Here is a 57,671-nt window from a genome sequence, read left to right as displayed (position 1 = left end):
CCGGACACGGTTGTGCGCAGTGTGCTTCAGGGGCAGCTTCCGTAGGTCGGTGGAGCGGGCGGGCCACGGGTTGCGGGGTTGACGCTAGTCCCTGAATCGGCCGAGAGGACCTCAATGGCAGGTACTCCGCTCGTGTGACCAGCCCCTATTGGAGGACAGTGTGGAAGCGAAATCGATGACCCTGCGCGATCTGTTCGGGCCGGACCGGCGACTCGTCGTGCCGGTCTTCCAGAGGCCGTACGTCTGGACGGAGGACCGGAACTGGCGCCCGCTGTGGGAGGACGTCACCGCTCTGGTCCACCAAAGAATGGCGGATGAGGAAGTTCATCCGCACTTTCTTGGTGCGGTCGTGCTGGATCAGTTGCTGACACTCACGGGGTCGATGCCCGCCAGACAGGTCATCGACGGACAGCAGAGGCTGACAACACTTCAGGTTCTCCTTGCCGCGGTCCGCGATGTCGCACGGGAGCTCGATGTCCAGGACAGGTACGTACGTGCGCTCGTCAAACTGACTGCCAACGACGACGACATGACCGACGACCCGCATGCTGCCTACAAGGTGTGGCCTACCAACATTGACCGTGACTCGTTCCGCATGGTCATGGACGGTCGGCTCCGGCGGCCCGTCGAAGTCGCATTCCCCGTCACTCCGGACGCCTCGGCAATCGTCCAGGCGTACCGGTTCTTTCGCAACCGCACGGTCGAGTGGGCACAAGAGCTGAACTACGAAAGCAGGCTGGACAAGGGCTTTGATGCCTTGGTGCGCGTGCTTCGTGACAAGTTCGAGTTGGTCATTATCGATCTCAAGCCCGAGGACAACGCCCAGGTCATCTTCGAGGCTCTGAACGACCGAGGCACCCCGTTGCAGGCCTCCGACCTGGTCAAGAACCTGGTCTTCCAGCAGGCGGAGGAACAAGGGCTCCCGGTGGAGGAGCTGTACAGGGACCTGTGGGCGCAGCTGGAGACGCCTGACTGGCGCAAGGAGGTGCGGCAGGGAAGGCTGAAGCGGCCTCGCCTGGACGTCTTCCTCATGCAGTACCTGACGGGTGAACTCGCCGAGGAGGTGATGGCTCCCGAGCTCTTCCTGACCTTTCGCAGGTACGTCAAGGCCGCTGATATGGGCCTGGTTGATCTGATGAGGCGCTTGGTGGAGCGGGCAGGTGCCTACCGACGGCTCACGGCCGAGGAACAGCCGCTGACACCGGAAGGCCGCTTTCTGCGCACTGTTGGTGTTCTGGACGCCAACACCGTGATGCCCGTGCTCCTGTGGCTGGTGAGCCGTTTCGACGAGGACGACCGGGCCGGCGCGGTGGCCACCCTGGACTCCTACCTGGTGCGACGCACCGTCTGCCGCCTGACGACGAAGAACTACAACCGGCTCTTCCTGGAACTGCTCAAGGAGCTGAAGGCGAAGGACGACCCGTCGGTCGTGGCGGACTTTCTGCTCCGACAGGAAACCGACTCCGGGTTCTGGCCCCGCGATCGCGATATCCGAGATGTCTTTCGGTCCCAGCCGTTGTACAAGCAACTCACGCGGACCCGGATGCGGCTGCTGCTGGCCGAGTTGGAGGACTCGCTGTATTCGGGCAAGACCGAGCGACAGGTTCACAACGGGGAGTTGACGATCGAGCACCTACTGCCCCAGGCATGGGAGGAACACTGGCCGCTTCCCGAGGGCGGAGGCCGCGGAAGCGTCGAGGTTCACGAGCGCAGGCAGTCCCTCCTCCACACCGTGGGAAACCTGACTCTGCTCACCGGCAGACTGAACACAGCGGTTTCCAATGGTCCCTGGGAGCGCAAGAGATCCGACATCCTCGTGCACAGTGCACTTTCGTTGAACCGTTCCCTGCCTGCTCAGTGGGATGAGGAGACCATCCTGGCCCGGGCTGACCATCTGTCCGAGGCGTTCTCCCGGCGCTGGCAACGCCCGGATGGAGGCGCGCCCACCTTCTCGGTTGCTGGCTTCCCGGCACCCCGGCCGGGGGCGAGGGAGGCTACCCCCGTCGGTAGGCCGGCGACGGTTCAGATGCCCCGGTCCCGGCGCGATGTCGCCCGCCACATGCGAGAGGCCTTCGCCGGTCTCCCGGTCGGGAGCGTCCTGGCGGTTTCCCAGATAGTGGCGATCCCCACAAGCCAGTACGAGGCTGGGGAGATCAGTCCCGGCGCTGTGGCCGCCAGACTTCGTGCTGACAACGTTCCTGGCATCCGGGCCGTACCTGGTTCCAGCCCACTTTCCGCCCGCAAGACCAGCTGAACCGTCCCGCACTTGTGCGGGGTGCACTTCCTCGGGACAGAATCCGTCACGAACTGGTGATGCCTGCTGTCACGGCGAACTGGTGGAACCAAAGGAGGGGGTTCTGATGGGGTGGCGAGAGGGCGCCGGGGAACTGGACGCGCGGATGCTTGAGCGTCCGCTTCCTTCGGATGCAATGGGAAAGCTGGGAGCCTGGCTGGCCGGAGACGGGGCGCCGTACGCGGACGGGACCGGCGAGCACGCCGTTCGCTACATCCCGGGGTCCTGGGCCGGCATCCGGCCGTGGCCCTCGGGGTTGGCAGAGCAGGTCGGACGTAAGCCAACTTCGCTGAGCCGGGCGCAGGTGCTGGCGGTGGCCCGGACTGGGGCAGCAACGGCGAGCTGGACCGAGACACTCGTCGCCAGCTACGTCTGGGGACAGGGTGACATCGGCTACGGGGCCCACCGGCTGGGTGAGATTCTGCGCCCAGCGCCGGTTGAGGCGGTGCTGGCACAGGCTATTGCGCTGATGGCGACCGATGGCGCCGTGGCGGGCTACCGCAGGCTGAGCGGCGCGATCGCAGGCCTTGGACCGGCGTTCTTTACCAAGTTCCTCTACTTCGCCGGCGGCGCCGTAGTGGATGCGCCGGGGCCGCGCCCGCTCATCCTCGACCAGCGCATAGCTCGTGTCCTGCGCGCGTACACGACACGACTGGGGGAGGAGATCGGGCTTGAGGAACCCGCGAAGCTCGCTGCCTGGCTGTGGAGCGACGGCGGGTGGACCCCGCACCGCTACGACGTGTACCTGAGATGGGCACACGGCGCTACCGACCAGCTGGCCGGGTCCACGCACTGGCCGCTCGCTCCCGACCTACTGGAATTGGCACTGTTCAGCGGCGCATGGACCCCGTAGAAGGCCCCCGGCCGTCCTCCGATTCGGCGCCGCGTCCGCCGCCCCTTTGGGCCCGGCCCCATGACCAATACTTCCGGACCGCCGTCACGAGGTGCCTGCCGTCAGGTGGTTCGTGCCAACCTGGCGGTCGAGACGTTTCCCGCCGGCTACCGCCCACCGATCGTGCTGAATGCGCCGGGCCGGGACGGGACGACGGTGCACGCCATGCCGGTGCAGTCGTCAGTCCAGCCCAACGGGAGCTGACGGTCGGCAGTCTTGGATGAAGTGCGAGATTAACGGTGGACGGCGCCACAACCGTTACAAAGTAGCGTTCGAGTCGGCTTGTCTCCGACTGAGTGCTTCTTGGTCTGAATCGCATGCTCGGAGCCGAGGTTGACGTCGGTGATGCCGAGTTCCTCGCGGAGTCCCCTTAGAGGTCGTCTCATTTGGCGTGTTCGGTAGTCTGGCGTCGTGGGGATCGTTGAGCGTCTGGTGCCAGATGAGTTGTGGGAACTGTTCGAGCGGGTGGTGCCGCCCGCTCCCTCGCGGCCGCAGGGTGGCGGCCGACGGCGGTACGGAGACCGCGAAGTTCTGGCGGCGATCATCTTCGTGGCCACGTCGGGCTGCACCTGGCGGCAGTTGCCCCCGTCGTTCGGGCCCTCGGGGCCAACAGCCCACCGGCGGTTCAGCGAGTGGAGCAAGGCCCGGGTCTGGGCCAAGCTCCACCGCCTGGTCCTGGACGAACTGGGTGCACGCGGCGAGCTGGACTGGTCCCGCTGTGCGATCGACTCGGTGAACATGCGGGCCCTGAAAGGGGGGAGCTGACAGGCCCGAATCCTGTAGATCGGGGCAAGAAAGGGTCGAAGATCCACTTGATCACCGAACGGACCGGTCTGCCCCTCTCCATCGGCATCTCCGGCGCGAATCTGCACGACAGCCAGGCCCTCGAACCCCTCGTACGAGGCATCCCGCCGATCCGCTCCCGCCGCGGACCGCGCCGACGTCGGCCCGCCAAGCTGCACGCCGACAAGGGCTACGACTACGATCACCTGCGACGTTGGCTCCGCTCACGCGGAATCACCCACCGCATCGCCCGCAAAGGCATCGAGTCTTCTCAGCGACTCGGCCGGCACCGCTGGACGATCGAACGCACCATGGCCTGGCTTGCCGGCTGCCGTCGACTGCACCGCCGCTACGAACGCAAAGCCGGGCACTTCCTGGCCTTCATCAGCATCGCCTGCACCCTCATCTGCTACCGGCGACTCGCCAAATGAGACGGCCTCTTATGCTCGCGAGGCAGTTGGTATGAACAGTCCATTTTTTGGGGGGCGCGGAGCCGCATGGCCGACGAGATCAACTACGAGTACAAGACCGTGCAGACAGTTCGCGGCACCGACGGTTTGGTGATCTCGAAGATGGAGAAGGATGGCTGGGAGCTCGTTGCACAAGCCCAGGGCATGCTTCGCTCCACCCTCAACTTCCGCCGGCCAAAGAAGCCGCAGCCGTGGCTCCTGATCGGCGCGGCGGCCGCCGCCCTCGTGATCCTGGCCATCGTCATCGGCGCTGCCTCTGCACTCGGTGACGGAGACGGGAAGAAGGACGAGCCGGACAAGTCGATGGCCGCTGCGAGCGAGAAGCCTTCGGCGACGGCGACGGCGACGCCGACCGCAGCCGAGTCGGCTGCCACTGAGGTGATCACGCCTGAGAACAACCCGGAGTTCGCGGCGCTGTTGCTGACGGAGGACACGTGCGGGGAAGCGAACCTGGATTTCGCGACCAGGTATGAGGGCCAGACGGTCGCGTTCAACGGCTCGATCACGCACATGGCGCCCCACGGTGACTACAAGACCCGCTACGACTACCTTCTGGGCCCAGGCGACGAGGGACCGAACGCGACGGCCGGCCCGGCCTTCAAGTACGAGGACATCAACACCGGGAACCTGAACCTAACGGGCAAGAAGATCCCCGCCACCGTCGGCATCGGCGACAAGTTCCGCTTCATTGCGGAGGTGCGCGAATTCAACGCGGCCCAGTGCCTCTTCTTCCTCGCCCCGGTCTCGACGGAAGTCCGGTAGTTGAGATGGGCAGCCGCGTCATCACGGTCAGCGTGCCCGGCCATTTACTCAGCGGTGATCACTTCCTGCTTCCGTTGAGTACGAGGGCAGCATGGGCGATGTCGCTGATCCGGCTCGGGCCGAGGGCGACCTGCTGCAGGATGTGCCAGCGTTGCTTGAGTTCGGCGGGGGCGGTTCGCTGTCCTGGCCGACCGGCTACCGCAGACTCAACCACCGCTACGAATGCCGCCCCCGCAACTGCCTGGCCTTCCTCGGACTCGCCGCTGTCCTCTGCTGTTACAGAGGACACGTCCGACTCACCACATAGAGCACGGCCTTAGGCGTGTTCCGTCTGATGGGATCCGTCGCTGGCGGCCGTCTCGCCGGAGGTCAGGGCAGCAGAAAGAGCGGCGGTGGGTGGGGCGTCTTCGATCCGTTCAGGTTCGGCTGTTTCGTGGTAAGCAACGAATCGGACACCTTCAGGTTGGAGGCGGTTGAAGTAGTAGCAGCCGCTGTTCGATCCGAACGCTGCCGGGTGCATCACGATCAGCGGTGCGAGGGGGAGTGCGCTGCCCGCTTCGCGTGAGAGGAGGTACAGCCCGTCTTCCTCCATGGCCACGCTGATCGGGATCTGTTCCTGTCTGAAGGGTGCGTTAGGACCCATGGCCAGGTCCACATCATGGTGAAATATCCTGTTTCTGATCCGGGCGGCGCCGGCGCGAACGAGAGGAAAGTCCTGCCAACCGGCACCGATCAGGTTGCGCAGGGTGTGGACGTGACCGGTCAGGATGTCGAGCTGCTCCTTGAGCGACGCGGCGGTCGTCGTACCTGAGTGGCCGCTCCAGGCATTGCGCCGTTGGATCACCTCTCCGAACAGGTTCGTGAGGTCGGCGCTGAGGAGGGTGTCCAGGAAATCTGGTGGTGCATCGGCAAAGGTTGCTCGTGCTCGTGCCTGCTCGTCGGTGTCGGTTCCGGTCAGTGCGGTGCGATATCTCTTGTTGAGTCGTTGCAGGATGATGTGCCAGACGCCGAGGGTGGCTCGCTCGGGGGTGAGTCCCGTGGAGCGGATTTGCTCGGCGAGTGCGGGAAGTTCCTGCTGGAGCCGTGAACGGTCCTGGAGCAGGGCTGACACGCTGACGGTGGCGTGGAATTGGATGGTGGCTTCCCAGAAGTGGAACATCTGGTCGCGGCGGGCGTGCAGGTTGCTGTCGCCTTTGGACTCGTATGCCCAGAGGGCACTGGCCATAGGGAAGGGCAGGCTGGTCGCCCATTGAGAGAGATCTGCCGACGGAATGAGACTGCTGGCTTCGCGGTAGATGTCGGATCGCTTTTTCGGGTCGTTCCAGAGCTCCCGGTGCGAGTCGACCAGGTGACGGCGAGCTGTGACAAGCGCCCGTTCCGCGCGGGCCATTTCCCTCTGGACGGGGAGGTCCGGCAGTGCGACGAGGAGATCGTCAGCCATGCGCCAGGCCTGGTTGAGGTTGACGGCGCGGGGGCTGACGTAGCTGTCGCCGCTGGAGCCGACGGCTGTCGAGCGCAGGTGCCGGCCGAGAGGAGAATTGAGCCACCCCGCCAGGTATTCGGCGTCCGTGTACGCGTTCCTGGGCCGAATCACGAGCACCCGGTTGTCGGGAGCAACTTCGCCAGGGTCCCCGGCCACCGCGTCCAGGTGCGGTTCGATGGGGACGACAAGAGCCTGCTCCCCGGTGACGGCCGACAGCAGGGCGGCGCGCTCGGCGGCCTTGGCCGAGGGGATGTAGCAGAGGTGCTCGGTGAGCTCGGTGAGACGGGCGGTCTTCCAGCCGAGCTGGGTGAGTGCTCGCAGCGCACGCGGGGTTCGGTCGGTGGTGAAGACGCGGTCCACGTCGAACCGTGTGAACGGTGGTTTGGCCACGTCCGTCACGGTCGGTGGCACAGTGGCGTACCGAGTGTCGCGCCAGGCTTCGGTGGTGGAGGTCGCCGGCAGGAGCATGGTCAGGCGCGGAACATCGCCCGGCTCGCGCCTGCTGGTGACCGCAGTGGCGTGGTGGGTGACGCTGACCTGTCGGAAGGACAGATCCTTTGCTGCGGCTGATCGGCTGTAGGCCGTCGGCTTTGAATGCCTCAGGCTGCGGGACAGTTCGTCGAGAGCCGCCTCGCTGATCGTGCGGCGTTCGAGCCGACGGGCGTCCCCGTCCTGGTAGAAGCCCCGGAGGTCGATGAACTTCACCTTGTGCCGACGTGCCGCAGGCTTGCGGTTGGAGAAGACCAGGGCGTACAGCCGCATTCCGGTGCTGGTGCTGAGCCCTTCCGGCAGCACGACCACGGCGTCCAGGAAATCCTGGTCGAGCAGCCATGTACGGATAGCGCTGCCGCCCGCGTCGTACAGCGGTCCGGTGGTGGTGAACATGATGCCCCGGCCGCCGCCATCCGCCGGAGCCCGAAGCTTACTGACCAGGATCTGGGCGAACAGGAGCGAGGCGTTGTCGGGCTGTGGAAGCCCGGCGGGGTAGCGGCCCTCCGGTCGGTCGGCCTCGGCTGCGCATTCCTCGTAGCTGTTCCGCCAGGACAGGCCGTACGGAATCTCGGCCACCGTGTAATCGAATCGGCGGTCGGGGAAGGCGTCCTGTGTGAGCGAGTCAGCTTGGCTGAACCTGGAGTCGGCGCCCAGGAGGAAGGCGTGGGCACGGGCACTCCGGACAGTCGCCGCGTTGATGTCCTGGCCGTTGACGGTGACAGCCGTTCCGGTCTGCTCGGCCAGCACCTGCGCCGCGTCCAGCGCCAGGGTGGCGGAACCGCACGCCGGATCGTAGAGATGTGCCGCCTCCGTGCGGCGCTCGTGCGCGTACGCGGTCAGGGCGGTTCTGGCAACCTCGACGAGCGAGGCCGACGTGGTGAACTCGCCACGGTGGTCCGAGGGCAGGTGGGGGCGGAGCAGGAGACGGGCATAGTGACGCAGCTGGGTCGGCGTGTAGCTGTTTAGTGCCTGTTGCTCACTGTCCAGCAATGAGTCCAACTCAGGGGTCCTGCGCCGTGCATTCCCCGCGGCACGCTGAAGGTCTTCGAGTTCTGGTGCAGGCAGGCCCGTAGTCCGGGTTCGCCATTCGACGGCGTTCCATAGCAGCACGTCGGCCATCTCGCTGGCATCCATGTGTCCCCGGAGGGAGTCCAGGAGAGGCCACAGGCGCTGGTCGACCGTCCGTTGCTCGTTCGTCATGTGGAGCCCCCCAGGGTGGTCAAATGCGGCCCCGGCCGACCGGGGTCTGCTTGCCCTCTGACCGTGAACGTCGGCATTCAGCGTGAGGGGATCAACTTACTAGCTGTTGTCTTGTGATCTTGAATGGTGCGTCGAATAGAGTTTGTTGGCCACTGAGCTGTCTTCAACCTGACGGGAGGTTGGGTAGGTGACCTCAGTAGCGGGCATGAAGAACGCCCCTGGTAGACGGGTTCACGGCGAAGATCACTAGTCCGCGAAGATCCCTTGTGTGCTTGTCTGCCCGTCCAACATCGATCTGTCTCCAACCGCACCCTGTACCACCTCTCCGGTCTCCTCGCAGGCCACGCCGTCAAATCGGCTCCCGTGGCGTCGCCTGACCTGCGGTCGGCAGGCCCTACTCGTCCAGGCACACTGTGCGGCGGCGGCGCCTGCGCTCGCCTCGCAGCAGGCTTCCGCATCGGGATTGCCACACCCACTGCTAAACACGGCGCCCGTCTACGACAGAGGACCCGCGCCCGCGTGGTGCGGGCCCTCTTCTGCGTGACTTGGTGGTCAGCCGGAGGACTCGGATGCGCGGCCGGACCCAGGCTGCGTCGCGAGACCGGAGACGTCGGGCAGACGGCGGTTCACCTCGTCGACCAGACGCGGTCGGCGTGACACGACCGACATCAGAGGTTGCTAGGCCACTTCGGCGACAACCCTCCGTGAAGGCTGACGGGTGCTCAGGCTTCTCTGACGTATCGTCAACCAATCAAAGATCATCTTGCACGTGCGTTGCACAAGGTGCTGAAAAACAACAGTGATCAGTGGAGAGCTGTGAAGGTGGGTATCTGCAGGTCAGCGGGCACATTGAAGTGCCGTGCCCCTTGCCTCCAAGGGGCACAACACCCCGCCGATCAGATGTCGCGGAAGGTCTCGATCTGCGCGCCGATCGAGTTCAGCCGCTCCGCCAGGTCCTCGTAGCCGCGGTTGATGACGTACACATTCCGCAGCACGGACGTCCCCGGCGCCGCCATCATCGCCAGCAGTACCACCACCGCGGGGCGCAGCGCGGGCGGGCACATCATCTCGGCCGAGCGCCACCGCGTCGGGCCCTCGACCAGGACCCGGTGCGGGTCGAGGAGTTTGACGTGGGCGCCGAGCCGGTTCAGCTCGGTGAGATAGATGGCGCGGTTGTCGTAGACCCAGTCGTGGATCAGGGTCGAGCCCTGCGCGGCCGCCGCGATGGCCGCGAAGAAGGGCACGTTGTCGATGTTGACGCCGGGGAACGGCATTGGGTGGATCTTGTCGATGGGGGCCTGGAGCTTCGACGGCCGCACCGTCAGATCGATCAGCCGGGTACGGCCGTTGTCCGCCGAGTACTCGGGGGAGCGCTCGTGGTCGAGCCCCATCTCCTCCAGCACGGCCAGCTCGATCTCCAGGAACTCGACCGGCACCCGACGGATCGTCAGCTCGGACTCCGTCACCACGGCGGCGGCCAGCAGGCTCATCGCCTCCACCGGGTCCTCGGACGGCGCGTAGTCGACATCGCGGTCGATCCGGGTGACGCCGTGCACGGTCAGCGTCGTCGTGCCCACACCCTCGACCTTGACCCCCAACTCCTCCAGGAAGAAGCAGAGATCCTGGACCATGTAGTTGGAGGAGGCGTTGCGGATCACCGTGACGCCGTCGTGCCGGGCGGCGGCCAGCAGCGCGTTCTCGGTGACCGTGTCGCCGCGCTCGGTCAGCACGATCGCGCGGGTGGGGGAGACCGCGCGGTCGACCTGGGCGTGGTACATCCCGTCGGTGGCGGTCACTTCGAGGCCGAAGGGGCGCAGCGCGGTCATATGCGGCTGCACGGTGCGGGTGCCGAGGTCACAACCGCCCGCGTAGGGAATCCGGAAGCGGTCCATCCGGTGCAGTAGCGGGCCAAGGAACATGATGACGCTGCGCGTCCTGCGGGCCGCCTCGGTGTCCATCGAGTCGAGGTCCAACTCGGCGGGCGGCACGATCTCCAAGTCGGCGCCGTCGTTGATCCAGCGGGTGCGGACGCCGATGCTGCCCAGCACTTCGAGGATGCGGTAGACCTCCTCGATCCTGGCGACCCTCCGCAGCGTCGTACGGCCCGCGTTGAGCAAGCTGGCGCACAGCAGCGCCACACACGCGTTCTTGCTCGTCTTGACGTCGATCGCGCCGGAGAGGCGGCGGCCTCCCACGACGCGCAGATGCATCGGGCCCGCGTAACCAAGGGAGACGATCTCGCTGTCCAGGGCCTCACCGATCCTGGCGATCATCTCAAGGCTGATGTTCTGATTCCCGCGCTCAATACGGTTGACCGCGCTCTGGCTGGTGCCGAGCGCCTCCGCGAGCTGGGACTGGGTCCAGCCTCGGTGCTGCCGGGCGTCACGGATGAGCTTGCCGATACGTGAGAGGTAGTCGTCAGTCATGGAAAAGAGGCTATCTCACATATGAGATGCGCACGCGACCGGGGGGATGGGTGAGATGCCACCCGCCCGGTCGAGAAGTGTTCTATTAGTATGCGAACAAGGAGGTCACCGTGACCCGTTCCGTGCGCCGTGCGCTCATCGTCGCTCTGCCCTTCGTGCTGGCCTGGGCCGCTGTTCTGGCGGTCTACGCCGCTCTGCGCGACCGGCTGCCGGATCCGCTCGCCACGCATATCGGCAGCGGTGGGGAGCCCGACGGATTCACCGGTCCGGGTGCCTTCCTCTCGGTGTCCACCGCCCTCATCCTCGTCCCCGGAATCGTCGCCGCCGCGATCGCCCACCGTTCGCGCACCGCGCTCGGCGCCCAGCGGCTGCTCGTCGCTACCGGCTACGGAACGCCCGCGATGCTCGGCTACATCACGGCCGCGCTGCTCTTCGCCAACGCCGATGTCTCCGACCCCGCGGCCGTGGACTTCCCCCTGTGGCACCTGGCCGTGTCCCTCGCCGTCGCGGGGGCCGTCGGATGGGTGGGCTGGCTGCTGGCCGGTCTGGACGCCCCGTCCGCCGCCGGGCCCGCCGCCGGGCCCGCCGGCCCCCGCCTCCCGCTCGCCAAGGGCGAGGCCGCCGTCTGGACGCACACCATCGGATCGCCCGTGCTGGTCGGCGCCGGGGTGCTCACCGTGGTGGTGGGCGCGGCCCTGGCCCTGGCCCTGGCGTCGGGCTGGGCGGGCGGCGGGCCGCTGATGGCCGTCGGGGTGCTCACGGCGGCGCTGTCCCGCTGCCGGGTGACCGTCGACCGCCGGGGCCTCACCGTCGCTCCCTGGTTCGCCCCGCGCCCCCGGCTGAGGATGCCGCTGGCGCGGATCGACGAGGCCACCAGCCGCGAGGTCCGCGCGCTCGACCTCGGCGGCTGGGGGTACCGGATGCGGGCGGGGCGCAGTGCGCTGGTGCTGCGCTCGGGCGACGCGCTGTGCCTGCGGCTGGCCACCGGCAAGGAGTTCGTGGTGACGGTGGACGACGCGGCCACGGCCGCCGCCCTGCTCAACGCCCTGCGGGAACGGGTCAGGACCGGTCCGGGGAGGCAGGGCTGACATGCTCTTCCGAGTCGACCCCGGGTCGTCGGTGCCGCTGGGGGACCAGATCGCCGCCTCCGTACGCGGAGCGATCGCGGACGGCACGGTACGGCCCGGCGAACGCCTCCCCGCCGCCCGCGCGCTCGCCGACTCCCTCGGCGTCAATGTGCATACGGTGCTCCGCGGCTATCAGCGCCTTCGCGAGGAGGGCCTGATCGAGCTGCGCCGGGGCCGGGGGGCCGTGGTCACCGGGGTCGAGTCCCCCGGGCGGGCCCGGCTCCTGGAAGGCGTACAGGGCCTGGTCGACCAGGCCCGCGCGCTCGGACTCTCCGACGAGGAGGTCCTGTCGCTGGTCAGAACCCGGCTGGCGGGCGGCTGAGCGGATGGTTCACGCGGGGCCGAGCGACGCGCTCCGGCCCGTCCCCGTACCGCGTCGCGTCACGCGTAGCGGCGGCCGTCCCCCGTCACCAGCGCGGCCAGCGACCTCGCCGGGCCGTCCACGGCGGCGCCGTGCAGCAGCTCGGTCCGGTGGACCAGACGCGGTGAGATCAGCGGGACCGTGACGACACCGGGGACGCCCTCGACGGCCGCGTGCGGCAGCAGCGCCAGCCCGTGCCCCGCCGCGGCCAGCGCGACCAGTGCCCGTACCTCGCTGCCCTCGTACGTCAGCGAGGCGCGGAAGCCGCCGCTTCCGGCGGTGGCACGCAGTTGGCCGAGCGGCATGGCGGCATCCGGGGCATCCAGCCAGCGGGCACCGGCGAGGTCGTCCAGCCGCAGCCCCAGCCGCCGGGCCAGCGGATGGCCGGTGGGCAGGGCCACCACGAGCGGCGCCTCCGCGACCGCCACCGTGGTGAGCGGCCCGGCGTCCGGCAGCGTCAGGGGGTCACCGGGCGCGGCCGGACCGTCGACCAGGCCGAGGTCCAGCGCCCCGGTCGCCACCGCCGCGGGGATCTCCCGGCGGCCGAGGATCCGTACGGCCGTCCGCGTCCCGGGGTGCGCCCGGCGCGCCCCGGCGAGTGCCGCCGCCATCCGCGGGGCCATGGCCAGCGGCGAGGCCCCGAGGGTCAGCCGGGTGGCGACGGACCCGGCCAGCCGCTCGACATCCGCCCGTGCCGCGTCCAGCCGCAGCAGCAGCGGCCGGGCGTGCTCCAGCAGCCGCGCCCCGGCAGCCGTCGGCGCGACCGGCCGCCGGGTCAGCAGCGGGGTACGCAGATCGGCCTCGAGGGCCGCGATGTGCTGGGACACCGCCGACTGGGTGACGCCCAGCTCCCGGGCGGCCGCGGAGAAGGAGCCGCGGTGGGCCACGGAGACGAAGGTGCGGAGCAGTTGCGGATCCATGGGTGGCAGTATCGCGGCGTCCGGGGGTGGCTCAGATCAGAACTCGGAGGTGTCCAGCTCCAGTTCGAACGGTTCCGGCAGCCACACCGGCACCCCGAAACCGTACGGCCCGTCCACCACGGCGTACCCGACCGGCCCCGGCCCGGCGTACAGGGTGCGCGGGCGCTCCTGCCGGTCGACCAGCAGATACAGGGGAGCACCGTACTCGGCGTACCGCCGGCGCTTCACGGTCCGGTCGACCGTCCCGTCCGCCTCCGATGTGACCTCGACGATCAGCAGGGTCCGGTCGGGCAGCAACGCGCCCGCGTCCTCCCCAGATGGCGGATACGCTGGATCGCGTACTTGAGTGCGGTTTCGGGGTCATCCGCCACGTACGAAGGCGATTGCGTGCTCACGTCGGGCCTCCACCGGGTATCGGGACGACTGCCTCAGGTCTAACGCGGTCCGCCACGCCTCGGGGCGTATCCGTCCGGCGATCACCCGTACCGGTGAACGGGCCCAGTCAACGTCAGGCCGCGCACGATCGCACGTCACGGCGACAGGCTGTCCGGCTCCTGCCCGCGGGGGAGCCGGATGGTGAACACCGCCCCGGTGCCGGGCTCGCTGTCCGCGGTGACGGTTCCACCATGTGCCTCGACGAACTGGCGGACGATGGACAGCCCCAGTCCACTGCCGCCCGTGTGTCCGCTGCGGGACTTCTCGGCCCGCCAGAAACGCTCGAACACATGGGGCAGGTCCTCCAGGGCGATGCCGCCGCCGGTGTCCTCCACCGTGAGGACGGCCAGGTCACCGGTCTGCCGGGCGGTGACCGTCACCGTGCCGTCCGCGGGGGTGTGCCGGAGCGCGTTGGAGACGAGGTTGCCCAGGGCCTGGCGCATCCTCACCGGATCGGCGTCCAGCCACAGACCGGGATCGGTGCGGGTGAGCAGACGGACACCGGAAGCCTCGGCACGGGTGCGGTGGGCCGCCACCGCCTGGGCGACGAGTTCGTCAGCGAGCACGGGTTCGCGGTGCAGCCTCAGGGTGCCGGCGTCGGCCGGGCCGGCTCTCTCGGCCCCGGTCCCGCTGATGGTCGGCGCCGATGCCGCCGGCGACCGGCTTGAGACGCTCCCCACCTTGTTCCATCTCCGCTGGCTCCAGGAAGTGACCGCCGAGGGCATCGACGACCACCGCCGAGCCGTCCGTGCGGCGTACGAAGTAGTCCGGAGCGTGCCGACGCTCCCGCTCGCCGTCGTGCCAGTGCAGCCAGAACGGTTGCGAGGCGGTCCCCACCACCTCGGATCGAAGTCCATCAGCAGAAGCCGGTCCCGCTCCAGCCACGATTCGAAACCGACGTGCTGCCCGGTTGTTGCCGCCCAGTACCAGCCGCAGAAGTGACGCTCACCGCGCGACCAGCGAAACGGCCGTACGGCGGTCACGTCCTCGAACTGGGCCGTCACACAGTCCAGCAGCGGACGCCGCCGACGCTCGCGTACACCATCCACATACGACAGCTCGACGTATGGCTCCGCAAGATCCACCCCGACCGGTACGGCCACCCAGCACCCCCAGCGCGTTACCTCGTACGAGACCGGGTTCACTGGCAAAGAAGCCGAAACGACTGGGTTCGCTGTCAAACGCCTCGATTGGATGACAGCGGACAACCCGGTGTCCTGTCTCAATCGATCTGAGGCATTGTGGCCCGGTGACGAGGGCTGCCTCGGATCGATTGAGACATCGCTGCTGGGGTTGTCTCATCCGACCTGAGGCAGCCCGGGCGTTTGCGGGAGTGCCGTCTCTGGAGCACCTGCCCGGTGGTCGATCAGCTCCAGGTCATATTGATTTCCCGCCCGAAATTGACGTATCCAGCGCGATGGAAGGCGTTCGCCATCGGGACATTGCCCAGGTCTGTGGACGCGCGGATGCGAGGGACGTCCTGCCCGGCAAGGATGCGGGTGCCCTCGGCGAGTAGGTCGTCGATGTAGCCATTGCCGCGGTGCGTGGGAAGGACCGCGATGTAGGCGATGATCGCGTTGTAGCCGTTGTGGGCTGGGAGGACGAATCCCACTGGCTCTCCGTCGGGCAGCGTTGCGATCCGCCACCAGTCTCGTGGGCTTGTGTAGCGCGCCAGCTCGTCTTCGTAGTGCTTGATGGCCGCCTCTTGGGCGGACATCCGGGTCAGGTCGTCACGGCCGTGTGCGTCCAGCGTTCCGTCCATGACCGAGGCCATCAATGCCACGAGTTCATCGGCGCCGCGGATCGGCCGGAACGCAAGGCGCTCGGTGGGCTTCGGGACTGGCGATTCCGGATGCCACTCCAGGCGCAGCCGTTCGACGAAGAGCCGTGCACCGGTCCGTTCCAGTACCGTCATGCGGTTCTCGACGGCTTCTCTGATCCGTGTGTTCTCACGCCAGTCCGGCGGGACGAGACGGCTGTACTCAGGGGGACACGACCCGTTCGAAAGGGTGGCAGCCGTCGCGGTGTGCAGAAGTCGCACCCCGATGTCGCTGTGATCGAGATTCGGGGCGTTGTCGTCGATGTCGAGGACATCCAGGATGAGCGGTGTGTCGCTGCCGACTCGGCTCCACCAGGCAGCTCTGGCCAGTAGGCGGTCACCGCGCAGGGCGACCCACATCCATTCCGGGCGTCGTCGGCCGACGGCAAGGTCGTCTGCCAGTTCCTCGTTGAGGACGTAGGGCAGTTGAGAGAAGAGACCGAGTTCTTCGGGTCCGTTGATCGGACGTATGGTCAGGTCGTTCTGGTTCACGGTTCAGGCACGCTCCGGTGAAGGCGCCCGTCCGCTCCGGGGTCAGACGCGGTCCACGCCCCGGGAGGACGCAAGCGCGGTGATCATGGGGATCATCGGCTTATCCCTCCTCTCGCTGTCGTGCCCCTCACCCTTGCGGCAGGGGCTCGTTCGCAACATCTATCCAACCGCAGCCCCTGTGCGCAATCCGTTTTCGATCACCCCCTTGCGGCCGTGTCAGTAGCGGGGGAAGGTCAAGGGGCAGGTGCGGAAGTCTTTCGTCGGCTGGTTGGTGGTTCTGCGGGTTGTCTCGTTGTGCAAGATCAGCGAGAGCGTGTCCCATCCGGCGTGGTGAAGGGCGAATTTGTAGTGGGTGAGACGGTCACGAACCCACTTGATGAGGGGGTCGTCGATGTCGTCGGGTTCGTAGCCGGCGACGATGCCGCGGGTGCTGACTTCACGGATGAAGGGGGCAAGGCCACCGTTCCGCAAAGCGGTTCGTTCCCAGTGGTCGGAGGCGAGCAGGCCGGAGAGTGTGACGATTTCGGGGTGGAAGCCGGCGGCGAGGGCCAGCCCGTCGGCGACGGGTTTGCCGGAGGGGTAGATCAGAGCTGTCAGACGCCGGACGACGGCTTCCTCGGGGCCGAACTCGTAGCGTTCCTTCCAGGCCAGGAAGATCTTCTTCGCGTCGTGGAATGCGAGGTTGACCCAGCGCCGCCCGTGGCGGGCGATGAGGTTGCGGTGCTGCCGCTGGGCCAGAACGGTGGCAGGCAGTGGGGAGATGTTGACCTGGTCATCCGGGTTCTGGCAGCCGTCACCGATCCAGAGCCAGTGGCGGAGACAGACATTGCGGTCATGGGTCATCCAGCAGATGACCGGCTCGGCGATGCCCGCCCGGAGGGTGCAGAGACGGCAGGCAGGTCGCTGGGGTGTGCGGTCGTTGATCAGAGGCCGGTCGATGAGGCCCGGGGTGTCGGTGTTCTCCACCGTGATGAACTCAGGCAGGGCCAGGGTCAGTTGGTGTTCGGTGTAGCCGGAAACGGTGGCGAGTGGTTCTCGCAGCGCTGTGACGGGGGTCTTCTTCAGCATGCGGATTTGGAGAAGCGCCCGGAGTTCCTCGGTGTCCACGTGGTTGGCCGCGGCCAGCCGGGCGAGGAACGAGTCGACTGATTCGTCCCGGAAGAGGGGCACAAGTCTGGGGAGCCGGCGGGTGGGAGGCATCAGCTGTCCCGCGTCCGCAGATAGATGATGATCGTGGACAGGCTCACGGACGTGTCGTACTCGTTCATCAACCGCGTCCAGATCTCCCGGGCCCGGCAGCCGTGTGCGGCCATGGCGTCGATCACCGGCTGCAGCGATGACAGTGCCGAGGGTCCGCGACGGCCGGCGGAGCGCGTCGGCGGAAGATCGAGCGTGAGGGCATGCCGGAGGGCGCGTCGGCTGATGCCGTGCCTCCGGGCCAGCAGCGGCAGCGGCAGCGGACGGAGGGCGGCATCGTCCCGGGCGGCCCGGAGCTGGTCGGCGAGGACCTCGGGCCAGCCGGCGCGGACGGGAGCGGGCTTGCGGCGCCGACGTGGGGAACTCGCGTCCGCCAGAGCATGCTGCAGTCCGTCGCTGCTGTGGCCGGTCAGGGCGGCGAGACGTGTCAGGAGAGGCTTGCCGAACCAGTTCGGCGGCCCGCAGAGGAACCCGTGGAGGTAGCTGGGCCTGAGATGGTTGGCGCGGGCCAGCCGCCGGATGTACGAATCCGTGCTCTCGCCCAGGTGCGGCCGCACTCTCATCGGCAGTCGGGCCAGTTCAGCGGTCATGGCCGCTTCGCCTTGATGAGCTTCGCGCGGCGGTCGGACTCGGCGGCGAAATCCAGCGGGACAGCTTCGATCCCTGCTTTCGTGATCTTCTCGGTGTTGGTGAGGATCGCGTCGATGGCAGCGCCGCGGACGGCGTGGGACAGGGCGCCGATCATTCCGCCGGTGTGCGTATGCAGCCAGCCGTCCAGCTTGCGAAGGGTGCCTCGCCGGTGGCGGCGCAGCCGGAGGGTGTCTTCCAAGGTGGCGACCAAACGGTTCCACTCCGGTCCTTGCGGGAAGGGAGCGGTGGGGATGAGGGTGAAGCGTCCCGCGATCTGTGCGCCCCGGGTGCCCTCCAGCAGGCCCTTGTTGTCCAGGTCGAGCCCGGCGTAGACGAACGTGGCGGGAATGCGTTCGGAGAAGTACTTGAGGGTGTCGGACACTTCGGCACCGTTGCGGGTGGTCAGCGAGATGTTGTGCACTTCGTCGACCAGGATGAGGCTGCAGCGGGCGTCGATGAGCACGCCGACCACGGCTTCGATGATGTCCGTCATGTTCAGCCGGGCGCGGACCGGCAGGCCGAGAAAGCGGGCGAACTCCGCCGCGATCATCCGGGCCGTTGCGGCAGGCGGCACCGTCACATAGATCGCCGGAATGCGGTCGGTGACACCAGGATGCCGGGCCCGGTCGGCGAGCTCGTGCGAAAGGCCGAGCTGCGTGATCGCGATGGACTTGCCGGTGCCGGCCGGCCCGGACACCAGCAACCCGCGGCGGGCGCCCCGCTCGTGGCGGTTCATCAGCACCTGACGGCGTCCGCAGGTCACGATGTGCCGGATCGTCGGAGTAGCCACCACCAGTGTGCGTGCGTGGTAATCGATGCGGTCCTCGTCGTCCAGTACCCGTTCGGTCGCGGACAGAGCCTGGTATTCCTGTTCGGTCAGCAGTGCGGACGGCGGCGGAGCGTCGGTGACGAAATCCCGCCATCCTTCCAAGGTGGTCAGCTGCAGTTGCCTCTCGGTATCCCGCTCGGCGAGAGAACGTGACGTGGGCTGTTCGCTGGCCGTCATGAACGCCTCCAGGGGTCCTCTCGCGGATCGGACAGGCCAAGGGGGATCACATCCGCCATGTCCTCCTCCGCCTCCGGCTCAGCCGGTCCGGTCTGCTCAGGTCGAGGCGGGATCTCGGGGCGGGGGTAGGAGGGTTCTGCTGTGGCGCGGGTGCGGGCTGCGACCCGGCGGTTGCGCCGCCGTGCTGCCCTGCCCTGCTCGGTTCTCTTGGGCGGAGGGGATTCAGGCCCGGCGGCCATGACGTTCAGCAGGTCCGCCGCGGCCTGGCTGATCGCCGTCTCGTTGTCACGGGCAGGACCGCGCTCAGCGACGATCCTGCGGGCCTGGTCCCAGGCCAGCTCACCCATAGGAACCGGTGTCGTGCGCAGATGCCGCCAGAACACAGTGATCCACTCGCGGCTCTCGGGGTGGCGTACCCAGACGCGGGAGATGTCGTAGGGGTCGTGATGGACATCCCAGCGGCCTCCCTCACGGCCGCTGCCAACGCGCCCGCTGCGTAGATCTGCCAGTGCCGGGCCGTCGTAGATCCGGTGGTTGATCCTGAAGCCGTAGGAGTTGAGAGTCCGTTGCTGGCGAGGCAGCAGCCCGATGTACTCGTCCGGCGACAGCGTGATGGGGACATGGCCGGCCGCGGTGACCAGCGCTGCGTACTTCTCATTCGGGCTCAGTGGCCGACCTGGCATCAACGGATCCCGCAGCCCGTCATGGGTCCGGTTCTGCCACCGGGCGACGATCCACTCCTCCAGCAGGGCCTGCAGCTGGTGGATCGACCAGACCGCCTCTTTCTCCGGCGCCGTGCCGCGGTGCTCAGTACTGCGGCCCGTATGACCCGGCAGGAACTGGACGAACATCGACGCGACCGACTGGAGCGTCCGCTCGACATGTGGTTTGTCGGTCGGAGTGTCCGGGTGCGCGGGTTGCAGAGAAATCTCCAGCGTGTGACAGGCCCGGCGGAAGGTCTCGGACATGAACGCCTTGCCGCGATCGCAGACGATCGTCTCCGGTGTGATCACCGGCACCCCCGCAGCCTGGGCCAGCCGCGTGTCGAGATCCAGCAGCGAGGCATGGGGCAACACCGACTGGGTCATGCGCAGCGCCTCCGGCCAGCCGGGCCGCATCGGCTCAGGCGTCATGGCCCTGGCCAACAGCAGCGCGGCGTCCACCGCCTTCGTCGTCGGGCGCAGCACCGCCGCCGCCAGCGTCCGCGTCGCCAGGTCGACCAGGCCGGTCATCTCGCAGGAATCCGTCGTGCCGTCGTCGTGGACCACGAGCACGTCCAGCGGCGTCGAGTCGATCTCCATGACCTCGCCAGGCCGAACCGCCGTCAGCATCCCGAACGTGCCCTCCGGACGCTTGGCCAGCGACCGCCGAGTGCGGGCCGAGCCCAAAGTGTGACGGCCGGTGCTGACCGCGGACAGCAGCCGGTAAAACGTCGCCCGCGACGGCAGAGACACCGCGTCCCGGCCGTGATCGGCCTCCAGGACGCGTTCCATCCGGTGCCGCAAGACCTCGCCGGAGACCGTCGAACGCTCGGTCTGAGCCGCCACCACCTGCTCCAGCGCGGCCACCACCCGCGGATCCACCCGGCCCGTCGGCCGACTCATCGCCCGTGAGCGCCGGTCAACCAGCCCGGCAATGCCGTCGGACTCGAACCGGGCCCGGAAGCGCTGGAGCCGGGACAGCGACACCGGCGTCCCGCACTCCCGTAACTCCGCTACCTTGGCAAGCTCCCGCTGCCGCAGAGACCGAGTCGCCGGGTCGTACTCCTCGCGGACCGGGCCTCCAGGATCATCCAGCGGCCGGCCCGTCAGCACCTCCACCAGATGCCGCTGCCACCACTCCGCCCGCTCCACCGCCTCCTGGGGCAGCCCGTCCAACACCCCCGAGGCCGCTACCAGCGGTCGGGCGGGAACGGCGCTGAGGACCTCGAAGCCCGCCGACCCCACCAGATGCGTCAGCAGCACCACGGCGGCTTCCTGGCCGTCGTCGACCAGCCGCACCCGCGGCCCGGACAAGGCCACCACAGTCTGCTCCCGGCCGTCGAACCGGACCCGGTCACCCACGGACAGCAGCCGCGGACGCATCACCATCCCCGCCTCCCTCCCGCGCCACCCGGCCCGGCGTCACCCATGCGGACGCCGACAACGGCGACGACTCCAGGTCGACCGCCAGCTGCCGGCACCACAGCAGGTGGTAGACCACCGGAAGCACGTGAACCGGATCACCGCAGGCCCGAGCACCGGCCAGCAGACCGGCTCCACCCGCGAACACCCTCCGCAGAGCCGCCGCGGTGTCCTCCCGCATCACCCGCGCATGCCGGAACCCCGCCAGCCAACGCAGATTCGCCGCGAACACGGGATCCAGCTCGCCGACCCGCTCGTACTCCCAGCCGACCAGAGCGCACGCATCCCTGGTTCCGGCGAACTTCACCGCGTCGCGCTCGCCGATCCGGTCATCCGGCCTGACGTCCACCACCAGACCCGTTCCATCGGTCCGCCGCGCGAAGAGGTCAGGCGTGTGCGTCAGCGGACCCAACTCGCTGTCCCGCCAGGACAACCCGAACGGCTGGGCAGCCACGCCGACTACCTCGGAATCGAAATCGAGCCGCATGAGGTGATCACGCTCCAGCCAGGACTCATAAGGAACGTGCCCTCCAGCCGTCGCCGACCAGTACCAGCCCGTGAAGTTCCGCTGCCCGCGATACGACGGAAAGGACCGCGACGGCACCCCGGACTCGAACCGCACCGGCCACATCACGGACAACGGACCCTCACGCTTGGCACCATCCGGCCCGACCAGCCGCACCCAGAAGTCCGCTGCATCCATCCCGGCCCCCAAGACCAAGCACCGACGCGGTACAGCGACCGTAGGCAAGGCGAGTCAGCGGCACCTCAGAAAGACTGAGACACCGCACTACTCGCCCGAGAAAGACTGAGACGCTGCCACCGATGCCCCGGAAAGACCGAGACTGCCCCGGGTCCGCTGAGACAGGACACCCGGGCATGACATGACCGCGCGGGAGCGATGTACTAGAGTTATCTCGACATCGAGATATCTGCTGGAAGGCGCACCGCCGCACCCGCATTGGTAAGGGTTACCTAACTTAGCCCTGCCTTAGCGGATCGGCGCGGGCATGTGACGGCAGCATTGCGGTGGTACGCGCGAATTCATGCATGAAGGAGACTGTCGTGTCGGCGAACAGCTTCGACGCCCGCAGCACCCTGCAGGTGGGCGACGAGTCGTACGAGATCTTCAGGCTGGACAAGGTGGAGGGGTCCGCCCGCCTCCCGTACAGCCTGAAGGTGCTGCTGGAGAACCTGCTCCGCACCGAGGACGGCGCGAACATCACCGCCGACCACATCCGCGCGCTGGGCGGCTGGGACTCGCAGGCCCAGCCCAGCCAGGAAATCCAGTTCACGCCGGCCCGTGTGATCATGCAGGATTTCACCGGTGTGCCGTGCGTCGTGGACCTCGCCACCATGCGTGAGGCCGTCAAGGAGCTCGGCGGCGACCCGGCGAAGATCAACCCGCTGGCCCCGGCCGAGCTGGTCATCGACCACTCCGTGATCGCGGACGTCTTCGGTGCGCCGGACGCCTTCCAGAAGAACGTGGAGCTGGAGTACGGCCGCAACCGCGAGCGCTACCAGTTCCTGCGCTGGGGCCAGACCGCCTTCGACGAATTCAAGGTCGTCCCGCCCGGCACCGGCATCGTCCACCAGGTGAACATCGAGCACCTGGCCCGTACGGTCATGGTCCGAGGCGGCCAGGCGTACCCGGACACCCTCGTCGGCACCGACTCGCACACCACCATGGTCAACGGCCTCGGTGTGCTCGGCTGGGGCGTCGGCGGCATCGAGGCCGAGGCCGCGATGCTGGGTCAGCCGGTCTCGATGCTGATCCCGCGCGTCGTCGGCTTCAAGCTCACGGGCCAGCTGCCGACCGGCACCACCGCCACCGACCTGGTGCTGACGATCACCGAGATGCTGCGCAAGCACGGTGTGGTCGGCAAGTTCGTCGAGTTCTACGGCGAGGGCGTCGCCTCGATCCCGCTCGCCAACCGCGCCACCATCGGCAACATGTCGCCGGAGTTCGGCTCGACCGCGGCGATCTTCCCGATCGACGGCGAGACGATCAACTACCTGAAGCTCACCGGCCGCAGCGAGCAGCAGCTCGCGCTCGTCGAGGCGTACGCCAAGGAGCAGGGCCTGTGGCTGGACCCGGCCGCCGAGCCGGACTTCTCCGAGACGATGGAGCTGGACCTGGCGACGGTCGTCCCGTCGATCGCCGGCCCCAAGCGTCCGCAGGACCGCATCGTGCTGGCCGAGGCCGCCGAGAAGTTCGCGCAGGACGTCCGTAACTACGTCCCCGTCGCCGACCTGGACGAGGCGGGCATCGAGTCCTTCCCGGCCTCGGACGCCCCGGCCGTCTCCAACGGCGTGCCCACCAAGCCGACCCCGGTGGTCGCCCCCGACGGGACCGAGTACCAGATCGACCACGGCGCCGTGACCGTCGCCGCGATCACCTCGTGCACCAACACCTCCAACCCGTACGTCATGGTCGCGGCCGCCCTGGTGGCCAAGAAGGCCGTCGAGAAGGGCCTGACCCGCAAGCCGTGGGTCAAGACCACCCTGGCCCCCGGGTCCAAGGTCGTCATGGACTACTACGACCGGGCGGGCCTCACCCCGTACCTCGACAAGCTCGGCTTCAACCTCGTCGGCTACGGCTGCACCACCTGCATCGGCAACTCCGGCCCGCTGCCGGAGGAGGTCTCCAAGGCCGTCAACGAGGCCGACCTCGCCGTTGCCGCCGTCCTCTCCGGCAACCGCAACTTCGAGGGCCGGATCAACCCCGACGTCAAGATGAACTACCTGGCGTCCCCGCCGCTGGTCGTCGCGTACGCCATCGCGGGCTCCATGAAGGTGGACATCACGCGCGACGCCCTGGGCATCGACCAGGACGGCAACCCGGTCCACCTGAGCGACATCTGGCCCTCCGAGCAGGAGGTCGAGGAGGTCGTCGCCTCCGCGATCGGCCAGGAGATGTTCCACACCAGCTACGCCGACGTCTTCGCCGGTGACGCCCAGTGGCAGGCGCTGCCCATCCCGACCGGTGACACCTTCGAGTGGGACCCCGAGTCCACCTACGTCCGCAAGCCCCCGTACTTCGAGGGCCTGACGATGGAGCTCACCCCGGTCGAGGACATCGCGGGCGCCCGGGTGCTGGCCAAGCTGGGCGACTCGGTCACCACCGACCACATCTCCCCGGCCGGTGCGATCAAGGCCGACACCCCGGCCGGCAAGTACCTCATCGAGCACGGTGTCGAGCGTCGTGACTTCAACTCCTACGGCTCCCGCCGAGGCAACCACGAGGTCATGATCCGCGGCACCTTCGCCAACATCCGGCTGCGCAACCAGATCGCGCCCGGCACCGAGGGCGGCTTCACCCGCGACTTCACGCAGGAGGGCGGGCCGGTCTCCTTCATCTACGACGCGTCGCAGAACTACCAGGCCGCCGGCATCCCGCTGGTCATCCTGGCCGGCAAGGAGTACGGCTCCGGCTCCTCCCGCGACTGGGCCGCCAAGGGCACCGCGCTGCTCGGCGTCAAGGCCGTCATCGCCGAGTCGTACGAGCGCATCCACCGCTCGAACCTCATCGGCATGGGCGTCCTCCCGCTCCAGTTCCCCGAGGGCTCCTCGGCCCTGGCCCTCGGCCTGACCGGCGAGGAGACCTTCGAGATCACCGGCATCACCGCCCTCAATGACGGCGGCATCCCGGAGACCGTGAAGGTCAAGGCCGGCGAGGTCGAGTTCGACGCCAAGGTGCGCATCGACACCCCCGGCGAGGCGGACTACTACCGCAACGGCGGCATCATGCAGTACGTGCTGCGGTCGCTGATCCGCAAGTAAGCGCCGCTGTAGTACGTACGGACGGGCCGCACCCCCACGGCGGGGTGCGGCCCGTCCGCGTCAGCCGGTGCGGCCCGTCCGCGTCAGCCGGTGCGCCCGTCCGCGTCAGCGGGTGAGCAGCGCGCGGGCGATGGCCGTCTGTGCCGGCTGGACCGCCGTTTCGCCCTCCCTCACCTCCCACAGCGTGTTCTGCGGCACGCGCGCGAGCGTCCAGCCCCGTGCCCGCTCCCGGTCCAGGCCCAGCACCTCGGTCATCAGATCGAACCGTCGGCGCACCGCGCGCGGCACATCCCCGGTCGCCGTGATGTCGTCGGGTTCGCCCTCGCTCTCCGCGGTGACGGGCTGCAGTTTGAGGACGGCCCGGGAGCCGTCCGCCCGGAGCACGGGCAGCACCAGCGCCATCACGCCGTGCGCCGGCGGCCCGTCAAGGCGCAGCTCCCAGCGATCCATGAAGGCGGTGGCCGGCCCGGGAAGCACTGCCGTCCACGCACGCCCGGCGGCCCCCTCGTACCGGCTGTGGGCGGCGGCGAGCGCCGGCGGGACCTCGATCGGGGACTATCCGGATCCGGTCACAGGAACGTACTCGACGGGATGTACGGGGCCGGGGGCGGCATGCCGCGCAGGCACACATAGCCGCCGGTGGACAGCTCCAGACCCGCTTCCAGACCGACGTCGACCGCCCACTGCTGCTCCGCCGTCAGGCTCGGTACGCGGGCGTCGGTGCCGTCCGGCATGCAGAGCAGGGCGGCGGTCAGGAGGCGCTTGGCCAGGCGGCGGGAGGTCGCGGCCAGCAGCTCGATCTTGCCGTCGTCGGCGACGTAGCAGTATCCGCTGCCCGCCAGGTCGTCCACCACCAGCAGGCGTCGCTGGCGCAGCAGCAGGTCGTGGTCGGGGCCATGGGCCCCGCCCCGGGTGCGGCGGTCGACGGAGTCGAGTAGGTCCCGGTGGCGGGCCAGCCCCTCGTGGACGGCGCCGTCGGGGGCGGACAGACGCTCCTTGGTCTCCGGTCCGACGGTGCCGCACAGCCGCATCGCCGGGTGCAGGGCGAAGCCCGCGCGGCGGTACGTCGCCGCCGCGCGCGGGTCCTGCGAGCCGCAGATGATCCCGCGCAGACACCCCCGGCCGTACGTCAGCACGGTGGCCAGCAACTCCCGGCCGACGCCGCGCCGTTGCGCCTCGGGCAGCACCGCGAACATCGCCAGCCCCCAGGTGCCCTCGCGCCGCGTGGACAGGGCCGCGCCGACCGGCGCTCCCTCGTCGTCCACGGCGATCCAGCAGCCGCCCGGGTCGGTGCGGGCGAGATGCCGGTTCCGGCTGCGGACGTCGGAGACGTACTGCGGTGGCCACACGCTGTCGGCTTCGCCCATGAGGGCGCTGGAGTCGCCGAAGGCGGCAGCGGCCACGTCCCAGACCGCCTCGGCGTCCTCCTCGGTGTCACGTAGCTTGCGGAGGATCATGCGCCCATCATGGCGAATCCGTCGCGGGGTTGTCGGGGGTGCGGAAGCGGCTGATCTTCGCGACCAAGGCGTTCCGGGCCCCGGACGGCAAGACCATACCGGGGAGGAGTCACGGCGGGGGCGTCGCGGAAGCCGGGCTCCCGCCGCCCGGCTTCCGCTCAGGGCGAATCTGCTCAGAGCATGCAGTGGTTCTGTCGGCGACGGTCAGCGGGCACAGTCCCCGTCATGAGACTTCTGATGCTGGGCGGTACGGAGTTCGTGGGGCGAGCCGTCACCGAGGCGGCGCTCGGGCGCGGTTGGCAGGTGACGGTGTTCCACCGCGGCCGCCATGACCCGCCGCCGGGGGCCACCGCGCTGCGCGGCGACCGCGGGGCGGCAGACGATGACGGCGTTCATGCGGCCGGTCCCGTTGCCCTGGGAGTGATGGGCGGCCAGCGACCTGGCGGAGTGGGTCCTGGACGCGGCCGTACGCGGGCTCGGCGGCCCGCGGCCCGCTTCTGGCCGGCGTAGCGGCGGACGTCGAGACGGTGGGTGATGGCGCTGCGCGGGCTGAACCGTCCGCTCAGCTCCTCGGGCACGCGGAGGTCCCGTCGCGGGTCGAGTACGAGATCAGCGACCTCGGCCGCAGCCTGGCGCTGCTCTTCGCCACGCTCGCGACCTGGTCAGCGGACAATCTGCCCAAGGTCGGGCAGGCCCGGCTGGACTACGACGGCGAGGCGGCCCCCACCGGTCCCCGGTGAGGCGGTCGAACTCGCCGTCCTTGGCCGCGCGGAGGAACGGGGAGATCGGCGGGCCCGGAGGCCGGGCCCACGCCGTTGCCGATGGGGGTACCCCCCAAAAAACGCTTGATCTGGCGCAAACGCTTCATCAAACGTTTCCGAGAGGGGTACCGGGAAGGGCCGGTACGAGGCATCGGCCCGCGGCCGCCCGCTACCACAGCCCCCTCACGGACCCCATGCGCCACCGGCCCCCGCCCCTCTCGGCCCGCCGGATGGCAGCGGGGCGGACCGCCCCCTATCCCACCCATGCTCCATGCGCCGAAGGCGCGAGACGGCGGGCAAGGTGGCCAAGCCGCGTGCCGCCCGGTGGCGCGTCGCCGGGCGGCACGCACCCGCGCCCGGACGAGGGCCGGGCCCCGGACCCGCGGGCCCGGCCCTCCTCATGGATCAGCCGAGCAACTCGACCTCCGCGAGGGTGGCCTTGTCGTCCGGCACCAGGCGGTAGTGGGCGTACGTGCCCGGGGCGTCGACCGAGAAGACGCGGGTCTGCTTGTTCCAGGCGAAGGACTGGTCCGAGCGCCGGTCCAGCTCCTGCCACTTCTCGCCGTCCCGCGAGCCCTGGAGCACCCAGCCGGACGGGGCCTTGGCGTGGTCCGCCGAGGTCAGGGTGTACTGGACGGCGCGGCCCGGCTCGGTGACCGGGAGGTCCACCGACTCGAACGTCGCCTCCGTGCCGGAGGTGTTGTCCAGCAGGGCCGTGCCGCCGCTGGGCACGGTCAGGTCGCGGCGTGGGGTGGGCACCTTGTCGTCCTGGGTGATGGAGGACGGCGCGGCGTTCTTGCCCGTGCCCCACTGCGACGGCCGCGCCCCCATCGCGAACTCCAGCGTCCCGCCCCGCGCGAGCACCGAGTGGGGGAGGGCCGTGGACGACCAGGGCCTGCCGTTGACCTTCAGGCCCTGGACGTACACATTCCGCGCGCTGTTGCGCGGGGCCTTGATCACCAGGTCGCGGCCGTTCTCCAGATGCACCGTGGCCTTGGTGAACAGGGGCGACCCGACCGCGTACTCCGAGCCGCCCATCACCAGCGGATAGAAGCCCAGCGAGCTGAAGACGTACCACGCGGACTGCTCGCCGTTGTCCTCGTCACCGTGGTAGCCCTGGCCGATCTCGCTGCCGGTGTAGAGGCGGGAGAGCACCTCGCGGACCTTCTCCTGGGTCTCCCGGGGCCGGCCGGCCGCGTCGTACATATAGGTGACGTGGTGGGCCACCTGGTTGCTGTGCCCGTACATGCCCATGCGGACGTCCCGCGCCTCGGTCATCTCATGGATGACGCCGCCGTAGGAGCCGGCGAACTCGGGGGAGGCGGTCTCCGGGGTGGAGAAGTAGGTGTCGAGCTTCTTGGCGAGCCCGGACCGGCCGCCGTAGAGGTTGGCCAGGCCCCGGCTGTCCTGGGGCGCGGTGAAGGCGTAGCCCCAGCCGTTGGTCTCGGTGTAGTCGTAGCCCCAGACCCGGGGGTCGTACGTGTCCGAGGGGACGCGCCACTTTCCGTCGGCGTCCTTGCCCTGGAAGAAGCCCGCCTTGTCGTCGAAGAGCGTGACGTAGTTCTGGGCGCGGTGCAGGAAGTACTCCGACTCCTCCTGGTAGCGGGCCTTCTTCGTCTTCGCGTAGAGCGCCTTGCCCATCCGGGCCAGTCCGAAGTCGTTGAGATAGCCCTCCAGCGCCCAGGACAGGCCCTCGTGGGTCTCGGTGCTGGTGTAGCCGAGGAAGGGCGAGGTGGGCATGCCCTTGCGGCCGACGCCCGAGGTGGGCGGCACGGTGGTGGCGTTCTTCAGTGCCGCGTCGTACGCGGATTCGGCGTCGAAGCGGACGCCCTTGAGGTAGGCGTCGGCGAAGGCCACGTCCGAGCTGGTGCCGGTCATGAGGTCGGCGTAGCCGGGCGAGGACCAGCGGGAGATCCAGCCGCCGTCCTTGTACTGCTGGACGAACCCGTCGACCATCTTTCCCGCCCGCTTCGGGGTGAGGAGGGAGTAGGCGGGCCAGGTGGTGCGGTAGGTGTCCCAGAAGCCGTTGTTGACATAGACCTGGCCATCGACGATCTTCGCGCCGGTGTGGGTCGGGGTGTTCTCCCCGGAGCCTGGCGAGAAGGCGCTGGCGTACTGGTACTTGGGCTTGGCCCCGGTCCCGGTGTTCTCGAAAGCGGAATTGGGATAGAGGTACAGCCGGTAGAGGCTGGAGTAGAGCGTGGTGAGCTGGTCATGATCGGCGCCCTCGACCTCAATGACGCCCAGGATCTTGTCCCAGGCCCGCTGCGCTGCCCGCTTCACCTGCCCGAACGAGGCCGATGCCGGAATCTCGCGGTCGAGGTTGGCCTTCGCCTGATCGATGCCGATGAGGGAGGTGGCCAGCCGCAGGGTAACGGTGCGGTCCTTGCCCGGCTTGAAGCGGAAGTAGCCGGTGACATCCTTGCCGCCGTCTCCGGAGAGCTTGCCGCCCGCGCTGACGGGTGCGTCGAAGACCCCGTGGACAAAGAGCCGGGTGGCCCCGGTGGACAGTCCGCTCTTGACGTCGGAGTAGCCGGAGACGACCCCGTGCTCGGCGTCGAGGGTCAGCCCGCCGTCGCCGGTGACATTGTCGAAGACGACGCTCGCGTCCTCACCCGGATAGGTGAAGCGCATGATCGCGGCGTGGTCGGTGGGCGCCATCTCCGCCTTGAGGCCGTTCTCGAACGTCACCCCGTACGCGTACGGACGGGCGCTCTCCTTGTCGTGGCGGAAGGGGAGGGCACGGGCGGTCCGGGAGGCGTCCGGGACATCGGACGCGACGGACGGCATCACCTGGAAGGTCTGCCGGTCGCCCATCCAGGGGCTCGGCTCATGGCTCGCGCTGAACGCCTGGATGGTGGGGAGGTTGTCGGCGTTGTTGGCGCGGGCGTACTGGTAGAGCCAGTCGGTGGAGCCCGCGTTCGTCACCGGAGTCCAGAAGTTGAAGCCGTTGGGGACGGCGGTCGCCGGGAAGTTGTTGCCGCGCGAGAAGGAGCCGCTGGAGTTGGTGCCCCGGGTGGTCACGGCGTAGTCCGACAGATGCGACAGCCGCTTCCCGTGCGCCTTGGGGGCGAGGGAGATGTCGTCCACCCAGCCGCGGAACTGCGCCGGGCCCTTGGGGGAGTCGTATGCCACGAGTATGCGGTCGATCGTCTTGCCCGCGGCGACCACGCCGAGCCGGGACTCCTTGTGGTTCCACTGGTTGACGTACAGCGTCTTGGAGGCGGCCTGGCCCTGCGGGCTCATCCGCGCGCCGTGCTGGTCGACCGCGCCCGGCAGCTCGCTGAGGTAGGTGCCGTCGGTGAAGGCGAGATCGACGGAGACATGGGTGGCCGGGTAGTTGAGATCGGTCTCGGGCATCGACGGGAAGATCTGGTACGACAGCAGGGTGTCGCGGGTGACGGCCGTGTCCACGTCGAAGACCTTGTTGTAGGAGTACGCCCGGCCGTCCGGTTCATGGGTGCCCGCGTAGCGCAGCGCATGGGTCCCGGTGAACCCCGCGTTGGCCTTGGCGGTGGGGGAGCCGGTCGGACCGCGGTCGATCTGGGTGCGCATCTCGGAGGGCGCGGGCGGCGTGGTGTCGCCGTTCGCGAGCTGGACCTCGGCGAGCTGGACGAGGTCGTCCCCGGCGTTGCGGGTGATCTCCAGCCGGAAGTGCCGGTACGCGGTGGAGCTGTCGAAGCCGAACTCACGGGTCTGTTGGCGTGATGAGAAGGCCTCGCCCTGACGGGTGTCGAGCGTCGTCCAGTCGGAGCCGTCGGCGGAGCCCTTGAGGGTCCAGTCCTTCGGATCCCGGCCGGGGGCGTCATTGGCGGAGGTGAGGGCGTAGCGGACGACCTCGACCGGCTCGCTCAGATCGAACTCGAGCCAGGCGGTCTTGTCGAAGGCCAGCCATTTGCTGGTGACCTCGCCGTCGACCAGGTTCTCCTTGATCTCACCGGCCGAGGTGTTCTCGCCGCTCGCCCGGACCTCGGTGACCTTGTCGGTGACATTGCCGGGGATGCCGGACGAGTAGCCGCCGTCGACCCCGGAGGCCTTCTTCTTCCCGTCGGGGCCGGTCTCCACGGTGTTGCGCCAGTCGGGCTGCGGATCGCCCGCTTCGAAGGACGAGGCGAATGCCCGGTCGGCGTGGTGCGCGGCGCCCGGGTCGCGCGGTACGGCGACCGCCGCGCCCTGGGCCGTCACCGCCAGCAGGACGGCCGCCACCAGGGCGGCCGGCCGTCCGATCCCACGCCATCGTCCCTGTCGTCGTCTCTGTCGCATACTCAGCCTCTCAATGAATCTGACAACGTTGTCAATTGAGTCGGGCAGAGATAAGTAGGGAGGCAGGGGAAGGGTGGTGTCAAGGATGCGGCAGGGATCGATGCGGCCGGACAACACGGCGCGGGCCGTACCTCGGTTGGCGGTACGGCCCGCGCCTGGTGGAGTGATTCCGGTGTGTCGTCAGCCGGCCTGATCTGACTTGGTGGCGAGCGAGAGCCGGCACTTCTTCGCCGTCTTGGAGCTGTCCGCCTTGAGCCCGTGGACCTTGATGGTCTTGTCGGCGCCGCCCGCCACCGAGGCGTCGGACTCGATGCCGGTGGTCACGACCTCCTCGGAGCTGTCGACGAATCCGACCAGCAGCGAGTAGTAGGCCGTGGTGGAGCTGGAGTTGCTGATCTCCACATTGGCGTAGGGCTTGCCGTCCGAGCTCCAGCCGCAGGTGCCCATCTTGGCGTCCGGGCTGACCAGGCCGGAGCCGCCGGTGGGGGTGTCCGAGGGGTCGTCGTACGGGTCGTTCGCGGGCTCCCCGGTCGGCTCCTCGGTCGGCTCCTCGGTGGGCTCCACGGGAAGTTGGGCCATGCCCTTGCCTATCACCGCGCCGCCCTTGCCGCCCCCGGCGGATGAACCGCCTCTGTCGGAGCCACACCCCGAAATGAGCACGAGTGTCGCGGTCACGACAACACTGGTGGTAAGGGTGAGCTGCTTCCGGAACAAAGGGACCGCCTCTCGAGGATGGCGCGCACGGCGGCGTGCCGTACGGGCTGTGTCCCCTACGGTATGTCGGACAGGTCTCAACTCGGGAAAGACTGCCGCCCAATGACCGTTCGATCTTGCCCAGTGGGGCCCAGTGGACTATACCTGTCGGCCCAGGGGAAAGGCCGTACCGCGGCCCACATCGCGCGGGCCTCGGCGGGTCCTCCGCAATCCCCGGCACTTCCCCAGCAATACTCCGCTTCACGCTTCAACTGACCCGCGGTGTCGGGCCCCTCGCCGGAGGCGAGCATGTACGGGGGACGTTACACCGCCTGAGTCCTGACGAAGGCGAGGACTTGAGCATGGGATCCACCCCAGATTTCGGCCGGCGTGACCTGATCAAGCGGTCGGCGGCGATCGGACTGATCACCGTGCCGTCCATGAGCGTGCTGACGGCGTGCGCGAGCGGCGGCGACGACGACTCCAAGAAGGTCGACAAGGGCACGAAGTCCAAGAAGAACCCGCTGTCCGTCAATGCGAGCGCCCCGCTCGACGTCGTCATCTTCGACGGCGGCTTCGGACAGCAGTACGCCAAGGACGCCGAGGCGGAGTACGCGAAGGCCTTCCCCAAGGGCAAGGTCAAGCACGCCGCGACCCAGAAGATCCAGACCACCCTGCAGCCGCGGTTCAACGGCGGCACCCCACCGGACCTCATCGACAACTCCGGCGCCGAGCAGATGGACTTCGGCACCCTGGTCGCCAAGAACCAGCTGACCGACCTCACCCCGCTGCTCGACGCGCCCTCCCTGGACGACCCGAAGAAGACCGTGCGCGAGACGCTGCGCCCCGGTGTCGTCGAGATGGGCCAGTTCGACGGCAAGCCGGTCTGGATCCTCTACTACGCCTACACCGTGTACGGCGTCTGGTACTCCAAGACCAACCTGCAGAAGCTGGACGCGGAGTACCCCGAGACCTGGGACGACATGCTCAAGGTCTGTGCGGCGGCGAAGAAGAAGGGCATCGCCGGCTGGACCTACCCGGGCAAGTTCCCGTACTACCTGCCGTTCAGCCTCTACCCCTTCATCGCCAAGATCGGCGGCGCCGATGTGCTGACCGCCATCGACAATCTGGAGCCGAACGCCTGGAAGCACCCGGCCGTCAAGGCCGCCTTCGACGCGTACTACGAGCTCTACAAGAAGGGCTACATCCTCAAGGGCACCCCGGGCCTCACCCACATCGAGTCGCAGACCGCGTGGAACGAGGGCAAGGCGCTGTTCATCCCCAACGGCTCCTGGGTGGAGAACGAGGCGAAGAAGACCACGCCGAAGAACTTCCGGATGGCGGTGAGCGCGCCCTCCAGCCTCGACAAGAGCGACAAGATGCCGTTCGGCACCATCTGGGCCTCCGGCGGTGAGCCCTTCATCGTGCCGAAGGCGGCGAAGAACGCCGAGGGCGGCATGGAGCTGCTGCGGATCATGCTCGGGGAGAAGTCCACCAAGAACTTCGTCAAGCAGGTCTCCTCGCTCTCCTCGCTCAACGGCGGCACCGAGGGTCTTTCCCTGCCGCCGGGCCTGGCGTCCGCGCAGGCGGCGCTGGAGAAGGCCGGCAAGAACGTCGTCAACCCGCGGCTGCAGGACTGGTACGTCGCGCTGGAGAAGCAGCAGATCGGCGTCGGCGTGCTGGGCGAGATGATGGCGGGACGCATGACCCCGGCCGAGGCGATCAAGAAGATCCAGAAGTTCGCCGATGACACGGCCAAGGACGACGCCGTCAAGAAGTACAAGCACGTCTGATGAGGTTCGATGCGTCACCAGCGGTGTTATCCGCGGGGAAGACCGAGGTCGGTAGACATGCAGCAGGTTAAGTACCAGTCCGGCGCGCGGGGCGTGATGAAGCGCGGCTCCGGCGCGGGCTCCCCGGGAAACCGGTTTGTCCGGTGGTACCGGAAGTACGGCTTCCCGGTGGGGTTCCTGGTGCTCCCGGTGGCGATTTACGCGGTCTTCGTGATCTCGCCGTTCGTCCAGGCCATCTATTACTCCTTCACGGACTGGACCGGGCTGAGCTCCGACTTCAAGATGGTCGGATTCGACAACTACACCTGGCTGCTGCACGACGACCTGTTCTGGAAATCGGTCGGCCACAATGTGCTGTTGCTGCTGGTCGTGCCGCTGGTGACGCTCGGCCTCGGGCTTTTTTTCGCCTTTATGCTCAATGTGGGTGGCCGCGGTCGAAAGAACGCGGCCATCTCCGGGGTGCGCGGCTCGGGCCTCTACAAGGTGGTCTACTTCTTCCCGCAGGTGCTGTCGATCGCGATTGTCGCCCTGCTGTTCCAGTTCACCTACAACCCCCGGAACGGGGCACTCAACGCCTTTCTGGGCGGAGTCGGGCTCGACGCTCTGCAGCAGGATTGGCTGGCCGATCCGAAGATCGCCCTGTGGTGCCTCATGGTGGTGATGATCTGGTGCAACGTCGGCTTCTACGTCGTCCTCTTCTCCGCCGGGATGAGCGCCATCCCCAAGGACTTCTACGAGGCGGCGCTGCTGGACGGCGCCAACCGGATCACGACCTTCTTCAGGGTCACCCTGCCGCTGCTCTGGGACACCGTCCAGACCGGCTGGATCTATATGGGGATCCTCGCCCTCGACGCGTTCGCCGTCGTACAGATCATGACCGTGGGGCCGGGCGGGCCCGCTGACTCCACCGAGGTCATGGGCTACTACGTCTACACCAAGACGTTCCGCGACGGGCAGGCGGGCCGCGCGACGACGATCGGGGTGGCGATGCTGATCGTCACCATGATCTTCGCGGTCATCGTCTCGAAGCTGGGCCGGCGCGAACGACTGGAGTACTGATGACCTCACACGCACAGCCGTCGGAGCTCCCCGGCGTCACCAAGGACGACGAGGCGCCCGTCGCGCCGCCCGCGGGCGACCGGATCCCCCCGCGTCATACCCCCGAGGGCCGGATCGGCGGGGAGCGGAAGGTCCTCAACGTCTTCTCGCACGGGATGCTGGTCATCTGGGCACTGCTGGTGACCATGCCGCTGCTGTGGGCGGTCATGAGCTCCCTCAAGACCGACAAGCAGATCTTCACCTCTCCCTGGGGGCTGCCCGACACCCTGCATTTCGACAACTGGTCACGCGCCTGGAACAAGTCGAACATCGGCGACTTCTTCCTCAATACCGTCCTGGTGGTGGGGTGCTCGCTGATCGGCACCATGCTGCTGGGCTCGATGGCGGCGTATGTCCTGGCCCGCTTTGAATTCCCGGGCAAGCGCGTCATCTACTTCATGTTCGTGGGCGGGATGAGCTTCCCGATCATCCTGGCGCTGGTGCCGCTGTTCTTCGTCATGAAGAACATGGCCCTGCTGAACACCTTCCACGGGCTGGTTCTTGTCTATATCGCCTATTCGCTGCCCTTCACCGTCTTCTTCCTCACCTCGTTCTTCAAAACGCTGCCCAGTTCGGTAGCGGAAGCGGCGCTGATCGACGGGGCCTCGCAGACCCGGACCTTCTTCCAGGTGATGCTGCCGATGGCGAAGCCGGGTCTGATCAGTGTGGGCATCTTCAACTTTCTCGGGCAGTGGAATCAGTACATGCTGCCGACGGTGCTCAATACCGACGAGGACAAGCGGGTGCTCACACAGGGGCTGGTGCAGCTCGCGGCGAGCCAGCAGTACAAGGGCGACTGGTCGGCGCTGTTCGCCGGTCTGGTGCTCGCGATGCTCCCGGTGCTCGGGGTCTACATCGTCTTCCAGCGGCAGGTCCAGGCGGGTCTGACGGCGGGCGCCCTGAAGTAGCCCGGCGAGCTCCGCGAGCCCTCAGCGACATCATCGACGGCGGCCCCGCCCTTCCCGAGCCAGCGGAAGGGCGGGGCCGCCGGGTTCCTGACCTGGGGAGTCGGTCGTACCCTGGCGGCTGGGCCGGGACCTGGGAGTCCTCAAGCTGTCAAGTACTTGACGTGGGACAACCGAGGCGGCTCAGCTTAGGGTTCACATGTTGGAGACAAAGCCGGGCCTCACTGCTGCGGCCCGGCCTGCGGAACGGCCGTCGTGCCGTCCGCGTAGGCGGGAGTGGATGGGCGTGGAGACTCCGGGATCGCAGTCGTCGCTGCACCGGGCGAACCTCGAGCGGGTGGTCCGTGCGGTGCGCATGGCGGGGTCGCTGACCCAGGCGGAGATCGCCCGCTCCACCGGGCTGTCCGCCGCCACCGTCTCCAACATCGTGCGGGAGCTCAAGGACGGCGGCACGGTAGAGGTCACGCCCACCTCGGCGGGCGGCCGCCGGGCGCGCAGCGTCTCGCTCAGCGGGGACGCGGGCATCGTCGTCGGCGTGGACTTCGGCCATACGCATCTGCGCGTCGCCATCGGCAACCTCGCCCATCAGGTGCTGGCCGAGGAGGCCGAGCCGCTGGATGTGGACGCCTCCTCCTCGCAGGGTCTGGACCGGGCGGAACAGCTGGTCAGCAGGCTGATCACGGCCAGTGGCCTCAGCCGGGACAAGGTGGTCGGCGTCGGCCTCGGGGTACCCGCCCCGATCGATGTGGAGACCGGCACGCTGGGCTCGACCGCGATTCTGCCGGGCTGGGCGGGCACCAATCCCCGGGACGATCTGGCCCAGCGGCTCGGGGTGCCGGTGCATGTGGACAACGATGCCAACCTGGGCGCGCTCGGCGAGCTGGTCTGGGGCTCGGGGCGCGGGGTCGGCGACCTCGCGTACATCAAGGTCGCCGACGGTGTCGGAGCCGGTCTGGTGATCAGCGGGCAGATCTACCGCGGCCCCGGCGGTACGGCGGGCGAGATCGGACATATCACCCTCGATGAGTCGGGTCCGGTCTGCCGCTGCGGCAACCGCGGCTGCCTGGAGACCTTCACCGCGGCCCGCTATGTGCTGCCGCTGCTGTATTCCAGCCATGGCACGGATCTGACCGTCGAGCGCATGGTGCAGCTCGCCCGCGAGGGCGACCCCGGCTGCCGCCGGGTGATCGCGGACGTGGGGCGCCACATCGGTAGCGGGGTGGCGAGTCTCTGTAATCTGATCAACCCCAGCCGGATGGTGCTCGGTGGCCATCTCGCCGAGGCGGGGGAGCTGGTGCTGGCCCCGATCCGGGAGTCGGTCGCGCGCTACGCGATCCCCAGCGCGGCCCGTCAGCTGTCGGTGATGCCCGGGGCGCTCGGCGGCCGGGCCGAGGTGCTGGGCGCGCTCGCACTGGTGCTGAGCGAGATGGGCGATTCGACGTTGCTGGACGGCGCGCTGTCGCCGGGGACCCCGGTCCTCACCTGACCGCTGCTCCGGCCGGGGCGCCTGTCCGCCGTTTCGGGCTTTGTCCGTCACGCTCTGTTCATCCAGCCTGTCCGGCTGCGTTCACTCAGATAACGAATGGCACCGTTGCCATCTCGTTAAGGATTTACTTCTTGACGCCATGCGGGCGGCCGAGTTGACTTCCTGCCACCTCGGCCGCAATGACGCGGCCTCGTCAGGGAGGTCACCCCCAGAATGAACACAACGATGCGTCGCGTCGCCTTTGCCACCGCCGTCGTGTCGATGGCCGTCTCGCTCGCCGCCTGTGGCTCGGCGAAAGAGGCAGACAGTGCCAAGGCGGCGCAGAAGAAGAAGACCGGTCCGCTGACCATCGGGCTGCTGCTGCCCGAGGACCAGACGGCGAGATACGAGAACTTCGACCACCCCTTGATCGAGAAGAAGATCAAGGCGGCCTGTGCGGACTGCAAGGTCCTCTACGTCAACGCCAAGTCGGACACCGCGCTGCAGCAGCAGCAGGTCGACTCGATGATCACCAAGAAGGTCGACGCGATCATCCTGGACGCGGTGGACTCCAAGTCCATCGCCAGCTCGGTCACGAGGGCCCATGAGGCGGGCATCCCGGTCGTCGCCTACGACCGGCTGGCCGAGGGCCCGGTCGCCGGGTACACCTCCTTCGACAACGAGACGGTCGGCAAGGTCCAGGCCCGGGCGCTGGTCAAGGCGCTGGGAGACAAGGCCAAGGACGGCAAGATCGTCATGCTCAACGGCTGGGAGGCCGACCCCAACGCCGGCAGCTTCAAGAAGGGTGCGCTCTCCGTCCTTGAGGGCAAGGTGAACATCGGCAAGAAGTACGACATCGACCGCTGGCTGCCCGACAAGGCCAACGAGGCCATGGGCGGCGCCATCTCGTCCCTCGGCAAGAACAACATCATCGGCGTCTACTCCGCCAACGACGGTATGGCGGGCGGCGCGATCACCGCGCTCAAGAGCGGCGGCTTCAGCCCCGTGCCCCCGGTCACCGGCCAGGACGCCGAACTCGCGGGCGTGCAGCGGATCCTGGACGGCGCGCAGTACATGAGCGTCTACAAGCCGTACGAGCCGGAGGCGACCGCCGCCGCGGAGATGGCCCTCGCGGTCGGCCGCGGTGAGAAGGTGAACGAGTCCAACACGGTCGACAGCCCGACCGACAAGAACATCCCGGCCACGCTGATCACCCCGGTCTCGCTGACCAAGGACAACATCAACAGCACCGTCGTCAAGGACGGTCTGTACAAGGTCAGCCAGATCTGCACGGCCAAGTACAAGGCGGCGTGCAAAGAGGCCGGTCTTCTCAAGTAGCGCGGAGCAGGGCCGTCCGTGACCCACGGGCGGCCCGTCCGCTGCCCCCCTGACACCCCCCATTCGAGGGGAGAGAGCGCTCTCCCCTCCGTCACACAGCAGGGTCTCCCCTGCCTGGAACGGAGATGGCCATCGTGCCGAACGGACCCGTGTTGGCGTTGCGCGGGATCTCCAAGCGGTTCGGCGCCGTTCAGGCGCTCACCGACATCCATCTGGAGGTCCATGCCGGTGAAGTCGTCGCCCTGGTGGGCGACAACGGTGCCGGCAAGTCGACCCTCGTCAAGACCATCGCCGGAGTCGGTCCCGCCGACGAGGGCGTCCTGGAGTGGCAGGGCAAGCCCGTCCAGGTCACCCGGCCGCATGACGCCCAGGAGTTGGGCATCGCGACCGTGTACCAGGACCTCGCCCTCTGCGACAACATCGACGTCGTCGGCAACCTCTTCCTCGGACGCGAGATCACGCGCGCCGGGGTGCTCGACGAGGTCGAGATGGAGCGTCGCTCCCGCGAGCTGCTGCAGACCCTGTCGATCCGGATCCCGAGCGTGCGGATCCCGATCGCCTCGCTGTCCGGCGGTCAGCGGCAGACCGTCGCCATCGCCCGCTCGATGCTGGGCGAGCCCAAGCTGGTGATCCTGGACGAGCCGACCGCCGCCCTCGGCGTCGAGCAGACCGCACAGGTCCTCGACCTGGTCGAGCGGCTGCGCGACCGCGGCCTCGCCGTCGTCCTCATCAGCCACAACATGGCCGACGTCAAGGCCGTCGCCGACCGCGTCGCGGTGCTGCGGCTGGGCCGTAACAACGGCATCTTCGACGTCCGGACCACCTCTCAAGAAGAGATCATTTCCGCCATCACCGGCGCCACGGACAACGCCGTGACGCGCCGCAAGGCGCGTAGCGGGGAGGTCGCCAAGTGACCACCAAGAATGTCCGCAAGGCCAAGCACGGCGGCAACAAGGCCCCCGCCGGCCCGGCCGACGCGAACCCGGTCGCCAAGGACGCGGTCACGGTCGTCGACCCGCGGCTGCTGGTGCGTCAGGAGGGCTTCAAGGGCTACCTGATCGAGTTCGGCCGCAAGCTGCGCAGCGGCGATCTGGGCGCGGTCCCGGTCATCGTCGGCATCGCCGTCATCTGGGCGGTCTTCCAGTGGAAGGACGACGCCTTCCTCTCGCCCAAGAACCTCTCCGATCTGTCCATCCTGCTCGGCGGCACCGGCATGATCTCCGTCGGGATCGTGTTCGTGCTGCTGCTCGGTGAGATCGATCTGTCCGTCGGCTCGCTCAGCGGTCTGGCCGCGGCCACCCTCACGGTGCTCAACGTGAATCACGGCGTGCCCGAGGGGATAGCCGTGGCCGCCGCGCTGGCCTCCGGCGCGATTCTGGGCGCACTGCACGGCTTCTTCTTCGCCAAGATCGGCGTCCCGGCCTTCGTCGTCACCCTCGCCGGTCTGCTGGCCTGGAACGGATTGATGCTCCAGGTGCTGGGCACCACCGGCACGATCGGCATCGACGACGACAGCTTTGTGCGCAGCCTCACCAATCACTACTTCAGCCAGCTCGTCGCCGCGTACGGGGCGGCGGGGGTCGCGGTGGTGGGCTTCTTCCTCGCCCAGTTCCTGGACAGCAGGCGCCGCAAGGCGGTCGGCGTACCCTCCCGGCCGCTGAGCGAGATCCTGGTGCGCACCGCCGTGATCGCCGTGATCGTCTTCGTCGCGGCCTGGCGGCTGAACGAGTACAAGGGCCTGCCCCTCGGCCTGGTGATCTTCGTGATGGTGCTGGTCGTCCTCGACTTCGTGGTCCGCCGCACCGCCTACGGACGCAAGGTGATCGCGCTGGGCGGCAGCGTCGAGGCCGCCCGCCGCGCGGGCATCAACGTCGCCGCCGTACGGGTCTCGGTGTTCGCGCTGTCCGGGTTCATGGCCGCCGTCGGCGGACTCATGATCGCCTCCCGGGTGGGCTCCGCGAGCCAGCAGGGCGGCACCGGCAACCTGCTGATGGAGGCCATCGCGGCCGCGGTCATCGGCGGCACCAGCCTCTTCGGCGGCCGTGGCTCGGTCTGGTCGGCGCTGCTCGGCATGCTGGTCATCGGATCGATCTCCTCCGGTATGAGCCTGCTGGGCGTCGCCAACTCCGTCCAGTACATGATCACCGGTGGTGTGCTGCTAGCCGCCGTCGTGATCGACTCGGTCTCGCGCAGAACCCAGCGCTCGGCCGGCCGCGGCTGACCCCCTTCGGCCCCGCGGCCTGGCGCGCCCGGCACCGTCTTCGCGGACGGTGCCGGGCGCGCCCCCTCTTTTTGAGGCTCGGTTCGCCTCCGGGGCGCCGGGCGCGGGAGCAACGCGGGTTCTCCGTCGCTGTGCGGTGCCCCGCCCTGCCGGCTGGGGGCACCTCCCAGCGGTAGCAGGGGGCGAGCCGAAGGGGTGCGCCGCTGTCGTAAGGGTGAGTGCGTGCGCAGGCCCTTCGGGGGTCCCTGTCGGTGTTCGGTGCGTCGCCGTAGCGGCGAGTGGGCTGTAGGGGCGCGCCGCTGTCGTAAGGGCGAGTGCGCGCGCAGGCCCCTCGGGCTCCCTATCGGTGTTCGGTGCGCCGCCGTACCGGCGAGTGAGCCGAAGGGGCGCGCCGCTGTCGTAAGGGAGAGCGCGCGGAGACCCCGAGGAACGAGGGGTCGAGCACGGTCGACTGTCGACAGTGGCTTGAGCGCCCCGGAGGCGAACCGAGCCCTGAAAAAAGGGGGGCCGAGCACGGTCGACTGTCGACAGTGGCTGGAGCGCCCCGGAGGCGAACCGAGCCCTGGAAAGAGGGGGCATTAGACTCTGCGGACTGGCCATGCTCGTTGGAGACGCTCGAAGCAAGGAGGCACGGGTGCTGCTGACCCGCATCACGGGACCGCGCGATCTGGACCGGCTGGCTCCGGAGGAGCTGAACCAGCTGGCCGCGGAGATCCGCGCCTTTCTCGTCGACGCCGTCTCCAAGACCGGTGGACATCTCGGCCCCAATCTCGGTGTGGTCGAACTGACCATCGCCCTGCACCGCGTCTTCGACTCGCCGAAGGACAAGGTGCTGCTCGACACGGGGCACCAGAGCTACGTCCACAAGCTGCTCACCGGCCGCCAGGACTTCTCCCGGCTCAAGAGCAAGGGCGGTCTGTCCGGTTATCCCTCACGCGCCGAGTCCGAGCACGACGTCATCGAGAACAGCCACGCCTCGACCGTCCTCGGCTGGGCCGAGGGCATCGCCAAGGCCAATGAGCTGCTCGGCAAGCAGGACCATGTGGTCGCCGTGATCGGCGACGGCGCGCTGACCGGCGGTATGGCCTGGGAGGCGCTCAACAACATCGCCGCCGCCAAGAACCGGCCGCTCGTCATCGTCGTCAACGACAACGAGCGCTCGTACGGCCCGACCATCGGCGGCCTCGCGAACCACCTCGCCACGCTCCGTACCACCGACGGCTATGAGCGCTTCCTCGCCCGCGGCAAGGATCTGCTGGAGCGCACCCCGGTGGTCGGCCGGCCGCTCTACGAGACGCTGCACGGCGCCAAGAAGGGGCTGAAGGACTTCATCACCCCGCAGGGCATGTTCGAGGATCTGGGGCTGAAGTACGTCGGCCCGATCGACGGCCATGACATCGAGGCGCTGGAGTCCGCGCTGCAGCGGGCCAAGCGGTTCGGCGGCCCGGTCATCGTGCACTGTCTCACCGAGAAGGGCCGCGGCTACCAGCCCGCCCTCCAGGACGAGGCCGACCGCTTCCACGCCGTCGGCAAGATCCACCCCGACACCGGACTGCCGATCTCCGCCTCCGGCGCCGACTGGACCTCGGTCTTCGGCGAGGAGATGGTCAAGCTCGGCGAGGAGCGCGAGGACATCGTCGCGATCACCGCGGCCATGCTGCACCCGGTGGGCCTCACGGAGTTCGCCAAGCGGTTCCCGGACCGGGTCTATGACGTCGGCATCGCCGAGCAGCACGCGGCGGTCTCGGCGGCGGGGCTGGCGACGGGCGGTGTGCACCCGGTCTTCGCCGTCTACGCCACCTTTCTGAACCGCGCCTTCGACCAGGTGCTGATGGATGTCGCGCTGCACAAGTGCGGGGTGACCTTCGTCCTCGACCGCGCCGGGATCACCGGTACGGACGGGGCCTCGCACAACGGCATGTGGGACATGTCGATCCTGCAGGTCGTCCCGGGCCTGCGGATCGCCGCCCCGCGCGACGCCGACCAGGTCCGTGCCCAGCTGCGCGAGGCTGTCGAGATCGATGACGCGCCGACCGTGGTGCGTTACTCCAAGGGGGCGGTGGGCCCGGCGGTCGCGGCCGTCGGCCGGATCGGCGGCATGGATGTGCTGCGCGAGCCCGCGGCGGCGGACCAGGACGCGCCCGATGTGCTGCTCGTCTCGGTCGGCGCGCTCGCCCCGATGTGTCTGGAGGTCGCCGACCTTCTCGACAAACAGGGCATTTCCGCCACGGTGGTCGACCCGCGCTGGGTCAAGCCCGTCGACGAGGAGCTGCCCGCGCTCGCCGAGCGCCACCGCGTCGTCGTGACCGTCGAGGACAACAGCCGGGTCGGCGGCGTCGGTTCCGCCATCGCCCAGGCGCTGCGCGACTCCGGTGTCGACATGCCGGTGCGCGACTTCGGCATCCCGCCGCGCTTCCTCGACCACGCCTCCCGCAAGGAGGTCATGGCCGAGATCGGCCTGACCGCGCCGGACATCGCCCGGCAGGTCACCGGGCTGGTGTCGAGGATCGGCGGGCGATACGAAGACGAGTCCGCGGAGTCCGCCGGGGCGTCGGGTGCGCGGGGCACCGATGTGACGCGGCCGGCGACGGCCGAGCGGGTGCGCGACTAGGGGTCCCACCCATGCTGGGCCGGTCGAAGCGCTCGGTGCTCCGACCGGCCCAGCGTGCGTCCCGCCGCTCCGCCCCCATTGGGTGAATCGGCGGGGGCCCCGGGTGTGCATACCTCGCTCCTGTCCGGTTGGCAGAACCATGGGCGCGCACGGGGCACGGGCAGGCGTGGAGGTGGCACCGGTGAGCGTTCAGAAACCCGACAGAGGCTCCGGCGACGACTCCGGCGACGACTCCGGCGGTAAGGTCCGGCCGGACTATCTGCGGACGAAGACGGTCGAGCAGTCCATCCAGGACACCGAGGAGCCCGAGCACGCGCTGACCCGGTCCCTCTCCGCCCTGGACCTCACGGTCTTCGGCGTCGGCGTCATCATCGGCACCGGTATCTTCGTGCTGACCGGAGCCGTCGCCAAGGAGCAGGCGGGCCCCGCGACCTCCCTCGCCTTCGTCGTCGCGGGCATCGTCTGCGCGCTGGCCGCCCTGTGCTACGCCGAGTTCGCCTCGACCGTGCCGGTGGCCGGGTCCGCGTACACCTTCTCGTACGCCTCGCTCGGCGAGCTGCCCGCCTGGATCATCGGCTGGGACCTGGTGCTGGAATTCGCGCTCGGCACCGCCGTGGTCGCGGTCGGCTGGTCCGGCTATGTGCGCTCGCTGATGGCCAACGCCGGCTGGCATCTGCCCGCCATCCTGTCCGGCCCCGACGTGGCGCACGGCTTCTCCTTCGACGTGCTCGCCGCTCTTCTGGTGCTCGTGCTGACCGGGATCCTGGTCCTCGGCATGAAGCTGTCCGCGCACGTCACCGCCGTGGTGGTCGCGGTGAAGGTGACCGTGGTGCTGCTGGTCATCATCGCGGGCGCCTTCTTCATCGACCCGGACAACTATCACCCCTTCATCCCCGAGCCCAAGGGCATGGTCTCGGGCTCCGGGCTCACCGCGCCGCTGATCCAGCTGATGTTCGGCTACCAGCCGACGACCTTCGGCATCCAGGGCATCTTCACCGCCGCCGCCGTGGTCTTCTTCGCCTTCATCGGCTTCGACATCGTGGCGACCGCGGCCGAGGAGACCAGGAATCCGCAGCGCGACGTGCCCCGCGGCATCCTCGGCTCGCTCTTCATCTGCACCGTGCTCTACGTCGCCGTGTCCCTCGTGGTCACCGGCATGCAGAAGTACACCAAGCTGACGGTGGACGCCCCGCTCGCCGATGCCTTCAAGGCGACCGGACACCCCTTCTACGCGGGCGTCATCAGCTTCGGCGCGGCGGTCGGACTCACCACGGTGTGCATGATCCTGCTGCTCGGCCAGAGCCGGGTGTTCTTCGCGATGAGCCGGGACGGGCTGCTGCCCCGGGTCTTCTCCAAGGTGCATCCCCGGTTCGGCACGCCGTACCGCTCGACGATTCTGCTCGGTGTGCTCATCGCCGTGGTCGCGGGGTTCACCAGCATCTCCGCACTGGCGGCGCTGGTGAACATCGGCACGCTCTTCGCCTTCGTCGTCGTCGCCCTCGGCATCATCATCCTCCGCCGCACCCGTCCCGATCTGCCCCGCGCCTTCCGTACGCCGTGGGTGCCGGCGCTGCCGATCCTGTCGGTGGCCGCGTCGCTGTGGCTGATGCTCAATCTGCCCGCCGAGACCTGGCTGAGGTTCGGGGCGTGGATGCTGCTGGGCTTTGTCATCTACTCCGGGTACGGACGCCGGCACAGCCGGGTGAGCGCCTCCGGGGGCTAGATGTGCTGTCCGGACAGGTGGGTGACGCGGCATCCGGCCTCTGCGGTGCGGGCTGGTGACAGGCCCGTCACCGGCCGAGCCGGGTCGCCACCCACACCAGCGCGCCGACGACCCGCGAGCGGGCCCGAGGGGAGTCACGGACACTGCGGCTGTTCTCGATGTGCAGGAAGGGGACGCCCCGCGCGGCGGCCCTGCGTGCCTGCACGTTGGTGGTGCCCTCCAGCTCACCGCAGTCCCGCCGCCAGGCCCGGCACACCTCGAATCCGCCGGCGGACAACAGCCGCGCCGCCCGGCGCACCAGTGCGCCTGGCCGGCCGGGTCCCGGTGAGGCCACCACGTCGTTGCCCGGTGAGCTGTCGTCGGCGAAGCCGTGTATCTGGATGCCGGGGATCCGGCGGGCGGTGAGCGCCCCGCACACGGCATCGAAGAGGGAGTCCTCGCGGTGCGCCACGTCCGCCGTGTTGCCCCGGCCGACGTGGCGGTTGGCGCCCGCCAGCACCAGGACCCCGCCGGGGGCCCGCGAGAACAACTCCGCGCCCATGAGCTCGGTGTGCTGGTCCGACACGGGGTGGGGCACCTGTGCGCTCCACCGCACACGGCTGCTCAGATCGATGTACACCTCGCCCCAGCCGCGCCGCCGTGCCGTCCGGCCGCCGGCCTCGGTGACCTGGGCGACCCATCGCCCCGAGCCCGCCAGGCGCACCGTGCGCACGCGGTAGCCGGCCCTGGACAGGGGCCCGCGCGCCGCGTCGGTCCGCCCGTCGAGGAGGCGCGTGATCCCTTCGCTCATGCCCGCGCGTTCGGCGGCGCCGGGCGGCCGGTACGGGCCGTTGCGGGAGAAGTCCGCGACATATGCGCTGACCTGTCGCTCCAGGTCGACCCGCGGGGGCCGCCCGGTGTCCTGGAGCGCGAGCGTCATGAGTGTCGCCGAGACACCCAAGGCGAGCACGACCGTAATGGCGAGAAAGCGCCGCCGCCGCGGCTCGAATACGAAGCAATTCAGGAACGTGTTCCACATCACAGTGATTTTGACCCCCGGATATCAACCCGGCAATAAGTCCGGGCATCAGTAAGGGAGAAGGGAAACCCGAGGGAAGAGGTTCTCATGCATTTAGCCGTGCGGGTCACACGGCGATCGCAGGGGACCCGACGAAAACGCGCGGACATGCCTCTCCTCGGGGGCGTCCGCCCGCCCATCGCGGTCTTGTGTGCGCTCTTGCTCGCCGTCTCGGGATTCACCGCTCTGACCGTGGGGCGCTCCGACGACCGCACGGTCTCGCGCGCCGTGGCCGAGGCCCAGCAGGACGTGGCCGCCGACGCCGCCGGGTCCCTGCGCGCCTCGCTGGAGCAGAGCTCCGGCGATCTGCACGACGCCACCGAACTGCTCCGCCTCAGCGCCCCCGGATCCCCCGACGAGGCGCTGCGCAAGCTCAGGGACGCCTATCACAAGTGGCGCGGCCTCGCGGTCGTGGACGCCGCCACCGGCCGTCCGCTGGCCTCGCACGGGGAGGCCGTGCCGCTGGGGCGCCGGCCCGCCCGTGGTGAGGAGCCCAGTCTGCGCTCTCGCCTTGTCAGCCTCGCCTCGGGCGAGCCCCGGGTGCTGTCCTTCGCGCCCCTTGACGCGCCGGGTGGAGGACGGCTGCTGCTGGTCGCCTCCCGCGCGCTGCGCCTGCCGGACGAGCAGGCGGGCCGGGCCACGTTCGTCGTGAACACCGACAGCCGCATCCTCGCCGCCTCCGGGGACCGCCGTGGCGACGAGACCCTGCGTGGGCTGGCCCGCGAGTCCGTGCGGGCCCGGGGCGCGACCGGCAGCCGTACCGCCCGCGGCGACCGGGGCCACCACGCCGTCGTCGGCCATGCGGTCGTGCCCCCGGGCGACGGCGGCCAGGATTTCGGCCTGGTCGTGGCCACGGGGGCCCAGGTCCCGGCCGGCACCGCCGTCGCGAGCGACCGGCTGCGGGGCGCGGGCGCGGCGGCCGCCCTGCTGGCCATCTGCCTCATCGTCACCTGGGTGCTCTCCCGCCGGGTCCAACGTCCGCTGCTGCGGCTGCACATGGATGCACGCCGCCTCGCTCGGGGCGATCTCTCGCGCCCGGTCGGCCGGTACGGGCACGGCGAAACGGCCCGGGCCGGCCGGTGTCTGGAGTCGCTGCGAGGTCAACTCCTGGGCGAGCGCGCCAAGACGGAGTCTCCACGGGCCCGTGGCAGCGTGCGCCTCACGGTGCTGGGCTGCGCGGTGCTCGTGACGGCCTGGTCCTGCGCACTGCCGCTGATGAACCTGGCAGGGGGCCGCGAAGCGGTGCCCGATCCTGTCGTGCGCGCCCAGCGGGACCGCACCGCGGCCGCGTCCGGCCGGGTGCGGCGGATGCTCGGCGAAGGCGTCGCCGATCTGTCCTCGGTCGCCCTGCTCGCGGGCCGTACGCCCGACCGACTCGGGAAGGCCCTGAGAACGGCGCTGCCCGAGCACAGCGCATGGCGCTCGCTCTACCTCCTCGGCCGTGACGGGGAGGTCCTGGAGCGCGCGGGCGGTGACCCTTACGGCGCGGACCGCAAGGCCGTCCTGAGCCGGGTCGGGCACGGCACGCCCGCCGTTCTCCAGCTCAACCACCACGGCAAGGTGCCGGTGTCCGCGGCGGTCGTCCCGCTGGGCGGACGGGACGGCCGGGCGCTGGTGGCCGAACTCCGGCCCGGGGTGCTCAGCGAGGCACTCGACCGCGCCCGTATCGGCCGGGCCTGGCTCGTCGACGCGAACGACAAGGTCATTGGCTCCAACAACGGCTTCATCGCCTTCGCGTCACTGCCCGGCCGCGACGGGGCCGGGCCGACGCTCACCACGGCGGTCGCCGTGCGGGGCACCGGTGCCGTCAACACCCTCGGGTGGCGCGTGATCACCCGCAAGCCGGTGTCCTGGCTGCCGCTGGCCTCGTACGAGACACAGCGTCGGGCCGAGGTCGCCGGGCTGCTCGCCTTCGGCGCGACCGTGCTGTGTCTGGGCTGGCTGGAGCTGACCGTACTACGGCCGCTGCGGGCCCTGGACCGGGCGGGCGCCGCGCTGGCCGCCGGTGATCTGGAGACCGTGCGCTACCCCCACCACCACGACGAGGTCGGGTCGGTCGTCCGCAGCCTGGAGCTGATCCGGCAGCGGCTGGCCGTCACGGAGCCGGGTGCCACGGGCGCGCCCGGACCCGCCGTCCGCCGACCGCACTGAGAAGCCGGCTCCCCCCGCACCGTCCCCCCACCCCCCATACAACCCACAAGCGGAGACATGCTTTTTCTCTACAGCGTCTTCCTCCTCTGTTCCCTCGGGCTGCTCGTCGCCGGCGTCGTCGAACAGCGCAGACACTTCGAGAACCTGGCGCGGATCCCCCACCGTGTCCTGGTCAACGGCATCCGGGGCAAGAGCTCCATCACCCGGCTGTGCGCGGGTGCGCTGCGCGGTGGCGGGTCGGTCACGGTCGCCAAGACCACCGGTACCGCCGCCCGCTTCATCCACCCGGACGCCACCGAGGAGCCCGTCTACCGGAAGTTCGGCATCGCCAATGTCGTCGAGCAGATCGGCATCGTCCGGCGGGCCGCGGCCTACCGGCCCCAGGCCCTCGTGATCGAGTGCATGGCGGTGATGCCCGCCCTCCAGGAGGTCAACCAGACCAAACTCATCCGCTCGACGATCGGCGTGCTGTGCAATGTCCGCGAGGATCATCTGGCCGAGATGGGGCCGACGCTCGATGACGTCGCCCGCTCGCTGTGCCGCTCCATGCCGGTCGGCGGCGTGTGCGTGACCGCCGAACGCGACCGGCTGCACATCCTGCGCGAGGAGGCCGCCGCCCGCGACTGCGAGCTGATCGCCGTCGATCCCCAGTCCGTCACGGACGAGGAACTGCGCGGCTTCAGCTGGTTCACCTTCAAGGAGAACGTCGCGATAGCGATCGCGGTGGCCGGGCTGCTCGGCGTCGACCGGCGGACGGCGCTGCGCGGCATGTGGGAGGCGCCGCCGGACCCGGGCGTGCTGTCCGTGGAGAAGTACCGTACGCCGCAGGGCGCGCGGCTCGGCTTCGCCAATGTCTTCGCCGCCAACGACCCCGAGTCGACGCTGATGAACGTGCGCCAGCTGCTCGGCCTGGGCGCGATCCACCGCCCGTTGCACGTCCTCATCAACTGCCGTCCCGACCGGGTCGAGCGCAATGGCCAGATGGGGGCGATCGTGCCCGAACTCGACCCGGAGACGGTGTTCCTGATCGGCCACCCCACCAAGAGCGCACGGGACGGCATACCCGACGGCTGGACGGGCCGGGTCGTCGACCTCGGGGGCGACCACCGGGACGCGGACGAGCTGATGGGCGCCGTCCTGGAGGAGATCAGCGGCGACGACGCGTCGCTCGTCGCGGTCGGCAACATCCACGGGCAGGGCGAGCGGCTCCTGGAGCGGCTCGCGCGGCTGACACGGCTGCCCGCGACCGGAACCCCCATGGCGACCGCCGCCACGGACGGCACAGCGACCCACGGCATCGGAGGCGCCCTGTGAACCCGGTCGCCCTCACCCCGGACATGGCCGCCCTGGGCATCGCCCTCGGCCTGCTCTTCTCCCTGGTCTGCTATCTGACGACCAACCTCTCACCGGGCGGCATGATCACCCCGGGATGGCTTGCCCTGACTCTCATCGAGGACCTGCGGCTGGCCTCCATGGTCGTCGGCGTGACCGTGCTGACGTATCTGTCCACCAGGCTGTTGCAGGGTGCGGTGATCCTGTACGGCAAGCGGCTGTTCGCCGCGGTCGTGATGTGCGGCGTCCTGCTGCAGGCGACGCTCTACATGGTGTTGCAGCACCAGTTCCCAATGCTGTTCACGCATCAGACGCTGGGCTATATCGTGCCCGGTCTCATCGCGTACCAATTGGTCCGGCAGCCCCCGCGCGCCACGCTGGTGTCCACCGCCACGGTCGCTCTCGGGGCCTATGCGGTCCTTATGGTGGGAATGCTGCTCGGCCTGCTGCCCCGCGCTTGACGGGAAAGCGCGATAAAGAACCGGGGATAAAGAGGAGACAATCGAGAGACGGAGAGCGGCGGAATACATAAAGACCCGTAATTCGCGCTGGATAACACGGCGCTGGGGCGGGCGGTCAGCCGGGACGTACTGCCCGGGGCCCGACCACGTCGGCCCCGAGCGCTTTCACACGTGCCCGCAAACCCTGGTCCGCGGTCACCACCAGGCAGGGGCGGCCCGGTTCGCGCGCCGCCACGATCTCCACGATGCGGTCGTCGCCGCTCCCCGGCGCCGACTCCACCCGCACCCCCTCCACCGACGCGACCCCGCGCGCGGCGCCCTCGACGACCAGGACGATGTCCACCGGGGGGTGACGGGCCCATTCGGGTACGCCCGGCCGTTCCGGCAGGCCGGTGCGCGCGAGGACGGCGAGGTGGTCGCGCAGCCGCTCGGCGGCGCCGCGGCGGTCACGCCACCAGCCGTCCGGGACCGAGCCGACCACGTTCGCCGCGTCCACCACCACAAGACCGTCCATAGGGCAGGCAAAATACTATGGGCAGCGTTCGATCAGGCGGATTGGCGTCGGGAAGGTTGGCGGCGGGCCATGGCGTTGCGGTTGTTCCGCGGCAAGGACGGCAGGCTCACGGCCTACGCACCGGTGGCGGGCGGCGTCGTCCGCTGGACCGAGGACCGGCCGGGAGGACCCACCTGGACGGGCCCGTGGCTGATCGAGGCTCCCGGGCTGTCCGAGATGACGGTCGCTCAGGGGGCCGACGGATACGCGCACATCGTCGGGCTGCGGCGCAGGGCGGGCAAGGACGGCGCGCAGGTGGACGTCGTCCACGCCACGCAGTTCCAGACGGGCCGTCCCCTGACCGCCTGGCACTCCCTCGGCACCCCGCACCCCGGGGACCGCGCCAAGGCGGAGCGGACCGGGGCGCCGGCCGCGGCCGTGGACTCCTCGGGCGCGGTGCATGTCTTCGTCCGCAACGCCGGGCGCGGGGTGAGCACGCGGCGCCAGGACGCCAAGGGCAAGTGGGGCGGGTGGACCGATCTGAAGGGCACGGAGGTGCTCGACGGTCTGTCGGCCGCCGAGACCGCCGACGGCCGCGTGGAACTGTTCGCTCCGGCCGGCCGGGGGGTGGCGCTGCGCTGGTACCAGCCCGAGCCCGGCGGTGCGCTGCAGCGGGCCGAGGACATTCCGGCGCGCCTCCAGGCCGGTTCCGCCTCCGCCGTCGAGAGCAGCCGCGACACGGTCACCCACTACTGGCGGGACGCGGACGGCGGCGGCGTGCTCGCCTGGCGCCCGGACGCCCCCGCCACGGCGTCGCTGGGCGGCGAGGCGGGCTCGGGCCCGGTCGCCGTGGTCCGCGCCCCCGTGGACGGCCATGACTGCGTCGTGCTGGCCCACCGGGACACCGGGAGCGGCCGGCTGGCCGTCGCCGCGCATCCGGCGGAGGACGAGGTGGCGGGCGTGTGGTGGACGCTGTCGGGTGAGGCGGGCGCCCATACCCCGGCGCTGGCGCTCGACGGGCTCGGCCGGGTGGTGCTGGCCGCGGTCGCGCTGGACGGCGGGCTGTTGGTGGCCCGTCAGAGGACGGACGAGCGGGGGCTCGCGCTGCGGGCGTGGTCCCGGGTGTCGGACGCGGTCGAGCGCCGGACGGGCTGAGTCGGCCCGTCCGGCGCTCGATACGGCGGTGCCGCGCTACGCCGGGACGCTCGCCACGCCCGGAGCCAGGAACTTCTTCCCGTTCACCCGCTCCGAGACGCCCTCGCGGTCCAGGTACGGCGTGATGCCGCCCAGGTGGAAGGGCCAGCCCGCGCCGGTGATCAGGCAGAGGTCGATGTCCTGCGCCTCGGCGACGATGCCCTCCTCGAGCATCAGGCCGATCTCCTGCGCGACGGCGTCCAGCACCCGCTCGCGGGTCTGCTCCTCCGTCAGGACCGTGTCGCCCTGCCGCAGCAGCGCGGCGACCTCGGGGTCGAGCTTCGGCTCACCTGAGTCATGGACGTAGAAGCCGCGCTTGCCGGCCTCGACCACGCGCTTGAGGTTCTCCGAGACCGTGAAGCGGTCCGGGAAGGCCCCGTGCAGCGTCTGCGAGACATGCAGGCCGATCGCCGGGCCGACCAGCTCCAGCAGCACCAGCGGGGACATCGGCAGTCCGAGCGGCTCGACCGCGCGCTCCGCGACGTCGACCGGGGTGCCCTCGTCGATGACGTTCTGGATCTCGCCCATGAAGCGGGTCAGGATCCGGTTGACGACGAACGCCGGGGCGTCCTTGACCAGGACGGCGGTCTTCTTCAGCTTCTTGGCCACGCCGAAGGCCGTGGCCAGCGACGCGTCATCGGTCTTCTGACCGCGGACGATCTCCAGCAGCGGAAGGATCGCGACCGGGTTGAAGAAGTGGAAGCCGACGACCCGCTCGGGGTGCTTGAGCTTGGACGCCATCTCGGACACCGACAGCGAGGAGGTGTTGGTGGCAAGGATGGCGTGCTCCGGCACGACCGCCTCGACCTCGGCGAACACCTTCTGCTTGACGCCCATCTCCTCGAAGACGGCCTCGATGACGAAGTCGGCGTCCCCGAAGGCGGCGGCCTTGTCCAGCGACCCGGTCACCAAGGCCTTGAGGCGGTTGGCCTTGTCCTGGTTGATCCGGCCCTTGAGCAGCAGCTTGTCGATCTCGCCGTGGACATAGCCGACGCCCTTGTCGACGCGCTCCTGGTCGATGTCGGTCAGTACGACCGGCACCTCCAGACGCCGCGCGAACAGCAGCGCGAGCTGCGAGGCCATCAGCCCCGCGCCGACGACGCCCACCTTGGTGACCGGGCGGGCGAGCGACTTGTCCGGCGCCCCGGCCGGGCGCTTGGCGCGCTTCTGCACCAGGTTGAAGGCGTAGATGCCGCTGCGCAGCTCGCCGCCCATGATCAGGTCGGCCAGCGCCTTCTCCTCGGCGTCGAAGCCGCGGGCGAGGTCACCGTTGCGGGAGGCGTCGATGATGTCCAGCGCACGGTACGCGGCCGGGGCCGCCCCGTGCACCTTGCTGTCGGCGATGGCGCGGCCGCGCTCGACGGCCTCGTGCCAGGCGTCGCCGCGGTCCACCTCGGGCCGTACGATCTCGATCTCGCCCTTGAGGACGGCCGCGGTCCAGATCAGCGACTGCTCCAGGAAGTCCGCGCCCTCGAAGAGCGCGTCCGCGATCCCGAGCTCGTAGACCTGCGCGCCCTTGAGCTGCTTGTTCTGGTTGAGCGAGTTCTCGATGATGACCGAGACCGCGCGGTCCGCGCCGATCAGGTTCGGCAGCAGGGTGCAGCCGCCCCAGCCGGGGACCAGGCCCAGGAACACCTCGGGCAGCGAGAAGGCGGGCAGCGTGGCCGAGACGGTGCGGTACGAGCAGTGCAGGCCGACCTCGACGCCGCCGCCCATCGCCGCGCCGTTGTAGTACGCGAAGCTCGGCACGGCGAGCGTGGCCAGGCGCTTGAAGACCTCGTGGCCGCCCTTGCCGATGGCCAGCGCGTCCTCGTGGCGGGTGAGCAGCTCCACGCCCTTGAGGTCGGCGCCGACGGCGAAGATGAACGGCTTGCCGGTGATGCCGACGCCGACGATCTTGCCGTCCGCGGCCTCCTTCTCGACCTGGTCGATCGCCGTATTGAGGTTGGCGAGCGAGGCCGGGCCGAAGGTGGTGGGCTTGGTGTGGTCCAGACCGTTGTCGAGCGTGATGAGCGCGAAGCGGCCGGCGCTCTGGGGGAGATCGAGGTGGCGGACGTGCGCCTGCGTCACGACCTCGCCCGGGAACAGCTCGGCCGCTCCCTTGAGAAGCTCTGCGGTGTTGCTCACTTGTTCCCCTCGAAGTGTGGGTTCTCCCAGATCACGGTGGCACCCATGCCGAAGCCGACGCACATGGTGGTGATGCCGTAGCGGACCTCCGGCTGCTCCTCGAACTGCCGTGCGAGCTGCGTCATCAGCCGCACACCGGAGGAGGCGAGCGGGTGACCGTAGGCGATCGCGCCGCCGTACTGGTTGACGCGCGGGTCGTCGTCCGCGATGCCGTAGTGGTCCAGGAAGGACAGGACCTGCACGGCGAACGCCTCGTTGATCTCGAAGAGGCCGATGTCGTCGATCGTCAGGCCGGCCTTGGCGAGCGCCTTCTTGGTCGCCGGGACGGGACCGTAGCCCATCACCTCGGGCTCGACGCCCGCGAAGGCGTAACTGACCAGGCGCATCTTGACCGGCAGGCCCAGCTCCCGGGCGACGTCCTCGGAGGCGATCAGCGAGGCGGTCGCGCCGTCGTTGAGCCCCGCCGAGTTGCCCGCGGTGATCCGGCCGTGCGGGCGGAACGGGGTCTTCAGCGCGGCCAGGCCCTCGAGCGTGGTGCCGGGCCGCATGGGCTCGTCGGCGGTCGCGAGGCCCCAGCCGGTCTCGCCGCCCTCGGGGCTGGTGCGGCGCACGGAGATCGGCACCAGATCCTGCTGGATCTTGCCGTTGGCGTACGCCTTGGCGGCCTTCTCCTGGCTGCGCAGCGCGAACTCGTCGGCGCGCTGCTTGGTGATGTGCGGCAGCCGGTCGTGCAGGTTCTCCGCGGTCATGCCCATGAACAGGGCGGACTCGTCGACCAGCTTCTCCGAGACGAACCGCGGGTTCGGGTCGACGGCCTCGCCCATGGGGTGGCGGCCCATGTGCTCGACGCCGGCCGCCACGACGATGTCGTACGCGCCGAAGGCGATGGAGCCCGCCGTCGTGGTGACGGCGGTCATCGCGCCGGCGCACATGCGGTCGATCGAGTAGCCGGGGACCGACTGGGGCAGCCCGGCCAGGATGCCGGCGGTGCGGCCCAGGGTCAGGCCCTGGTCGCCGATCTGCGTCGTCGCGGCGACGGCCACCTCGTCGATGCGCTCCGGCGGCAGGTCCGGGTTGCGTCGCAGCAGCTCCCGGATGCACTTGACGACCAGGTCGTCGGCGCGGGTCTCGTGGTAGATGCCCTTCGGGCCCGCCTTGCCGAATGGGGTGCGGACGCCGTCGACGAAGACGACGTCCCTAGCGGTACGAGGCACGTTGGCTCTCCTCCAGGTGCGGGATGGCACTGCTGCGGGCACGCCCTGGGCGCGCCTCCACACCCTCATGCTACTTATGAGTAACCAAGCTGCCCAGTCCCCACCCTGGGAGCGTCGAAGGTCACAGCCGTGACCGGCGGCAAGCGCCGCCGGTCCACGCGCGTCACATCACGCCGAGGCCGTCGCCAGGGCCCCCGTCAGAGCCTCGGCCACCTGGTCGATTTGCCAGGCGCGAGCGCCGTGACCAGCCAGAACGGCCGATACGGCGTTCAGCGTCGGCTCCGCCGGGGGCTCCCAGCACAGCCGCCGGACGGTGTCCGGGGCGATCAGGTTCTCCTGCGGCAGATTCAGCCGTTCGGCGAGTTGGGTCACCGCCGCGCGGGCCGCCGAGAGCCGCGCCGCCGCGGCCGGGTCCTTGTCGGCCCACGCACGCGGCGGGGGCGGACCGGCCACCGGCTGCCCCGGCTGGGGCAGCTCGGTCTCCGGCAGCTCCCGCGCCCGGTCCACCGCGGCCTGCCACTGCTCCAGCTGGCGCCGGCTCATCCGGTGGCCGAAGCCGTGCAGCGCGGCCAGCGCCCGTGCGTTCGCGGGCAGGGCCAGAGCGGCCTCGACGATGGCCGCGTCGCCCAGCACCTTGCCCGGGGAGACATCGCGGCGCTGGGCGATCCGGTCCCGGGCCGTCCACAGCTCGCGCACCACGGCCATCTGCCGGCGCCGCCGGACCTTGTGCATGCCCGAGGTACGCCGCCAGGGGTCCTTGCGCAGCGGGGCGGGCGGGGCGGCGGCGATGGCCGCGAACTCCTGATGCGCCCAGTCGAGCTTGCCCTGCCGGGTCAGCTCCTCCTCCAGCGCGTCACGCAGATCGACCAGCAGCTCGACGTCGAGCGCGGCGTAATGCAGCCAGGGCTCGGGGAGCGGGCGGGTGGACCAGTCGACGGCGGAGTGGCCCTTCTCCAGGGCGTATCCGAGGATGTTCTCGACCATGGCGCCGAGCCCCACCCGGGCGAACCCGGCCAGCCGGCCCGCCAGTTCGGTGTCGAAGAGCCGGGTCGGGACCATGCCTATGTCCCGCAGACAGGGCAGATCCTGGGTCGCGGCGTGCAGCACCCACTCGGCGTCGGCGATCGCGGCGCCCAGACCGGAGAGGTCGGGGCAGCCCACGGGGTCGATCAGTGCGGTCCCCGATCCGGCCCGGCGCAGCTGGACCAGATAGGCCCGCTGTCCGTAGCGGTAGCCGGAGGCGCGCTCCGCGTCGACGGCCACCGGCCCGTGGCCCGCGGCGAAGGCCGCCACGACCTCGGCGAGCGCGTCCGCGTCGGCGGTGACGGGCGGGATGCCCTCGCGCGGCTCCAGCAAGGGGACCGGCGCCGGGGCGAGGTCGTCCGGAGGGGCGCCCCCGGTGGTTCGCAGTGTCGTCTCTGCTGCGGTCTCTTGGGCGTCGGTCACCTGTCAAGAGTAGCTGTGCACGCCGGGTACGCAGGGCGCCCGCCGACGGAACGTTCCGTCGGCGGGCGCGGGGGCGGTGGGGCGGCGTGGTGGCCGGGCGGGCGGTACGGCTCAGTGGATGATCCCGGTACGCAGTGCGACCGCGACCATTCCGGCCCGGTCGCCGGTGCCGAGCTTGCGGGCGATCCGGGCGAGGTGGCTCTTGACGGTGAGTGCGGACAGGCCCATCGAGACGCCGATGGCCTTGTTGGACTGGCCCTCCGCAACCAGCCTCAGTACCTCGACCTCGCGGCCCGACAGCTCCCGGTAGCCGCCCGGGTGACCGGGGGCGCCCGGCGGGCGGCGGTGCATCCGGGCGGCGGCGGCGCCGATGGGGGCGGCACCCGGACGGCCCGGGATGCCCAGGTTGGTGCGGGTGCCGGTGACGACATAGCCCTTGACGCCGCCGGCCAGCGCGTTGCGTACGGCGCCGATGTCGTCGGCGGCGGAGAGGGCGAGGCCGTTGGGCCAGCCCGCGGCGCGGGTCTCGGACAGCAGCGTGAGGCCGGAGCCATCGGGAAGGTGGACGTCGGCGACGCAGATGTCGCGCGGGTTGCCGATACGGGGACGGGCCTCCGCGATGGACGACGCCTCGATGACGTCGCGCACCCCAAGGGCCCACAGGTGACGGGTGACGGTGGAACGAACGCGGGGGTCGGCGACGACGACCATGGCCGTCGGCTTGTTCGGGCGATAGGCGACCAGGCTGGACGGTTGCTCGAGGAGAACAGACACCAGGCCTCCTGGGGAAGTGGTGGGACGGGTCACCACGTCCTTCGGCACCGATACGGCCCGGCTTTAGGGAATGATCACGATTTGGTGAGTAACAATTCGGGCAATTAGGACGGCTGATCGATCAACACCGCTCTTTTTCGGGGCTCGGTTCGCCTCCGGGGCGCTTCAGCCGCTGTCGACGGTCGACCGTGCTCGGCCCCTCGTTCCTCGGGGCCTCCGCGCGCTCTCCCTTTCGACAGCGGCGCGCCCCTTCGGCTCACTCGCCGCCGGGCACCCCAAACCGATGGGAACCCGGTGGGCCTCTGCGCGCTCTCCCTTTCGACAGCGGCGCGCCCCTTCGGCTCACTCGCCGCCGGGCACCCCAAACCGATGGGAACCCGGTGGGCCTCTGCGCGCTCTC

At 69.4% G+C, this 57,671-nt stretch carries 39 protein-coding genes and 6 pseudogenes; 23 read left to right on the top strand and 22 right to left on the bottom strand.

From position 1 onward, the window contains the following. Positions 1 to 160 precede the first annotated feature (160 nt). The 5 genes and pseudogenes from ABZS71_RS03440 to ABZS71_RS03420 all read left to right on the top strand — a co-directional run. Entirely contained in the window at positions 161 to 2,254 is a 2,094-nt protein-coding gene (locus ABZS71_RS03440) for a DUF262 domain-containing protein (RefSeq protein WP_356207181.1), read from the top strand. 106 nt (positions 2,255 to 2,360) lie between these two features. Continuing rightward, positions 2,361 to 3,146 carry a hypothetical protein gene (locus tag ABZS71_RS03435; RefSeq protein ID WP_356207179.1) on the top strand — a complete coding sequence of 262 codons (786 nt, stop codon included), beginning with the start codon at positions 2,361 to 2,363 and terminating at the stop codon, positions 3,144 to 3,146. 456 nt (positions 3,147 to 3,602) lie between these two features. After that, a protein-coding gene (locus tag ABZS71_RS03430) for an IS5 family transposase (RefSeq protein WP_356207536.1) occupies positions 3,603 to 4,399 on the top strand; the annotation gives its coding sequence in 2 pieces (ribosomal slippage) (positions 3,603 to 3,936 and positions 3,936 to 4,399; 798 coding nt in all). 66 nt (positions 4,400 to 4,465) lie between these two features. Continuing rightward, positions 4,466 to 5,200, top strand: a complete 735-nt coding sequence (locus ABZS71_RS03425; protein ID WP_356207177.1) for a DUF4839 domain-containing protein — start codon at positions 4,466 to 4,468, stop codon at positions 5,198 to 5,200. Positions 5,201 to 5,375: 175 nt separating this feature from the next. Then, positions 5,376 to 5,507 (top strand): annotated as a pseudogene (locus ABZS71_RS03420) (IS5/IS1182 family transposase); the annotation flags it as partial. A 9-nt stretch (positions 5,508 to 5,516) separates the two neighbouring features. Here the strand turns inward: ABZS71_RS03420 and ABZS71_RS03415 are convergent. Beyond that, positions 5,517 to 8,375: an N-6 DNA methylase gene (locus ABZS71_RS03415; protein WP_356207175.1), complete on the bottom strand. Its 2,859-nt coding sequence runs from the start codon at positions 8,373 to 8,375 to the stop codon at positions 5,517 to 5,519. Between the two features lie 896 nt (positions 8,376 to 9,271). Next, on the bottom strand, positions 9,272 to 10,801 hold the full coding sequence (locus tag ABZS71_RS03410) for a UDP-N-acetylglucosamine 1-carboxyvinyltransferase (protein WP_356207172.1): 1,530 nt from the start codon (positions 10,799 to 10,801) through the stop codon (positions 9,272 to 9,274). Between the two features lie 110 nt (positions 10,802 to 10,911). Here ABZS71_RS03410 and ABZS71_RS03405 point away from each other — a divergent pair, with 110 nt between their 5' ends. Then, positions 10,912 to 11,889, top strand: a complete 978-nt coding sequence (locus ABZS71_RS03405; protein WP_356207169.1) for a hypothetical protein — start codon at positions 10,912 to 10,914, stop codon at positions 11,887 to 11,889. Between the two features lies 1 nt (position 11,890). After that, positions 11,891 to 12,250, top strand: a complete 360-nt coding sequence (locus tag ABZS71_RS03400; protein ID WP_355850586.1) for a GntR family transcriptional regulator — start codon at positions 11,891 to 11,893, stop codon at positions 12,248 to 12,250. 59 nt (positions 12,251 to 12,309) lie between these two features. Here the strand turns inward: ABZS71_RS03400 and ABZS71_RS03395 are convergent, their stop codons facing one another. The 10 genes and pseudogenes from ABZS71_RS03395 to ABZS71_RS03350 form a co-directional block, all read right to left on the bottom strand. After that, positions 12,310 to 13,209 (bottom strand): LysR family transcriptional regulator, encoded by a 900-nt coding sequence (locus ABZS71_RS03395; RefSeq protein WP_356207167.1) that lies wholly within the window; start codon positions 13,207 to 13,209, stop codon positions 12,310 to 12,312. A gap of 36 nt (positions 13,210 to 13,245) precedes the next feature. After that, a pseudogene (locus tag ABZS71_RS03390) lies at positions 13,246 to 13,515 on the bottom strand (Uma2 family endonuclease); the annotation flags it as partial. A 224-nt stretch (positions 13,516 to 13,739) separates the two neighbouring features. Further along, positions 13,740 to 14,246: pseudogene (locus tag ABZS71_RS03385) on the bottom strand (HAMP domain-containing sensor histidine kinase); the annotation flags it as partial. Between the two features lie 121 nt (positions 14,247 to 14,367). Continuing rightward, a pseudogene (locus ABZS71_RS03380) lies at positions 14,368 to 14,747 on the bottom strand (TnsA-like heteromeric transposase endonuclease subunit); the annotation flags it as partial. A gap of 263 nt (positions 14,748 to 15,010) precedes the next feature. Beyond that, positions 15,011 to 15,955: a GNAT family N-acetyltransferase gene (locus ABZS71_RS03375; RefSeq protein ID WP_356207165.1), complete on the bottom strand. Its 945-nt coding sequence runs from the start codon at positions 15,953 to 15,955 to the stop codon at positions 15,011 to 15,013. 216 nt (positions 15,956 to 16,171) lie between these two features. Further along, positions 16,172 to 17,155 carry a TniQ family protein gene (locus tag ABZS71_RS03370; protein WP_356207163.1) on the bottom strand — a complete coding sequence of 328 codons (984 nt, stop codon included), beginning with the start codon at positions 17,153 to 17,155 and terminating at the stop codon, positions 16,172 to 16,174. Then, positions 17,155 to 17,742 (bottom strand): TniQ family protein, encoded by a 588-nt coding sequence (locus tag ABZS71_RS03365; protein WP_356207160.1) that lies wholly within the window; start codon positions 17,740 to 17,742, stop codon positions 17,155 to 17,157. The genes ABZS71_RS03370 and ABZS71_RS03365 overlap by 1 nt, the downstream gene beginning before the upstream one ends. Next, positions 17,739 to 18,788 (bottom strand): ATP-binding protein, encoded by a 1,050-nt coding sequence (locus ABZS71_RS03360; protein WP_356207158.1) that lies wholly within the window; start codon positions 18,786 to 18,788, stop codon positions 17,739 to 17,741. The genes ABZS71_RS03365 and ABZS71_RS03360 overlap by 4 nt, the downstream gene beginning before the upstream one ends. Continuing rightward, positions 18,785 to 20,878 carry a Mu transposase C-terminal domain-containing protein gene (locus ABZS71_RS03355; protein ID WP_356207155.1) on the bottom strand — a complete coding sequence of 698 codons (2,094 nt, stop codon included), beginning with the start codon at positions 20,876 to 20,878 and terminating at the stop codon, positions 18,785 to 18,787. Before ABZS71_RS03355 ends, ABZS71_RS03360 begins: the two co-directional genes overlap by 4 nt. Beyond that, positions 20,844 to 21,593 (bottom strand): TnsA-like heteromeric transposase endonuclease subunit, encoded by a 750-nt coding sequence (locus tag ABZS71_RS03350; RefSeq protein WP_356207153.1) that lies wholly within the window; start codon positions 21,591 to 21,593, stop codon positions 20,844 to 20,846. Before ABZS71_RS03350 ends, ABZS71_RS03355 begins: the two co-directional genes overlap by 35 nt. 383 nt (positions 21,594 to 21,976) lie before the next feature. Here ABZS71_RS03350 and acnA point away from each other — a divergent pair, with 383 nt between their 5' ends. Then, positions 21,977 to 24,694, top strand: a complete 2,718-nt coding sequence (acnA, locus tag ABZS71_RS03345) for an aconitate hydratase AcnA (RefSeq protein ID WP_355850577.1) — start codon at positions 21,977 to 21,979, stop codon at positions 24,692 to 24,694. 105 nt (positions 24,695 to 24,799) lie between these two features. Here the strand turns inward: acnA and ABZS71_RS03340 are convergent, their stop codons facing one another. Beyond that, entirely contained in the window at positions 24,800 to 25,243 is a 444-nt protein-coding gene (locus tag ABZS71_RS03340) for a hypothetical protein (RefSeq protein WP_356207534.1), read from the bottom strand. Positions 25,244 to 25,263: 20 nt separating this feature from the next. Continuing rightward, positions 25,264 to 26,151, bottom strand: a complete 888-nt coding sequence (locus tag ABZS71_RS03335; protein ID WP_355850574.1) for a GNAT family N-acetyltransferase — start codon at positions 26,149 to 26,151, stop codon at positions 25,264 to 25,266. 225 nt (positions 26,152 to 26,376) lie between these two features. Between ABZS71_RS03335 and ABZS71_RS03330 the strand changes: the two are divergent. Together ABZS71_RS03330 and ABZS71_RS03325 are read left to right on the top strand one after the other, a co-directional pair. Then, positions 26,377 to 26,526 (top strand): annotated as a pseudogene (locus tag ABZS71_RS03330) (reductase); the annotation flags it as partial. Between the two features lie 200 nt (positions 26,527 to 26,726). Continuing rightward, positions 26,727 to 26,891: pseudogene (locus ABZS71_RS03325) on the top strand (winged helix-turn-helix transcriptional regulator); the annotation flags it as partial. Between the two features lie 426 nt (positions 26,892 to 27,317). Here ABZS71_RS03325 and ABZS71_RS03320 read toward each other — a convergent pair. Then, positions 27,318 to 31,175 carry a GH92 family glycosyl hydrolase gene (locus ABZS71_RS03320; RefSeq protein ID WP_356207150.1) on the bottom strand — a complete coding sequence of 1,286 codons (3,858 nt, stop codon included), beginning with the start codon at positions 31,173 to 31,175 and terminating at the stop codon, positions 27,318 to 27,320. A gap of 180 nt (positions 31,176 to 31,355) precedes the next feature. Beyond that, positions 31,356 to 31,850, bottom strand: coding sequence for a PT domain-containing protein (locus ABZS71_RS03315; RefSeq protein ID WP_356207147.1), 495 nt, complete (start codon positions 31,848 to 31,850; stop codon positions 31,356 to 31,358). 380 nt (positions 31,851 to 32,230) lie between these two features. Here ABZS71_RS03315 and ngcE point away from each other — a divergent pair, with 380 nt between their 5' ends. The 9 genes from ngcE (at position 32,231) to ABZS71_RS03270 (ending at position 45,022) form a co-directional block, all read left to right on the top strand. After that, a complete protein-coding gene (gene ngcE / locus ABZS71_RS03310) occupies positions 32,231 to 33,661 on the top strand; it encodes an N-acetylglucosamine/diacetylchitobiose ABC transporter substrate-binding protein (protein ID WP_356207145.1) in 1,431 nt (476 codons plus the stop codon). Between the two features lie 96 nt (positions 33,662 to 33,757). Next, positions 33,758 to 34,720 (top strand): sugar ABC transporter permease, encoded by a 963-nt coding sequence (locus ABZS71_RS03305; protein WP_355850693.1) that lies wholly within the window; start codon positions 33,758 to 33,760, stop codon positions 34,718 to 34,720. Beyond that, the gene (locus ABZS71_RS03300) at positions 34,720 to 35,667 is read left to right on the top strand and encodes a carbohydrate ABC transporter permease (protein ID WP_356207143.1); all 948 of its coding nucleotides are present in this window, start codon (positions 34,720 to 34,722) and stop codon (positions 35,665 to 35,667) included. The genes ABZS71_RS03305 and ABZS71_RS03300 overlap by 1 nt, the downstream gene beginning before the upstream one ends. A 283-nt stretch (positions 35,668 to 35,950) precedes the next feature. Further along, positions 35,951 to 37,150 (top strand): ROK family transcriptional regulator, encoded by a 1,200-nt coding sequence (locus ABZS71_RS03295; protein ID WP_355850559.1) that lies wholly within the window; start codon positions 35,951 to 35,953, stop codon positions 37,148 to 37,150. 213 nt (positions 37,151 to 37,363) lie between these two features. Continuing rightward, positions 37,364 to 38,467: a substrate-binding domain-containing protein gene (locus tag ABZS71_RS03290; RefSeq protein ID WP_356207141.1), complete on the top strand. Its 1,104-nt coding sequence runs from the start codon at positions 37,364 to 37,366 to the stop codon at positions 38,465 to 38,467. 125 nt (positions 38,468 to 38,592) lie between these two features. Next, the gene (locus ABZS71_RS03285) at positions 38,593 to 39,381 is read left to right on the top strand and encodes an ATP-binding cassette domain-containing protein (protein ID WP_355850553.1); all 789 of its coding nucleotides are present in this window, start codon (positions 38,593 to 38,595) and stop codon (positions 39,379 to 39,381) included. Then, positions 39,378 to 40,688 carry a sugar ABC transporter permease gene (locus tag ABZS71_RS03280; protein WP_355850550.1) on the top strand — a complete coding sequence of 437 codons (1,311 nt, stop codon included), beginning with the start codon at positions 39,378 to 39,380 and terminating at the stop codon, positions 40,686 to 40,688. Before ABZS71_RS03285 ends, ABZS71_RS03280 begins: the two co-directional genes overlap by 4 nt. Positions 40,689 to 41,322: 634 nt before the next feature. Beyond that, positions 41,323 to 43,299 (top strand): 1-deoxy-D-xylulose-5-phosphate synthase, encoded by a 1,977-nt coding sequence (gene dxs / locus ABZS71_RS03275; RefSeq protein WP_356207139.1) that lies wholly within the window; start codon positions 41,323 to 41,325, stop codon positions 43,297 to 43,299. A gap of 259 nt (positions 43,300 to 43,558) precedes the next feature. Beyond that, positions 43,559 to 45,022 carry an amino acid permease gene (locus ABZS71_RS03270; protein WP_355850690.1) on the top strand — a complete coding sequence of 488 codons (1,464 nt, stop codon included), beginning with the start codon at positions 43,559 to 43,561 and terminating at the stop codon, positions 45,020 to 45,022. A gap of 67 nt (positions 45,023 to 45,089) precedes the next feature. Here ABZS71_RS03270 and ABZS71_RS03265 read toward each other — a convergent pair whose 3' ends face one another. Further along, entirely contained in the window at positions 45,090 to 46,040 is a 951-nt protein-coding gene (locus tag ABZS71_RS03265; protein WP_356207137.1) for a hypothetical protein, read from the bottom strand. 147 nt (positions 46,041 to 46,187) lie between these two features. Between ABZS71_RS03265 and ABZS71_RS03260 the strand changes: the two genes are divergently transcribed. Genes ABZS71_RS03260 through ABZS71_RS03250 form a run of 3 tightly spaced genes read left to right on the top strand, consistent with a single transcriptional unit; the run spans position 46,188 to position 50,023 of the window. Further along, the gene (locus ABZS71_RS03260; RefSeq protein WP_356207134.1) at positions 46,188 to 48,230 is read left to right on the top strand and encodes a HAMP domain-containing protein; all 2,043 of its coding nucleotides are present in this window, start codon (positions 46,188 to 46,190) and stop codon (positions 48,228 to 48,230) included. Between the two features lie 57 nt (positions 48,231 to 48,287). Continuing rightward, positions 48,288 to 49,544 carry a poly-gamma-glutamate synthase PgsB gene (pgsB, locus tag ABZS71_RS03255; RefSeq protein WP_356207132.1) on the top strand — a complete coding sequence of 419 codons (1,257 nt, stop codon included), beginning with the start codon at positions 48,288 to 48,290 and terminating at the stop codon, positions 49,542 to 49,544. Beyond that, positions 49,541 to 50,023, top strand: a complete 483-nt coding sequence (locus tag ABZS71_RS03250; protein WP_355850536.1) for a poly-gamma-glutamate biosynthesis protein PgsC/CapC — start codon at positions 49,541 to 49,543, stop codon at positions 50,021 to 50,023. Before pgsB ends, ABZS71_RS03250 begins: the two co-directional genes overlap by 4 nt. Positions 50,024 to 50,138: 115 nt before the next feature. Here the strand turns inward: ABZS71_RS03250 and ABZS71_RS03245 are convergent, their stop codons facing one another. Continuing rightward, positions 50,139 to 50,537 carry an NTP pyrophosphohydrolase gene (locus tag ABZS71_RS03245; protein WP_355850533.1) on the bottom strand — a complete coding sequence of 133 codons (399 nt, stop codon included), beginning with the start codon at positions 50,535 to 50,537 and terminating at the stop codon, positions 50,139 to 50,141. A gap of 69 nt (positions 50,538 to 50,606) precedes the next feature. Here ABZS71_RS03245 and ABZS71_RS03240 point away from each other — a divergent pair, with 69 nt between their 5' ends. Beyond that, a complete protein-coding gene (locus ABZS71_RS03240) occupies positions 50,607 to 51,671 on the top strand; it encodes a hypothetical protein (RefSeq protein WP_356207129.1) in 1,065 nt (354 codons plus the stop codon). A gap of 36 nt (positions 51,672 to 51,707) precedes the next feature. Here ABZS71_RS03240 and ABZS71_RS03235 read toward each other — a convergent pair whose 3' ends face one another. From ABZS71_RS03235 to ABZS71_RS03220, 4 genes are all read right to left on the bottom strand, one after another. Further along, a complete protein-coding gene (locus tag ABZS71_RS03235; protein ID WP_356207126.1) occupies positions 51,708 to 53,837 on the bottom strand; it encodes a 3-hydroxyacyl-CoA dehydrogenase NAD-binding domain-containing protein in 2,130 nt (709 codons plus the stop codon). Continuing rightward, a complete protein-coding gene (locus ABZS71_RS03230; protein ID WP_355860612.1) occupies positions 53,834 to 55,051 on the bottom strand; it encodes an acetyl-CoA C-acyltransferase in 1,218 nt (405 codons plus the stop codon). The genes ABZS71_RS03235 and ABZS71_RS03230 overlap by 4 nt, the downstream gene beginning before the upstream one ends. A 168-nt stretch (positions 55,052 to 55,219) precedes the next feature. Continuing rightward, positions 55,220 to 56,497 carry a ribonuclease D gene (locus ABZS71_RS03225; protein WP_356207123.1) on the bottom strand — a complete coding sequence of 426 codons (1,278 nt, stop codon included), beginning with the start codon at positions 56,495 to 56,497 and terminating at the stop codon, positions 55,220 to 55,222. A gap of 111 nt (positions 56,498 to 56,608) precedes the next feature. Next, positions 56,609 to 57,271, bottom strand: coding sequence for a response regulator transcription factor (locus ABZS71_RS03220; RefSeq protein WP_355860608.1), 663 nt, complete (start codon positions 57,269 to 57,271; stop codon positions 56,609 to 56,611). Positions 57,272 to 57,671: the final 400 nt, after the last annotated feature.

It is taken from the genome of Streptomyces sp. NPDC005393 (assembly GCF_040606675.1).
In the GTDB taxonomy this organism is placed as follows: domain Bacteria; phylum Actinomycetota; class Actinomycetes; order Streptomycetales; family Streptomycetaceae; genus Streptomyces.
Note: the sequence above shows the minus strand (reverse complement) of the source record. Positions and strands in the feature narration are given on the sequence as shown.

Bases quoted from the DNA above. Each gene is read 5' to 3' on its own strand.
- ABZS71_RS03415 (WP_356207175.1), bottom strand. From the start codon at position 8,375: ATGACGAACGAGCAACGGACGGTCGACCAGCGCCTGTGGCCTCTCCTG.
- ABZS71_RS03410 (WP_356207172.1), bottom strand. From the start codon at position 10,801: ATGACTGACGACTACCTCTCACGTATCGGCAAGCTCATCCGTGACGCC.
- ABZS71_RS03260 (WP_356207134.1), top strand. From the start codon at position 46,188: ATGCCTCTCCTCGGGGGCGTCCGCCCGCCCATCGCGGTCTTGTGTGCG.
- ABZS71_RS03425 (WP_356207177.1), top strand. From the start codon at position 4,466: ATGGCCGACGAGATCAACTACGAGTACAAGACCGTGCAGACAGTTCGC.
- ABZS71_RS03400 (WP_355850586.1), top strand. From the start codon at position 11,891: ATGCTCTTCCGAGTCGACCCCGGGTCGTCGGTGCCGCTGGGGGACCAG.
- pgsB (WP_356207132.1), top strand. From the start codon at position 48,288: ATGCTTTTTCTCTACAGCGTCTTCCTCCTCTGTTCCCTCGGGCTGCTC.
- ABZS71_RS03435 (WP_356207179.1), top strand. From the start codon at position 2,361: ATGGGGTGGCGAGAGGGCGCCGGGGAACTGGACGCGCGGATGCTTGAG.
- ABZS71_RS03370 (WP_356207163.1), bottom strand. From the start codon at position 17,155: ATGCCTCCCACCCGCCGGCTCCCCAGACTTGTGCCCCTCTTCCGGGAC.
- ngcE (WP_356207145.1), top strand. From the start codon at position 32,231: ATGGGATCCACCCCAGATTTCGGCCGGCGTGACCTGATCAAGCGGTCG.
- ABZS71_RS03360 (WP_356207158.1), bottom strand. From the start codon at position 18,788: ATGACGGCCAGCGAACAGCCCACGTCACGTTCTCTCGCCGAGCGGGAT.
- ABZS71_RS03320 (WP_356207150.1), bottom strand. From the start codon at position 31,175: ATGCGACAGAGACGACGACAGGGACGATGGCGTGGGATCGGACGGCCG.
- ABZS71_RS03240 (WP_356207129.1), top strand. From the start codon at position 50,607: ATGGCGTTGCGGTTGTTCCGCGGCAAGGACGGCAGGCTCACGGCCTAC.
- ABZS71_RS03245 (WP_355850533.1), bottom strand. From the start codon at position 50,537: ATGGACGGTCTTGTGGTGGTGGACGCGGCGAACGTGGTCGGCTCGGTC.
- ABZS71_RS03335 (WP_355850574.1), bottom strand. From the start codon at position 26,151: ATGATCCTCCGCAAGCTACGTGACACCGAGGAGGACGCCGAGGCGGTC.
- ABZS71_RS03285 (WP_355850553.1), top strand. From the start codon at position 38,593: ATGGCCATCGTGCCGAACGGACCCGTGTTGGCGTTGCGCGGGATCTCC.
- ABZS71_RS03365 (WP_356207160.1), bottom strand. From the start codon at position 17,742: ATGACCGCTGAACTGGCCCGACTGCCGATGAGAGTGCGGCCGCACCTG.
- ABZS71_RS03290 (WP_356207141.1), top strand. From the start codon at position 37,364: ATGAACACAACGATGCGTCGCGTCGCCTTTGCCACCGCCGTCGTGTCG.
- ABZS71_RS03305 (WP_355850693.1), top strand. From the start codon at position 33,758: ATGAAGCGCGGCTCCGGCGCGGGCTCCCCGGGAAACCGGTTTGTCCGG.
- ABZS71_RS03300 (WP_356207143.1), top strand. From the start codon at position 34,720: ATGACCTCACACGCACAGCCGTCGGAGCTCCCCGGCGTCACCAAGGAC.
- ABZS71_RS03395 (WP_356207167.1), bottom strand. From the start codon at position 13,209: ATGGATCCGCAACTGCTCCGCACCTTCGTCTCCGTGGCCCACCGCGGC.
- ABZS71_RS03265 (WP_356207137.1), bottom strand. From the start codon at position 46,040: ATGTGGAACACGTTCCTGAATTGCTTCGTATTCGAGCCGCGGCGGCGG.
- ABZS71_RS03355 (WP_356207155.1), bottom strand. From the start codon at position 20,878: ATGGTGATGCGTCCGCGGCTGCTGTCCGTGGGTGACCGGGTCCGGTTC.